This is a genomic window from Leisingera sp. ANG-M1 (genome assembly GCF_000813745.1).
Classification (GTDB): Bacteria; Pseudomonadota; Alphaproteobacteria; order Rhodobacterales; family Rhodobacteraceae; genus Leisingera.
In genome coordinates, this window is sequence record NZ_JWLC01000019.1 from 57,372 (window position 1) to 115,042 (window position 57,671).

The 57,671-nt window shown below is 62.4% G+C and carries 49 protein-coding genes (2 of these 49 cut by a window edge); 20 read left to right on the forward strand and 29 right to left on the reverse strand.

Annotation, left to right across the window (positions count from 1 at the left end; translation table 11 throughout):
- Window positions 1-712: the 3' portion of an AraC family transcriptional regulator gene (locus RA19_RS16295; protein ID WP_039164495.1), read on the forward strand. Its footprint begins 179 nt before the window's first position; 712 of the gene's 891 nt are visible here — the last part of the coding sequence; the start codon falls outside the window, past its left edge; the stop codon is at window positions 710-712.
- Here RA19_RS16295 and RA19_RS16300 read toward each other — a convergent pair.
- On the reverse strand, window positions 709-1,695 hold the full coding sequence (locus tag RA19_RS16300; protein ID WP_039164497.1) for a GlxA family transcriptional regulator: 987 nt from the start codon (window positions 1,693-1,695) through the stop codon (window positions 709-711). The genes RA19_RS16295 and RA19_RS16300 overlap by 4 nt on opposite strands.
- A 128-nt stretch (window positions 1,696-1,823) precedes the next feature.
- Here RA19_RS16300 and RA19_RS16305 point away from each other — a divergent pair, with 128 nt between their 5' ends.
- From RA19_RS16305 to RA19_RS16320, 4 genes are all read left to right on the forward strand, one after another.
- The gene (locus tag RA19_RS16305) at window positions 1,824-3,770 is read left to right on the forward strand and encodes an acetoacetate--CoA ligase (protein ID WP_082020561.1); all 1,947 of its coding nucleotides are present in this window, start codon (window positions 1,824-1,826) and stop codon (window positions 3,768-3,770) included.
- Between the two features lie 18 nt (window positions 3,771-3,788).
- A complete protein-coding gene (locus RA19_RS16310; protein ID WP_039164502.1) occupies window positions 3,789-4,706 on the forward strand; it encodes a 3-keto-5-aminohexanoate cleavage protein in 918 nt (305 codons plus the stop codon).
- Between the two features lie 150 nt (window positions 4,707-4,856).
- Window positions 4,857-6,278, forward strand: coding sequence for a carnitine 3-dehydrogenase (locus RA19_RS16315; RefSeq protein ID WP_039164504.1), 1,422 nt, complete (start codon window positions 4,857-4,859; stop codon window positions 6,276-6,278).
- Window positions 6,279-6,503: 225 nt separating this feature from the next.
- Window positions 6,504-8,195: a BCCT family transporter gene (locus RA19_RS16320; protein WP_039164506.1), complete on the forward strand. Its 1,692-nt coding sequence runs from the start codon at window positions 6,504-6,506 to the stop codon at window positions 8,193-8,195.
- Between the two features lie 77 nt (window positions 8,196-8,272).
- Here the strand turns inward: RA19_RS16320 and RA19_RS16325 are convergent, their stop codons facing one another.
- The 7 genes from RA19_RS16325 to RA19_RS16355 all read right to left on the reverse strand — a co-directional run bounded on the left by RA19_RS16325 (window position 8,273) and on the right by RA19_RS16355 (window position 14,348).
- On the reverse strand, window positions 8,273-8,617 hold the full coding sequence (locus tag RA19_RS16325; RefSeq protein WP_039164509.1) for a RidA family protein: 345 nt from the start codon (window positions 8,615-8,617) through the stop codon (window positions 8,273-8,275).
- Between the two features lie 17 nt (window positions 8,618-8,634).
- Window positions 8,635-9,750, reverse strand: a complete 1,116-nt coding sequence (locus tag RA19_RS16330) for an NAD(P)/FAD-dependent oxidoreductase (protein WP_039164510.1) — start codon at window positions 9,748-9,750, stop codon at window positions 8,635-8,637.
- Window positions 9,747-11,156: an FAD/NAD(P)-dependent oxidoreductase gene (locus RA19_RS16335; protein ID WP_039164513.1), complete on the reverse strand. Its 1,410-nt coding sequence runs from the start codon at window positions 11,154-11,156 to the stop codon at window positions 9,747-9,749. The genes RA19_RS16330 and RA19_RS16335 overlap by 4 nt, the downstream gene beginning before the upstream one ends.
- Complete coding sequence (locus RA19_RS16340) at window positions 11,143-11,454, reverse strand: (2Fe-2S)-binding protein (protein WP_039164515.1); 312 nt, start codon at window positions 11,452-11,454, stop codon at window positions 11,143-11,145. The genes RA19_RS16335 and RA19_RS16340 overlap by 14 nt, the downstream gene beginning before the upstream one ends.
- Before the next feature lie 77 nt (window positions 11,455-11,531).
- Window positions 11,532-12,524: a TRAP transporter substrate-binding protein DctP gene (gene dctP, locus RA19_RS16345; protein WP_039164517.1), complete on the reverse strand. Its 993-nt coding sequence runs from the start codon at window positions 12,522-12,524 to the stop codon at window positions 11,532-11,534.
- A 41-nt stretch (window positions 12,525-12,565) separates the two neighbouring features.
- On the reverse strand, window positions 12,566-13,864 hold the full coding sequence (locus tag RA19_RS16350; protein ID WP_039164518.1) for a TRAP transporter large permease: 1,299 nt from the start codon (window positions 13,862-13,864) through the stop codon (window positions 12,566-12,568).
- Between the two features lies 1 nt (window position 13,865).
- Window positions 13,866-14,348, reverse strand: a complete 483-nt coding sequence (locus tag RA19_RS16355; protein ID WP_039164520.1) for a TRAP transporter small permease — start codon at window positions 14,346-14,348, stop codon at window positions 13,866-13,868.
- 145 nt (window positions 14,349-14,493) lie between these two features.
- On the opposite strand from RA19_RS16355, the gene RA19_RS16360 reads away from it, so the two are divergent.
- Window positions 14,494-15,450 (forward strand): LysR substrate-binding domain-containing protein, encoded by a 957-nt coding sequence (locus RA19_RS16360; protein WP_052261837.1) that lies wholly within the window; start codon window positions 14,494-14,496, stop codon window positions 15,448-15,450.
- Here RA19_RS16360 and RA19_RS16365 read toward each other — a convergent pair.
- From RA19_RS16365 to RA19_RS16395, 7 genes are all read right to left on the reverse strand, one after another.
- The gene (locus RA19_RS16365) at window positions 15,440-16,825 is read right to left on the reverse strand and encodes an aldehyde dehydrogenase family protein (protein WP_039164522.1); all 1,386 of its coding nucleotides are present in this window, start codon (window positions 16,823-16,825) and stop codon (window positions 15,440-15,442) included. The genes RA19_RS16360 and RA19_RS16365 overlap by 11 nt on opposite strands.
- Entirely contained in the window at window positions 16,822-18,486 is a 1,665-nt protein-coding gene (locus tag RA19_RS16370) for an acetolactate synthase large subunit (RefSeq protein WP_039164524.1), read from the reverse strand. The genes RA19_RS16365 and RA19_RS16370 overlap by 4 nt, the downstream gene beginning before the upstream one ends.
- A 41-nt stretch (window positions 18,487-18,527) precedes the next feature.
- A complete protein-coding gene (locus tag RA19_RS16375) occupies window positions 18,528-20,036 on the reverse strand; it encodes an FMN-binding glutamate synthase family protein (protein ID WP_039164526.1) in 1,509 nt (502 codons plus the stop codon).
- Window positions 20,037-20,496: 460 nt separating this feature from the next.
- A complete protein-coding gene (locus RA19_RS16380) occupies window positions 20,497-22,998 on the reverse strand; it encodes a Hint domain-containing protein (protein WP_039164529.1) in 2,502 nt (833 codons plus the stop codon).
- Window positions 22,999-23,539: 541 nt separating this feature from the next.
- Window positions 23,540-24,274: an SDR family NAD(P)-dependent oxidoreductase gene (locus tag RA19_RS16385; protein ID WP_039164531.1), complete on the reverse strand. Its 735-nt coding sequence runs from the start codon at window positions 24,272-24,274 to the stop codon at window positions 23,540-23,542.
- A gap of 9 nt (window positions 24,275-24,283) precedes the next feature.
- On the reverse strand, window positions 24,284-24,814 hold the full coding sequence (locus tag RA19_RS16390) for a 2,4'-dihydroxyacetophenone dioxygenase family protein (protein ID WP_039164534.1): 531 nt from the start codon (window positions 24,812-24,814) through the stop codon (window positions 24,284-24,286).
- Between the two features lie 18 nt (window positions 24,815-24,832).
- Window positions 24,833-25,507 (reverse strand): SDR family NAD(P)-dependent oxidoreductase, encoded by a 675-nt coding sequence (locus RA19_RS16395; protein WP_241479083.1) that lies wholly within the window; start codon window positions 25,505-25,507, stop codon window positions 24,833-24,835.
- Between RA19_RS16395 and RA19_RS16400 the strand changes: the two genes are divergently transcribed.
- Entirely contained in the window at window positions 25,492-26,415 is a 924-nt protein-coding gene (locus tag RA19_RS16400) for an IclR family transcriptional regulator (RefSeq protein ID WP_152615789.1), read from the forward strand. The genes RA19_RS16395 and RA19_RS16400 overlap by 16 nt on opposite strands.
- Window positions 26,416-26,469: 54 nt before the next feature.
- Here RA19_RS16400 and RA19_RS16405 read toward each other — a convergent pair whose 3' ends face one another.
- The 3 genes from RA19_RS16405 to RA19_RS16415 all read right to left on the reverse strand — a co-directional run bounded on the left by RA19_RS16405 (window position 26,470) and on the right by RA19_RS16415 (window position 30,806).
- On the reverse strand, window positions 26,470-29,055 hold the full coding sequence (locus RA19_RS16405; RefSeq protein ID WP_039164541.1) for a TRAP transporter permease: 2,586 nt from the start codon (window positions 29,053-29,055) through the stop codon (window positions 26,470-26,472).
- A gap of 71 nt (window positions 29,056-29,126) precedes the next feature.
- Window positions 29,127-30,107, reverse strand: a complete 981-nt coding sequence (locus RA19_RS16410; protein ID WP_039164547.1) for a TAXI family TRAP transporter solute-binding subunit — start codon at window positions 30,105-30,107, stop codon at window positions 29,127-29,129.
- A gap of 42 nt (window positions 30,108-30,149) precedes the next feature.
- Window positions 30,150-30,806, reverse strand: a complete 657-nt coding sequence (locus tag RA19_RS16415) for a GntR family transcriptional regulator (protein ID WP_039164548.1) — start codon at window positions 30,804-30,806, stop codon at window positions 30,150-30,152.
- Between the two features lie 130 nt (window positions 30,807-30,936).
- Here RA19_RS16415 and RA19_RS16420 point away from each other — a divergent pair, with 130 nt between their 5' ends.
- From RA19_RS16420 to RA19_RS16435, 4 genes are all read left to right on the forward strand, one after another.
- A complete protein-coding gene (locus RA19_RS16420) occupies window positions 30,937-32,112 on the forward strand; it encodes an NAD(P)/FAD-dependent oxidoreductase (RefSeq protein ID WP_039164549.1) in 1,176 nt (391 codons plus the stop codon).
- 12 nt (window positions 32,113-32,124) lie between these two features.
- The gene (locus RA19_RS16425; RefSeq protein WP_039164550.1) at window positions 32,125-33,489 is read left to right on the forward strand and encodes an NAD(P)/FAD-dependent oxidoreductase; all 1,365 of its coding nucleotides are present in this window, start codon (window positions 32,125-32,127) and stop codon (window positions 33,487-33,489) included.
- 11 nt (window positions 33,490-33,500) lie between these two features.
- Window positions 33,501-34,319 carry a pyrroline-5-carboxylate reductase gene (proC, locus tag RA19_RS16430; protein WP_039164551.1) on the forward strand — a complete coding sequence of 273 codons (819 nt, stop codon included), beginning with the start codon at window positions 33,501-33,503 and terminating at the stop codon, window positions 34,317-34,319.
- Between the two features lie 83 nt (window positions 34,320-34,402).
- Window positions 34,403-35,056, forward strand: coding sequence for a GntR family transcriptional regulator (locus RA19_RS16435; RefSeq protein WP_039164553.1), 654 nt, complete (start codon window positions 34,403-34,405; stop codon window positions 35,054-35,056).
- A gap of 283 nt (window positions 35,057-35,339) precedes the next feature.
- Here RA19_RS16435 and RA19_RS16440 read toward each other — a convergent pair whose 3' ends face one another.
- Window positions 35,340-36,380, reverse strand: coding sequence for a sterol desaturase family protein (locus tag RA19_RS16440; RefSeq protein WP_052261840.1), 1,041 nt, complete (start codon window positions 36,378-36,380; stop codon window positions 35,340-35,342).
- A 113-nt stretch (window positions 36,381-36,493) separates the two neighbouring features.
- Between RA19_RS16440 and RA19_RS16445 the strand changes: the two genes are divergently transcribed.
- Window positions 36,494-37,363: a LysR family transcriptional regulator gene (locus tag RA19_RS16445; protein ID WP_039164555.1), complete on the forward strand. Its 870-nt coding sequence runs from the start codon at window positions 36,494-36,496 to the stop codon at window positions 37,361-37,363.
- A gap of 8 nt (window positions 37,364-37,371) precedes the next feature.
- Here RA19_RS16445 and RA19_RS16450 read toward each other — a convergent pair whose 3' ends face one another.
- The 9 genes from RA19_RS16450 to RA19_RS16490 all read right to left on the reverse strand — a co-directional run bounded on the left by RA19_RS16450 (window position 37,372) and on the right by RA19_RS16490 (window position 46,601).
- Window positions 37,372-38,385, reverse strand: coding sequence for an alpha/beta fold hydrolase (locus RA19_RS16450; RefSeq protein ID WP_039164556.1), 1,014 nt, complete (start codon window positions 38,383-38,385; stop codon window positions 37,372-37,374).
- Between the two features lie 67 nt (window positions 38,386-38,452).
- Window positions 38,453-40,105: a BCCT family transporter gene (locus RA19_RS16455; RefSeq protein ID WP_039164557.1), complete on the reverse strand. Its 1,653-nt coding sequence runs from the start codon at window positions 40,103-40,105 to the stop codon at window positions 38,453-38,455.
- A gap of 109 nt (window positions 40,106-40,214) precedes the next feature.
- Window positions 40,215-41,012, reverse strand: coding sequence for an ABC transporter ATP-binding protein (locus RA19_RS16460; protein ID WP_039164558.1), 798 nt, complete (start codon window positions 41,010-41,012; stop codon window positions 40,215-40,217).
- A 30-nt stretch (window positions 41,013-41,042) separates the two neighbouring features.
- Entirely contained in the window at window positions 41,043-42,098 is a 1,056-nt protein-coding gene (locus RA19_RS16465; protein ID WP_052261841.1) for an ABC transporter substrate-binding protein, read from the reverse strand.
- 67 nt (window positions 42,099-42,165) lie between these two features.
- Window positions 42,166-43,011 (reverse strand): ABC transporter permease, encoded by an 846-nt coding sequence (locus RA19_RS16470; RefSeq protein WP_039164560.1) that lies wholly within the window; start codon window positions 43,009-43,011, stop codon window positions 42,166-42,168.
- Between the two features lie 24 nt (window positions 43,012-43,035).
- Window positions 43,036-44,478 carry a glutamine synthetase family protein gene (locus RA19_RS16475; protein WP_039164561.1) on the reverse strand — a complete coding sequence of 481 codons (1,443 nt, stop codon included), beginning with the start codon at window positions 44,476-44,478 and terminating at the stop codon, window positions 43,036-43,038.
- 160 nt (window positions 44,479-44,638) lie between these two features.
- The gene (locus RA19_RS16480; RefSeq protein ID WP_039130679.1) at window positions 44,639-45,037 is read right to left on the reverse strand and encodes a cupin domain-containing protein; all 399 of its coding nucleotides are present in this window, start codon (window positions 45,035-45,037) and stop codon (window positions 44,639-44,641) included.
- Between the two features lie 3 nt (window positions 45,038-45,040).
- Window positions 45,041-45,478, reverse strand: coding sequence for a lactoylglutathione lyase (gene gloA, locus RA19_RS16485; RefSeq protein ID WP_039164564.1), 438 nt, complete (start codon window positions 45,476-45,478; stop codon window positions 45,041-45,043).
- A gap of 19 nt (window positions 45,479-45,497) precedes the next feature.
- On the reverse strand, window positions 45,498-46,601 hold the full coding sequence (locus RA19_RS16490; RefSeq protein ID WP_039164565.1) for an aromatic ring-hydroxylating oxygenase subunit alpha: 1,104 nt from the start codon (window positions 46,599-46,601) through the stop codon (window positions 45,498-45,500).
- Window positions 46,602-47,052: 451 nt separating this feature from the next.
- Here RA19_RS16490 and RA19_RS16495 point away from each other — a divergent pair, with 451 nt between their 5' ends.
- Window positions 47,053-47,559, forward strand: a complete 507-nt coding sequence (locus tag RA19_RS16495) for an Lrp/AsnC family transcriptional regulator (RefSeq protein ID WP_241479084.1) — start codon at window positions 47,053-47,055, stop codon at window positions 47,557-47,559.
- Between the two features lie 95 nt (window positions 47,560-47,654).
- Here RA19_RS16495 and RA19_RS16500 read toward each other — a convergent pair whose 3' ends face one another.
- Complete coding sequence (locus RA19_RS16500) at window positions 47,655-48,566, reverse strand: LysR family transcriptional regulator (RefSeq protein WP_039164569.1); 912 nt, start codon at window positions 48,564-48,566, stop codon at window positions 47,655-47,657.
- Between the two features lie 143 nt (window positions 48,567-48,709).
- On the opposite strand from RA19_RS16500, the gene RA19_RS16505 reads away from it, so the two are divergent.
- The 7 genes from RA19_RS16505 to RA19_RS16535 form a co-directional block, all read left to right on the forward strand.
- On the forward strand, window positions 48,710-49,726 hold the full coding sequence (locus RA19_RS16505) for a TRAP transporter substrate-binding protein (protein WP_039164681.1): 1,017 nt from the start codon (window positions 48,710-48,712) through the stop codon (window positions 49,724-49,726).
- 55 nt (window positions 49,727-49,781) lie between these two features.
- Complete coding sequence (locus RA19_RS16510) at window positions 49,782-50,393, forward strand: TRAP transporter small permease (RefSeq protein ID WP_039164571.1); 612 nt, start codon at window positions 49,782-49,784, stop codon at window positions 50,391-50,393.
- Window positions 50,390-51,670 carry a TRAP transporter large permease gene (locus tag RA19_RS16515; RefSeq protein ID WP_039164573.1) on the forward strand — a complete coding sequence of 427 codons (1,281 nt, stop codon included), beginning with the start codon at window positions 50,390-50,392 and terminating at the stop codon, window positions 51,668-51,670. Before RA19_RS16510 ends, RA19_RS16515 begins: the two co-directional genes overlap by 4 nt.
- Window positions 51,671-51,691: 21 nt before the next feature.
- A complete protein-coding gene (gene speB, locus RA19_RS16520) occupies window positions 51,692-52,657 on the forward strand; it encodes an agmatinase (RefSeq protein ID WP_039164575.1) in 966 nt (321 codons plus the stop codon).
- Window positions 52,658-52,872: 215 nt separating this feature from the next.
- Window positions 52,873-54,954, forward strand: coding sequence for a hydantoinase/oxoprolinase family protein (locus tag RA19_RS16525; RefSeq protein ID WP_039164577.1), 2,082 nt, complete (start codon window positions 52,873-52,875; stop codon window positions 54,952-54,954).
- A 12-nt stretch (window positions 54,955-54,966) separates the two neighbouring features.
- Window positions 54,967-56,688 (forward strand): hydantoinase B/oxoprolinase family protein, encoded by a 1,722-nt coding sequence (locus RA19_RS16530; RefSeq protein ID WP_052261842.1) that lies wholly within the window; start codon window positions 54,967-54,969, stop codon window positions 56,686-56,688.
- Window positions 56,689-56,760: 72 nt separating this feature from the next.
- A protein-coding gene (locus RA19_RS16535) for a mandelate racemase/muconate lactonizing enzyme family protein (protein WP_039164579.1) crosses the window boundary here: on the forward strand, window positions 56,761-57,671 show its 5' portion. Its footprint extends 232 nt past the window's final position; 911 of the gene's 1,143 nt are visible here — the first part of the coding sequence; it begins with the start codon at window positions 56,761-56,763; its stop codon lies beyond the right edge, outside the window.

Here is a 57,671-nt window from a genome sequence, read left to right on the forward strand (position 1 = left end):
AGCGCATCTGGAGGACCGGGTGGTCCGCTACGGGGCTGGCAAATCGCTGATCGTCAGCCATGCCCTGCCTGTGACGGCAGGGGTGATTGATGCCTCGCCTGAAACCCCATATGTTTCGCTGGCCTTGCAGCTGGATCTCGCCACCGTACGCAGCCTCTATGACGAGATCGGTGCGGCCGAGGGGCAGGCACGGGCCTCGCATTCGATGAGCGTGGCCGATGGCGATGCGGATCTGTTCGACGCGGTGGCGCGATTGTTCCGCCTGGCCAAGGACCCGGTGGAAGTGCAGGCGCTGGCGCCGCTGGTGCTGAAGGAAATCCATTTCCGCTTGTTGCGTGCCCAGCACGGCGGCATGCTGCGCCAGCTTCTGCTGCATGAAAGCCCGGCGAGCCGGATTGCCAAGGCAATTTCAATGATCCGGGAGGGCTACAAGGCTGCGCTGCCGGTGTCTGAACTGGCCGCAGCAGCCGGGATGAGCCAATCGACTTTCCACGAGCATTTCAAGGCGCTCACTTCCAGCACCCCGTTGCAATACCAGAAGGAGCTGCGGCTGATGGAAGCGCGCAGGCTGCTGATGAGCGGCGGCAAGTCGGTGGCGTCGGCGGCCTATGATGTAGGCTACGAAAGCCCGACCCAGTTCAGCCGCGAATACACCCGCAAGTTCGGAGTGTCGCCGCGCGATGAAAAACCGGCAACGGCTGCGGCTTCTTAATTACCGCTGGCGTCCCGGCTGGTCTTCATCCAGGGCTTTTCCTGCACGCGCGCCTCGCGCAAGGTGCGGCCGTAGAGACCGGTAAACGAGCGGCCTAGCGAAGAAGCCGAAGAGAACCCGCAGCGAAGCGCGATCTGCTCCAGGCTCAGGTGGGTTTCCTCGGACAGGTACCGGGCATGCTGGAGGCGCAGCATCTTGTAGTATTTGCCGGGCTTCATGCCCAGCTCCCGGTGAAACGCGCGGGCCAGGGTGCTTTCGGACAGGGACAGCCGGTCTGCCAGCTCAGCGGTTGTCATGGGTGTTTCGATGTTTTCTGCCATCAGATTGGCCGCCTCCAGGATCTTGGGGGAGCCTTTTTGCTCCAGCCGGGCGGCACCGCGGTTCAGCTCGGATTGCCGGGAGGGATCGTAGACAAACATGGTTGAGGCACCGAAGGCAGCGGCGGATCCGTACAGATCCTGGATCAGGCTCAGCATCATGTCGAGCGCGGTGCTGGCGCCGCCGCAGGTGAGGTACGGGCCGGAGCGGACAAAACGGGCGGTGGAGACTTCGATCTTGGGGAAGGCTTCGGTGAAGGCCTCCAGTTCCTGCCAGTGGATTGTGGCGGTATGCCCGTCCAGCGCTCCGGCCTGGGCGAGCAGCCAGGCCGCGGTGTCGAGGGCAAGGACCAGTTTCGCCTGCCGGGTTGCGGTTCTGAGTTTCGCCAGAAGGGCGGGGGTTGCCTGTGTGCGCACATTGTAGCCGGCGACCAGCACCAGGTTGCGGCTGCCGCGCTGTTCGTGGAAGGCACTGTCGGGTGCAATCCGCAGCCCGCTGGAGCTGGTGACCGGGGCGCCGTCCAGGGTGCTGACCCGCCAGGCGGCGGTGTCCTGACCTGCGGTCATCCGGACATCGCGCAACGGCTCCATGGCGCTGGCCAGCACCATATTCGAAAAGCCGTCGAACAGAAGAAATTCGAAGATTGGTGGCGGATTTGACGGCATTTGTGTGTTTTTTGACCGAAAAAGTATAAGCGTAGCCGCATTTGGTGGGCTAATCACTGCAGAAGTCAAGACTGTTGACGACCCGCCGACGCCGATCCGAACACTGCTCTCTAGCCACTGATACACTTATGACAACTGCTCGCCTCCTCTGGCAGCCGGATCTTTCGGCGCGCCGCAAACCGCTCTTGTGTGATTTCCACGCGCAGGCCGAGGCCGCTGCCGGCCGCGCCTTTGCGGATCATTCGGAATTGCACGCCTGGTCGGTGGATCATGCCGCAGATTTCTGGCCGCTGGTCTGGGACTTTTGCGGGCTGGAAGGAGAGAAAGGCAGTATTGCCCTGGTGCCGGACGACGATCCGATGCAGGTGCGGTTCTTCCCGGAAGCACGGCTCAACATCGTTGATACCTTTTTGAAGAACGCGGACTGTCGCGAGGCGGTTGTGTTCATTGGCGAAGACGGACGCCGCATGGCCTGGACACGCGCTGAGCTGAAGCGTGAGGTGGAGCAGCTGGCCGTGGCCCTGCGTGATGCTGGGATCGAGGCTGGCGACCATGTTGCGGGCTACGTGCCGAACATGCCGCAGACGGTGGCAGCGATGCTGGCCACGGCTTCGCTGGGGGCGGTTTGGTCTTCTTGCGCGCCTGAGAGCGGGCCGGATGTGGTGGTTGACCGGTTCGGTCAGATTGAGCCCAAACTGATGTTCGCCGCCGATGGCTACTTCTACAACGGTAAAACGTTCGATACCCGCGCCGCCATTGCCGAGGTTGCCTCCCGGGTGCCGTCAATCGGTCAGATCGTGGTCTGGCCTTATGCCAGCGGGGCCGAGGACCTGCCGGAAGGCATGATTGCCTATGACGCCTTTAAACATGAGGATGCACAGGCGCTGGCCTGCCGCCCTATGAGCTTCCGCGATCCTCTTTATGTGATGTTCTCCTCCGGCACCACCGGCAAGCCCAAATGCATTGAGCATTCCGGCGGCGGCACGCTGCTGCGGATGCTGGTGGAGCAGCAGCTGCACTGTGACCTGCGCCCCGGCGACCGGATGTTCTATTACACCACTTGCAACTGGATGATGTGGAACTGGCAGGTGGCAGCGCTGGCCTCCGAAGCCGCGATTGTGCTGTTTGACGGCAACCCGATGTATCCCGGCATCAGCCGCCTGTTCGACCTGGCAGAGGCTGAAAAGGTCACCCATTTTGGTATTTCCGCCAAATACATAGACGCTTCGCAGAAGCGCCGGAACCGGCCCGTGGAGACCCACAATCTGGACGATCTGCGGGTGGTTCTGTCCACTGGCTCGCCGCTGTCGCCCGAGGGCTTTGCCCATGTCTATGCAGACTGGAAAGCGGATGTGCAGCTGGCCTCGATCTGCGGCGGCACCGATATTCTGGGCTGCTTCATTGGCGGCTGCCCGGTGCTGCCGGTGCACCAGGGCGAAATCCAGGCGCCGATGCTGGGGCTGGATGTGGCGACCCTGAACGATGCAGGCGAGCCGGTTGAAGGCGCCGCGGGCGAGCTGGTCTGCCGCAATGCGCATCCGTCGATGCCGACGCGGTTTCTGAACGATCCGGAAAATGCCCGCTACCGGTCCAGCTATTTCGAGACTTACCTCAACATATGGCGGCAGGGGGATTTCACCATCCGCACGGAGCACGGCGGCTATGTCGTTCTGGGCCGCTCGGATGCGACCCTGAACCCGGGCGGCGTGCGGATCGGAACGGCAGAGATCTACCGGCAGCTCGACAAGATTGACGAGGTCTCGGACGCGGTGGTCGTGGGCCAGAATTTCGACAACGATGTGCGGGTGGTTCTCTTTGTGCAAACCGCCGAAGGTTCCGTGCTGGATGACGCCCTAACTAATCGTGTTAAAACGGAAATCCGCAAGAACGCATCGCCACGCCATGTGCCGACAAAAATCATCTCTGTCGCTGATATCCCGCGCACCAAATCCGGTAAAACCGCCGAGCTGGCAGTGCGCGATGTGGTGAACAAACAACCTGTCCGCAACCTCTCCGGCCTCGCGAACCCGCAGGCGCTGGAGCTGTTTGCGGATCACCCTGAATTGCAAGTTTGACCCTAAAGGAGCGAGATCATGCCCCTGACCATGAACCGTGAAGTCTTCATCACCGCTGCCGTGACCGGCTCGGGTGGCACCCAGGATAAATCCCCCCATGTGCCGCGCTCGCCCAAGCAGATTGCCGAGTCTGCGATTGAGGCCGCCAAGGCCGGCGCCGCTGTTGTGCACTGCCATGTGCGCGATCCGGAAACCGGTGCGCCGTCCCGGAAACTTGAGTATTACCGGGAGCTCACAGACCGCATCCGCGATTCCGAGGTGGATGTGGTTCTGAACCTGACCGCGGGTATGGGTGGCGACATCGTGTTTGGCGGCGTAGAAAACCCGTTCCCGGTCAACGAGGCGGCGACTGACATGATCGGTGCCACCGAGCGGATGGCCCATATTGCTGAATGCCTGCCGGAAATCTGCACTCTGGACTGCGGCACCATGAACTTTGCCGAGGCCGATTACGTCATGACCAACTTCCCCGGCATGCTGCGCGCCATGGGCCAGATGATGACCGATCTGGGTGTGAAGCCCGAGATCGAGGCGTTTGACACCGGTCACCTGTGGTTTGCCAAGCAGTTGGTGAAAGAGGGAATTCTGGAGCCGAACGCACTGGTGCAGCTGTGCATGGGGGTGCCGTGGGGCGCGCCGAACGACCTCAACACCTTTATGGCGATGGTCAACAATGTGCCGGCGGACTGGACTTGGTCGGCGTTCAGCCTGGGCCGCGACCAGATGCCCTATGCGGCGCAGTCGGTGCTGGCTGGCGGCAACGTGCGGGTTGGTCTGGAAGACAACCTGTTCCTGGAGAAGGGCGTGCTGGCCACCAACGCGCAGCTGGTGGAGCGCGCGGTTGGCGTGATCGAGGGCATGGGCGCCAAGATCATCGGCCCCGATGCGGTCCGCGAGAAGCTGGGTCTGACCAAGCGCGCGCCGGTGGCGAAATAACCGGCAACCTGGGGGTGCTGTGCGTGCACCCCCTGTACACCGCTTATGCACCGCAGCGCTGCGGTACGGGGCAACTTGGGGGCTCGCCCCCAAACCCCCAGGATATTTTTGGCCAGAAGAAGAGCCGGGCGTTATTGAAAGGGAAATCAGATGAAAACAGCAGCAATCATCGGCGGCGGGGTTATCGGCGGCGGCTGGGCCGCGCGGTTCCTTCTGAACGGCTGGAATGTGCGGGTGTTCGACCCGGACCCGGAAGCGGAACGCAAGATCGGCGAAGTGCTGGCAAACGCCCGCCGCTCGCTGCCGTCGCTTTATGACAAGGCACTGCCCGCTGAGGGAGCGCTGACCTTCCACAATGACATGGCCGAGGCCGTGGCGGAGGCTTCCTGGATTCAGGAAAGCGTGCCGGAGCGGCTGGACCTGAAGCACAAGATCCACGCGCAGATCCAAGAGCACGCGCCGGTAAGCGCGGTGATCGGCTCCTCCACTTCGGGCTTCAAGCCGTCGGAGCTGAACGAGCAGGGCGCCCGCGCCGTGGTGGCGCATCCGTTCAACCCGGTCTACCTGCTGCCGCTGGTCGAGCTGGTGGGCGATGCGGACACTTGCGCACAAGCTTCGGACCTGCTGCGCGAGGTGGGCATGTACCCGCTGACCGTGCGCAAGGAGATTGATGCGCATATCGCCGACCGGCTGCTGGAAGCGGTCTGGCGTGAAGGCCTGTGGCTGATCAAGGACGGCATCTGCACCACCGAGGAGCTGGATGAATCGATCCGTATGGGCTTTGGCCTCCGCTGGGCGCAGATGGGCCTCTTTGAGACCTACCGGATTGCCGGCGGCGAAGCGGGCATGAAGCACTTCATGGCGCAGTTCGGCCCGGCGCTGGAATGGCCCTGGACCAAGCTGATGGATGTGCCGGAGTTCACCGACGAGCTGGTGGACCTGATCGCGGGCCAGTCGGATGCGCAATCGGGCCATCTGTCGATCCGTGAGCTGGAGCGCCTGCGCGACGACAACCTGGTCGGCATGATGCGGGCGCTGAAAAAGTCCGGCAGCGGCGCCGGCGGCACCATAAACGCGCATGAGGCCACGCTGCCCACGCCGGAAGCGGCGGATCTGCCGGTGACCGTCAGCCGCCCGGTGCCGCAGAGCTGGACAGACTACAACGGCCACATGAACGAGGCGCATTACACCGAGGCTTCGGCCCAGGCGACCGACCGTTTCATGGAGATGATCGGCTGCGACGCGGAATACATCGCCGCGGGCGGCAGCTATTTCACCGTCGAGAACCACGTGCGCTTCCTGGATGAGCTGCATGAGGGTGACGCGCTGACTGTCACCACTCAGGTGCTGCAGGGCGAAGGCAAGAAAATGCATCTGTTCCACCGCCTGCATGGCCCCGAGGGCAAGCTGGCGGCAACTGTGGAAACGCTGCTGCTGCATATGGACCTGAATGCCCGCGGCACGTCGCTGCCCTCACAGGACGTGGCGGACAAGCTGGCAAGCTATGCCGCGGCTCATGCAGGAATGCCGATGCCGGAGGGCGCCGGGCGCCACGTCGGCCAGCGCGGCTGAGCTTGGGGCCGGCGGGTTTGCGGCCCGCTGGAATACCCCGCTGCGGGCTGGATCTCCTCCCCGATTCCAGCCCGCATTTTCGCGGCCGGTTCCGCCGGCTGCCCGGGGAGGCATTTCCGGAAACCAAGGCAATAGGGAGGGCTTCATCCCGTCTTGGCAGACCGGGCAGCTTTTCCGGGGCGGAGGACTCCGGGGGCTATTGCATAGGGACAAAGGGAGGACCAAATGTCTGAAAGCAATTCAAACAGCCACCTGGTGGCAAAGTCCGGTTTCTTTACCGGCCTGCACCCGGGAATGGGTATGGCGGCAAAGGCGATGATTGCCGCCTTTGTGATTTTCACTGTGTTGAACGTCGAGTTTGCAGGCGGCCTTTACAAGTCGGTCCGCAGCTGGATCGAAGGCGGCCTGAGCTGGTATTACATCTCGGTTCTGGCCGGGATCATGTTCTTCTGCTTCTTCCTGATGTTCTCGAAGTTCGGCAGCCTGCGGCTGGGTGACGACAATTCACGGCCCGAATTCAGCAACTTCAGCTGGTTTGCGATGCTGTTTTCTGCCGGCATCGGTATCGGCATCCTGTTCTTTGGCGTTGCCGAGCCGATCTTCTACTTCGATAACTCGGCGGTTTGGGGCTATCCGAACAACCCCCATGCGGAGATGGCGGGCCATTCGGACATGGACATGCAGCGCGCGATTGACGCGATGCGGGTGACCTATTTCCACTGGGGTTTCCATGGCTGGGCGCTCTATGTGATTGTTGGCCTGTGCCTGGCGTATTTCGGTTTCCGCAAAAAACTGCCGCTGACTATGCGTTCGGCGCTGTATCCGCTGATCGGCGAGAAGATCTATGGCCCCTGGGGGCACATGGTGGACCTGCTGGCGGTGTTTGGCTCGGTCTTTGGCATCGCGACCTCGCTGGGCCTGGGCACCAGCCAGATGGCTACCGGTCTCAACGTGCTGTTCGGGCTGGAACCGACCGACACGCTGAAAATCGTGCTGATTGTGATTGTGACCATCATCGCAACGCTCTCCACCGTGTCCGGTGTGGGCAAAGGCATCCGGATCATCTCGGAATGGAATATCTGGCTGTCGATGTTCCTGCTGGCGGCCTTTGTGGTCATCGGCCCGCTGAAATGGCTGCTGGGCTTTTATGTGACCACCCTGGGTGACTACATCTGGAACTTCATTCCGATGGGTTTCTGGACCGCGAGCTCGGAAGAGAACATCGCCTGGCAGGGCGGCTGGACCATCTTCTACTGGGGCTGGTGGATCGCATGGGCGCCGATGGTGGGCATGTTCATCGCCCGTATCTCGCGCGGGCGGACCATCCGCGAGTTCATGGTGGGCGTGCTGTTCGTGCCAACCGCGATAGCGTTTTTCTGGCTGTGCATGTTCGGTGGCAACGCGATCTGGCAGGAGCTTAATATGGCAGGCGGCCCGGCGGCCGAAGGTGGTGCAGGCGTGATTGCCACAGTGCGCAACTGGGACCTGCCCGCGGCGCTTTACGGTACCATCGGCAATCTGGGCGCTACTTCCTGGCTGGGCGATCTGAGCTGGACGGCCTGGCCGCTGTCGGCGCTGGCAACCCTGCTCTTGTTCTCGTGGTTTGTGACTTCGGCAGACTCCGGCACCCTGGTGATCACCACCATGCTGTCGATGGGCGACGACAACCCGCCGAAGAAGTTCCGCATCATCTGGGGCGTTGGCATTGGGGCAACTGCAATTGTGCTGCTGAAGGCCGGGGGGTTGAGCGCTCTGCAGACCGCGTCGATTGCGGCCGCTTTCCCGATCTCCTTTGTGATCATCGGGATGACACTGGGGCTGTATAAGTCGCTGAAGACCGACCCGTCTGCAGCGCCGATCGCCGATGCGGCCTCTGCGCCGGACGGCACCCGTATGTCGCAGGATCTGCACGCCTGAAACGGGGCAGATCGCTGAAACGAAGAGCGCCGGGCTGCTGAGGCCCGGCGCTGTTTTATCGTTTTGCCTGAGGGACCTTAGTCGCAGGCGGCAGTAACGATGATTTCGACCTTCAGGATTTCGCGCGCCAGTTTGGCTTCGCCGCAGGCACGCGCCGGTGCGTGGCCTTCGGGAACCCAGGCGTTCCAAACCTCGTTCAGCTCGGCGAAATAGGACATATCGGACAGCCAGATCACGGTCTGCAGCAGGCGGGTTTTGTCGCTGCCGGCTTCTTCCAGCAGGGCGTCGACCTTGGCGAGGATTTCGCGGGTCTGCTCAGCCGCGGTTTCGGCCTCGGAGACCTGGCCGCTGAGATAGACAACGCCGTTGTGCTTGACGATTTTGCTGGCGCGGGCGGTGGTGCCGATACGGGTGATGGTCATTGGGAAGTTTCCTCTGGTCAAAGAACCTTGCGGTCATAGCGGTTGATGCGGAAGGGGGAAAGGTCGAAACGGCTCCGTCCGGTAAGCACCAGATCAGCCATCGCCTGGCCGACGATAGGGCCCATCTGGAAGCCGTGGGCGGAGAAGCCGAAGGCGTGGAAAGCGCGGTCTGCGTTTGCTGCGGGGCCGATCACGGGAAGGTTATCGGGCATATAGGCCTCAAGCCCCGCCCACATCCGGTTGATGCTGGCGCGGCGCATGATCGGGAAGAATTCCGCCGTAGTGCGTGCGGCGCAGGCGAGCTTTGCATAGTCCAGCCTGGTGCGGTTGCTGGCGCGGTCGGCAAAACCCTTTGCGCCGCCGCCGATCAGGACGGTTCCGTTTTCGAATTGCTTGAAGCTAAGCTGGCGGCTGACGGCCCCGACTACGGGGGAAGCAAAATGCGGTATCCGCGCAGTGATCATCAGCATCGGTGCGGCATGGCTGAGAGGCACATTGTCGCCGATCATCAGCGCAATCCGGTCGGCCCAAGCGCCGGCGCAATTGACGACGGTTTCCGCCTCATAGCGGTTCCTGGCCCCTTGAGCGAGCCAGGCGGCACCAATGCGGCGCAGGCCGATCAGCTCTTCGCCTTCGATGATCTGCGCACCGTAGCGTTCGGCGGCGTGGCGGAAAGCGCTGGTGGATTTGTAGGGGATGGCATAGCCGTCCTTCTCCGAGATGGCGCCGCCCGCGCAGTCGCGGCTCACATGCGGCAGGCGATCGAGCAGCTCGGCCCGGCTGAGGATGCGTTCGTGGGTGTAGCCTGCGGCCAGCATCTTCGCCTCGCGGGCGCGCAGGGTGGTCATGTCTGTCTGATCGGCGGCAATGTTGATGACACCCTGGCGGCGGAAGCCGGTGTTGTGCCCCAGCTCTTGGTCCAGGGTCTGCCACATCTCCATCGAGGCTTTGGATAGCGGCACCTCGGCCATGTCTCGGCCCAAGAGACGCACGCCGCCTGCATTGACGCCAGAGGCGTGGCGGCCGGCATAGTCCTTCTCCAGCAGGATCACTGAGGCGCCCCGGCGGGCCAGGTGATAGGCGGTGGCGCACCCCTGGATGCCGCCGCCGATGATCAGGACGTCGGCTTTCATTCCGCGGCCTCCGCTTGTGCAGGGGCGGGCACGGCCTGGAAGCGGCTCAGCTCCTCCAGCGTTAGCAGGCGCTGGGGGCTGCGCAGGCGGTAGTAGCCAACGGCCTCGGGCGGTTCAGCCTGCCACTCGGCCAAGAGCCCGGTCACCATATGGCCGCATTGGCGGCCCTGGCAGGGGCCCATGCCGCAGCGTGTCAGGGATTTCAGTGCATTAGGGTCGCGGGCGCCCTGATTAAAACCGGCGCGCAGGTTCGCGAGGCTTTGCTCCTCGCAGCGGCAGACCAATGTTTCCGGGTTTTGCGGCAGCCGGAAGGCACCGGCGGGGCGGTAGAGGCGGTCAAGGAAGGCGCGGAAGGGGGCCATGGCAGCGAGCCGGGCGGAGCCAGGAGCGGTCTGGCGGTCGCGCTCTCCTTCGCTTAGATGGCCAAGGCGGTGCAGGATGTTGAGCGCAGCCAGATCACCTGCGATGCGGGCGCCCTCTGCTCCGATGATCCCGGCGCCGTCTCCCGCGGCCGAGACATGCGGGACGGATGTTTGGCCCCAGGCATCGGCCTCGACCTGCCAGCAGAGCTGCTGCGGGTTCCAGCGGTGGGCCAGATCCATCGCGCGGGTCATGTTGAGGTTGGGCTGGACGCCATGATGCAGGAAGACGGTTTCTGAGGCGATCTCATAGGGTTGGCCGTTTGCGGTGAACCGCAGACCCTCGGCTTTATCCTCTCCCAGTATCTCCAGGCCTTCGGCAAAGCGGTACTGCGGGATGCCGGCGGCGCGGATCTCGCGCAGGAGGGCGAGGCCTTTTTTCAGCTGCCCGGCCTGGCGCAGGGCACCGGGCAGCAGCGGGACGGCGTTCAGGTAGTTTTGCCGCGGGGTGGTGTCGACCAGGGCGGCGACGGGCACGCCAAGGCGCAGGTATTGCGCCACGATCAGATAGAGCAGCGGGCCGGAGCCTGCGAAGACGGCGCCGTCGGCCACCGTGGCATCGGACTTTAGCATCACTTGGGCGGCGCCGACGGTCATCACGCCGGGCAGGGTCCAGCCGGGGATGGGCATCGGGCGTTCCATCGCGCCGGGGCAGAGCAGCATCTCGCGGCAGTGCAGCTCATGGGTGTCGCCAAGGTGCGAGAACAAGACGCGGCCGTCATCGCCCAGGTGCCAAGCGTCGGCGCCGGTGAAACGGGTGATCTCGGCGCGGTTGAATTCGGCAATCAGGGCCGCGCCGGCAGTGTAGTCCGGCCCCAGCACGCTGGCGTCCGGCAGAGGGCTGGCAGCGGCGGCGCGGTAGATCTGGCCGCCGACGCGGGCGCCGCGGTCCAGCACGGCAACATTGGCGCCGCCTTTGGCGAGCGCGATGGCGGCGGCCATGCCGGCAGGCCCGGCGCCGATGATGGCGCAGTCAAAGGCCTGCATCTGGTGCCCCCCTGTCTTCGGTGATGGTCTGGGTTGCGACTGTCATGCCTTCAGCCACCTGGCGCAGGCAGGCCTGCTGGTTGGGGAAGCCGTCGATGACCACCATGCATTCGAAACAGACGCCCATGGCGCAATAGGCGCTGCGGTCCTGGCCCGACAGAGCGGCGCGGCGGGTCACAGGCTGGCCGCAAAGCACCATGGCGGACCAGACCGATTGTCCGGCGGCGGCGGTCACGGCCTGGCCGTTGATTGTCAGCGTGATCTTGGGCGCGCTGTCTGAACGCAGGGATCGGAACATCGGCGGACCTCCATCGGGGATTGGGAAAAAGGGAAAGGCGGCGGGGAGGGCGCGCCTTTCCCAAGTACGGGACTGGCTTACTCGGCGATCTTGTCGAGGATGGCTTGGCCCCAGTCCTGGCCGACATCTTCCAGCACCTGCGGCCAGACCTGGGCGCGCACGTGTTCGGCGGTGGCGGAGAGCTCGGCGTCGCTCAGCGAGACGATCTTGGCGCCGTTGTCCGCGAGCTTCTGCTCAAAAGCGCCCTGGTCGGCCTCGGCGGTTTGCCAGCGCTTGGCCTCAAACGCCACGGCGGCCTGCTCAAGGGCGGCGCGGTCGCCGTCGTTCAGCTCGGCAAGGGTGCCGGAGTTGATGATCATGTACCAGACCTCGAAGTGGGTGTTCACCGGCACATAAGTGGTGGTCACGTCGCGGAAGGAGGCGTAGTAACCCTCGGCACCCGAACCCACGACACCGTCAACCACGCCGGTCTGCACCGCGGTGAAGGCTTCGGAGAAGGGGATCGGCGAGGAGATGTAGCCAAGCGCGTCGGCGGTCAGCTGGAAGCTCTTGATGCCGGGGACGCGGACCTTGATGCCTTTGGCAGCAGAGGGATTGCCGGGGTCGACGGCATCGGTGTTCAGGGCGACGCCGCCGAAATAGACCGGGTAGGCGGCCAGCATGGTGATGTCTTGCTTGGCGTAAAGCTCCTTCATCGCGTCATAGATCGCGCCGCCGGGGCCGTAGATCTTTTTCGCCTCGGCCCAGTTGGAAGCGACATAGGGAAAGGCCGAGATTTGCATCCGGCGGTCGACGGCGGTGGCAGCGGGCTGCACCGCCATGTCGATGGCGCCGACGGAAATGCGCTCCTGCACCGAGGTGTAGTCGCCGAGCGCCGAGGCGGGGAACAGGTTCAGTTCCAGCGAGCCGCTGGTGGCACCCGAGAGGTCCTCGGCAAAGGCGCGCAGCTCGTTGTCGATGGTGGCGCCCTGCGGGCGGATGTGGCTGAGCTTGAGCGTGTCAGCCATGGCCATGCCAGCGGTGGCGGCCAGGGCTGCGGCCATGCAGGTGGATTTCAGGAACGTCATCATGGGTTTTCTCCTCCGTGAGTGATGATGAATGCGGGGGCGGCTCAGTAGCCGAAGACGCGGGGCAGCCAGAGCGACAGGTCAGGCCAGAAGCTGGTGAGGAACACCACCGGCAGGTAGCCGAGCAGGATCAGGGTCATGGCGGGGCGGATCACCTTGGTGACCGGCACCTGGCCGACGCGGGCGCCAAGGTAGAGGATCGAGGCATAAGGTGGTGTGACGCCGCCCATCGCGGTGTTGACGCCCATGATCGCGGCGAACTGGATCGGGCTGACGCCGATCGCCTGCATCAGCGGCAGCAGGAGCGGCGCAATCAGGATGATGGCAGTAACGTCGTTCACCACCATGCCAACCAGGAATAAGAGGATGTTGATGAGGACGAGCAGCAGCGCCTTGTTCTCGGTGATCGAGAAGATGCCTTCGACGATCGCTTGCGGCACGCTTTCCAGCACAAACATCTGACTGAGGATCATCGAGAACAGGATCATCAGCATGATCGCGCCCACCGAGGTTGCCGCTTCGCGCCCCGCGCCGAGGAAGGTGCGGATGTCGAGGCCCTTGTAGATCAGGAAGCCGACGGGCACGGCGTAGATCACGGCGACGGCTGCGGCCTCGGTCGGGGTCATGATGCCGCCGTAGATGCCGCCGAGGATGATCACCGGCATCAAAAGCGCCGGGGTAGCCTTGAGCCCGCGGGTTGTGGCCTCGGACATGAAGGCCTGGCCTTTGAGCGGTTCGGCAAGCTGCAGCGGGAACTTGCGGGCCATGCGGATGTTCACCACCGAGAAGGAGGACATGATCAGCAGACCCGGGCCGAGGGTGGCGAGGAAACAGGCGAGGATCGAGGTGTCGGTGACCCAGCCGTAGACGATCATGGTGACCGAGGGCGGAATCAGCAGGCCCAGCAGCGAGGCATTGGCGATGAGGGCTGTGGCGTATTCGCGGGGGTATCCCTGTTTCTCCATCTCGGGGATCAGCAGCGGGCCGATGGCGGCCACGCCGGTGAGGCCGGAGCCGGAGATCGCACCAATGAGGGCGCAGGACACAGTGGCGACAACGCCCAAGCCGCCGCGCAGGTGGCCGATGAAGATGTTGACGAAATTCAATAGCGAAGCAGCGATGCCGGAGACACTCATGATCGTGCCGGCCAGCACGAACAGCGGGATTGCCAGCAGTACCGGGTTGCCCAGCTGCTGGAATCCCCAGAGCATGTTGCCCTTCATCACCACGTCGCCAGCGAAATACATCACCATCAGACCGGCGCCAAAGCAGTAGGGGAGCGGCACGCCCAGGGTCAGCAGCAGGACCAGGACCAGAACGGCAAGGAGGGCAATCTCGATCATCTCAGGCTTCCTTTTGCGCCGGGAGGGGGGAGAACAGGGCACGGATATGCAGGGCCAGATGCCAGGCGGTGAAAGCCATCATCAGGACCATGCCGATGAACAGGGCGGCATCGACGTAGAAAGTCGGCAGGTAGAGCGTCGGACTTTCGCGCCAGACCCGCTGAGAATACTTCCAGAAGTCCCAGGCCCAGGAGGTGAGCCAGAGGCCGACGGTCAGGCTGATCACCTCACCGATGATGGCGAGCACCTGGTGCTGGCGTTCGGAGGACAGGAAGATCTCGAGCACGTTGGCGCGAATGTGGGTGTTCTCGCGCGAGGCGTTCACGGCGCCCAGCATGTAGAGCCAGAGTGTCGGGTAGAGCAGGCTTTCCTCCAGTCCCATCACCGGGATTTCCAGCACATAGCGGGTGATCACCTGGAAAAATTGGCCGAGCGCCACCAGGCAGATCAGCACTGTCAGCAGTACACTGAAGGCGCGTGTCATGTTCCCCTCCCTTTTGGGCGGATACAGGCGGTGCATCCGTGGCAGGGAAACTTGCGGGTGCGAGGTATTAAGTCAAAGCGATTAAATTGATTGATGAATAGGGTTGCTTTATGGTTTGTGAAAAATGTGAAGGAAATCAAAGGCCATGAACCTGAGCTTTCGTCAGCTACAGGCCTTCCGGGAGGTGATGCGGACCGGATCGGTGTCCGATGCGGCGCGAATTCTGGGGCGGACTCAGCCTGCGGTCTCTGCCTTAATCGCTAACCTTGAGAGCGAGCTGGGGATCAATTTGTTCCGCCGCCAGCGGGGAAAGATGGCACCGACGCCCGAGGCACAGTATTTTCTGAGCGAGGCGGAGGCGATCCTGGACCGGCTGGCGCTGTCGACCCGCACCATGCGCGAGATCGGGGCGCTGGCGAAAGGGAGGTTGAACATCGCCTGCATGCCGGCAGCGGCGAGCCTGCTGATGCCGCAGCTCTTGGGAGAGTTCCTGCAGGACAAGCCGGAGGTGCGGGCGTCCCTGATGATGCGGGCCTCGCCGGTGATCGAGGAATGGGTTGCCTCGCAGCAGTATGACATCGGGCTGGGCGAGACGCCAAAGCCGTCAGCGGCGATTGAGACGGTGGATTTTCAGATGGACTGCGTCTGTGCGATCCCTGCAGGCGATCCCCTGGCAGAGCTGGAAGCGGTAGAGGCGCGGCATCTGTCGGGCAAGCCGATGGCAGCGCTGCAAGAGGGGCACCCGAACCTGATTGCAACCTTGCGGGCGTTTGAGGCACAGAAGGCGCGGTTTGAGCATCGCTTCGAACTTCGGACCTTTCATCCGGCGCTGACTCTGGTGGAGAAGGGGCTGTGCTACTGCGTGTGCGATCCGATCACTGCCGCCGGGTACGTGAACATGCGGCCGGACCCGCGGCCGGTGGTGTTCCGGCCGTTTCGCCCTGGTGTGGCGCTGGAGGTATCAGTGATGCAGCCTGCGCACCGGCCGCCCTCTGCATTGGCAAATGAGTTTGCCAAGCTCTTGGGGTCGGCCCTTGAGGGGATCAACGGGATGTTTCGTGCCGGGCCGCAGGACGGCCCGGCGCAGCGGGTCAAAGCTTGATCACCGCCATTTTGTCTTGGGTCATGTCATGCATGGTGTAGCCGATACCGCCGGTGTTGTAGCCGGACTGGCGGCGGCCGGCGAAGGGCATCCAGTCAACGCGGAAGGCGGTGTGGTCGTTGACCATGACCGCGGTGGCGTCGAGCTGGCGGACGGCCTGCATGGCGGTGTCCAGGCTTTGGGTGAAGACCGCGGCCTGGAAGGCGAAGGGCAGATTGTTTGCAGTTTCAAAGGCTTCCTCGACGCTGTTGGTGCTGTAGACGCAGATCACCGGGCCAAAGATTTCCAGCTGCGAGACGCGGGCGTCTGCAGGCGGGTCCAATAGAACGGTTGGCGCGTAGGTGGTTTCACCGAGGCGTTTTCCTCCTGTGAGCAGCTTGGCGCCGCCGTTTACGGCCTCGTTCACCCATTCCTCGATCCGGTCGACCTCGCCGGGGCGGATCAGCGGGCCGCAGTCGGTGGTGGGATCTGTGGCGTCACCGACTTTCAGCGCATTCGCGGCCTCTGCCAGTTTCTGCGCGATCTCTTCGGCTTTGGCAGAGGGAGCGAACACGCGCTGAACCGAAACACAGACCTGGCCGGAGTGGTAGAAACCGCCCTTGGCCAAGGCCGGGATCATGGCATCGGTATCCGCGTCTTCACCCACGATCACAGGCGCCGCGCCGCCGTGTTCCAAGGCGCAGCGGGTCCCGGGAGCGAGTTTGGAGCGCAGCATCCAGCCGACGCGGGCGGAGCCGATGAACGAGAAGAAACCAACGCGGGTGTCGGTGATCATCTGCTCGGCGACCTCGTTACTGCAGACCACGGAGCGGCACCAGTCCTGCGGCAATCCGGCCTCGTGCAGCATGGCAACAAAGGCCTGGCACGAGAGCGGTGTGTCCATTGCCGGTTTGACGATCACCGGGCAGCCTGTGGCGACGGCGGGCGCCACCTGGTGCACGATCAGGTTCAGCGGGTGGTTGAAGGCGCTGGCGGCCACCACCACGCCGATCGGCTCGCGCTGGGTAAAGGCGATGCGGCCCGCGCCTGCGGCAGTCAGATCCATCGGGATTTCCTTACCGGTCATCTGGCCGATCTCATGAACGCATAGCTCCACCCCGTCGATGGCGCGTTTGACCTCGACCTTGGCGTCGACCAGCGGCTTGCCGCCCTCGCTGGCGATCAGCAGGGCCAGCTCGTCAAAGCGCGCCTCCATCAGCCGAGCGGTTTTCTTGAGGATTTCGATGCGCTGATAGGCAGGCAGCCAGGCGCTGCGCTGGCGGAAGAGGCCATGCGCAGTGTCCAGCATTGCGTCGATCTGTTCCCAGCTGCTGGTCTCGACGGTGCCGATGCGTTCCAGGCTGTAGGGATTCACGACTTCTACGGTTTTGCTCATATCAGACACGCCTTTGCTGCCAGTTCGTCAATCAGGACGCGCTGATTTTCGCTGTAATCGACGGGGACATCAATCAGATGCACGCCGCCCGCGGCAAAGGCGGCCTCGAAGGTGGGCGCGAGGTCTTCGGTGCGGGTGATCCGGTGGCCGGTGGCACCATAGCTGTTGGCATACTGCACAAAATCAGGATTGTTGAACTCCAGCCCCCAGTCGTCAAAGCCCGCGTGCGATTGCTTCCAGCGGATCATGCCGTAGGAGCTGTCGTTTAGCACCGTGACCACCAGGTTGAGGTTCAGGCGGACAGCAGTTTCCAACTCTTGGCTGTTCATCATAAAGCCGCCGTCACCGCAGATCGCCATCACCCGCCGGTTCGGGTAGAGCTTGGCCGCCATCATCGCCGAGGGCAGGCCCGCACCCATTGTCGCCAGGGCGTTGTCTAGTAGCACGGTGTTGGGCTGATAAGCCTTGTAGTTCCGGGCGTACCAGATTTTGTAGATGCCATTATCCAGTGCGATGATATCGCAGTCTGCCATCACTTTGCGGGTGTCCGCGACCAGACGCTGCGGAATGATCGGGAAGCGGGGGTCTTCCGAGCCTTCGGAGGTGTGTTTCTCAGTCTCTTGCTTGATGCGCTGGAAGTAGCCGCGGTCGAAATCCAAGGGGCCGCCAAGGATTTCACCCAGGCGGGTGATGGATTGGGCGAGGTCGCCGACCACCTCGACCTGCGGGAAGTAAACCTGGTCGACCTGGGCGGCCTTGTAGTTCACATGGATGACCTTGGTGCCGCCCTCCTCCATGAAGAAGGGCGGTTTTTCGACCACGTCGTGGCCAACGTTGATAATCAGGTCGGCGCGGTCGATGGCGCAGTGCAGGTAGTCGCCATCGGACAGCGCAGCGGTGCCCAGAAACAGGTCCGAACGCTCGTCGATCACCCCTTTGCCCATCTGGGTGTTGAAGAAGGGGATTTGCGCCGCCTCGGCAAAGGCGCTGAGGGCGGAGCGGGCATCCTTGCGGTTGGCGCCGGCCCCCAGCAGCAGCAGGGGCATCTTGGCGTTGCGGATCAGCTCGGCCGCTTCGTTCAGCACGGTGTCGCCGGCCACCGCGTAATGGCGGGGGTGGGGCTGTAGAACGGGTTCGTCGGTGTCCTCGGCGGCAATGTCTTCGGGCAGTTCCAGCAGGACCGCGCCGGGGCGTTCCTCTTCGGCGACACGGAAGGCCTCGCGGATCAGGGCGGGGATGGTGTTGCCGTGCACGATCTGCTTGGACATCTTGCAGATCGGGGCGAACAGGCCGACCACGTCGATGATCTGGAACTGGCCTTGTTTCGATTTCTTGATCGGCTTCTGGCCGGTGATCATGATCAGCGGCATGCCGCCCAGATGGGCATAAGCCGCAGGGGTGGCAAAATTGGTGGCGCCGGGGCCAAGCGTGGCCATGCAGACACCGGCCTTGCCGGTGAGGCGGCCATAGGTGGCGGCCATGAAAGCGGCGCCTTGTTCGTGGCGGGTCAGAACCAGCTCAATTTTCGAAGTGCGCAGAGATTCCAGCACGTCGAGGTTTTCCTCGCCGGGGACGGCGAAGATATAGTCGACGCCTTCTGCCTCAAGGGCGGCGACTAGTAGATCGGAGGCTTTGACGGCAGCGGAACGGGTGTCAGGCATGGGGGCTCCTGTTCAATAAATTTGTGAGTTCGGAGAAGAGGTTATTCAGCGGCTTGCTGCTGCTCGGGTTCGGGGTACAGTTCGTCCATGGAGACCGAGCGGCCGTTATCAAGTACGATCCGAGCGTGGTAGCGTTTCAAGAGCCGCGGCTCGGCAGCGCCGCAGCTGTGGGCGATGATGCCGACCTCCTTTTTCATGTTCTTGGCGTAGTAGGCCACGCGTTCGGATTTGCTAGCAGGATCGAGGCCGAACTGCAGCTTGGGGTCATGGGTGGTTATGCCGGTGGGGCAGGTGTTCTTGTTGCACTGCAGGGCCTGGATGCAGCCCAGGGCAAACATGAAGCCGCGGGCGGAGTTCACGAAATCCGCGCCGGCGCAGAAAGCCCAGGCAACTTCGGACGGGTTGATCAGTTTGCCGCTGGCACAGACCTTGATGCGCTCGCGCAGGCCGTGGCGTTTCAGAATGTCGACGGCCAGCGGCAGGCTTTCGCGCAGCGGCATGCCCATGTTGTCGATCAGGCTCATCGGAGCGGCGCCGGTGCCGCCGTCGGCGCTGTCTATGGTGATGAAGTCCGGGGCGCTTTCGGGGCCGCGTTTTTGGATTTCCCGGCACAGAGAGTCGAGGAAGCCATAGGCGCCGATAACCGTCTTGAAGCCCACCGGCTTGCCGGTCACGCCGCGGACATAAGCGATCATGTCCAAGAGGTCGTCGACGCAGTCGACTTCAGGGTGGCGGTTGGGGCTGATAGCGTCCTGACCAGGTTTCAGGCCGCGGATTTCGGCGATTTCCTCGGTCACTTTGGCGCCGGGCAGGATGCCGCCTTTGCCGGGCTTGGCGCCCTGGCTCAGCTTGATTTCGAACATGCGGACACTGTCGTGGCCGGCAACCTTGCGCAGCTTGTCCTCGTCAAAGCCGCCTTCGGGCTTGCGCACGCCAAACTTGCCAGTGCCGATCTGGAACACGATGTCGGCGCCGCTTTCCAAGTGATAGGGCGACAGGCCGCCCTCGCCGGTGTTGATCCAGATGCCCGCCTTTTTGGCGCCTTGCGACAAGGCGCGGACGGCCGGGACCGAAATGGCGCCATAGCTCATGCCGGAGATGTTGAAGAAGGAATCCGTGGTGTAGGGGTGGCGTGTGTAGGGGCCGATAGTGACGGCGGAGGGCTCCTTGGCGTCCTGTTCCAGCGTCGGGAAGGGGCAGTTCACGAAATAGACGGTGCCGGTCGACCGCAGGTCACGGGTGGAGCCGAAGGCGACGGTGGAGTCGACGTTCTTGGCCGCCCGGTAGGCCCAGGAGCGTTCGGCCCGGTTGAAAGGCATCTCCTCGCGGTCGAGCGCAAAGAAGTACTGCCGGAAGAACTCGCCCATATGTTCAAAGAAATAACGGAAGCGGGCGACGACCGGGTAGTTGCGGCGCAGGGTGCTTTCGGTCTGGGTCTTGTCGCGGAAATAGATCACCACCAGCCACAAGACGCCGGCACCAACGGCAAAGATGAACGCATAAGACAGGAATTCGAGCAGTGCGAGCACAATGCTGGATATCTGAGACATGGTTTCCGTCGCTCCTTCAAGGGGTTTATCGGGCAGGTCTTGTTGCCGCCCTGGCAATTGTCACTACAGAATGCGCATGCTGCCTGCGCATTGCATTCACGTGCTGATCACATCCTGCGGAGCAGCAAAGCAGCAGCGGGCAAAGGGCCGCCGGTCTATAGCGTCCGGCTGAGGCGGCGGGCAGGGAGCAGCACTGGGCGCGCGGTGCCGCCTTTGGAGTGTGCGTCAGCAGCCTGGAGGATGTCCAGACCAGGCCGGGTCATGCGGCAGGGATGAAAAGCCCGGCTTGCGCCTGGCAGCGCAGCCGGTACCGCCGCGCAGGGCGGCTTAATCAGAATTGTCATGCGGCACTCTTGTTGAGGTTTCGGCCGAGACTAAGGCAAATTTCTATGACGTTTGCTTATGGAATGTATAACCCGGTCGCCAGGCGATTGTCCTGCCTAGGCTTCTGGTCGCAACACTAGGCCGCAGTCAAAGACTGCAAGTCGCGCCGTTTGAGGGAGTGGCGCGCCAGGCCGCCGTAAACATTGCTGACCTGCCGCCGCCCGCGGCCGCCTTGCAGGCCGGCCGCCGCCGCCAGTTCCGGAAAGAGGCCGAACAGCTCCAGCCTGTCCTGAAACCGCAGCCCGCGCAGCGCTTCGGGACCGGGCCAGAAAGTCTCGGTTGCAATGCCTTCTGCAAAAATCACTTCATGCCGCTCAGTCATGAGGTGCACATAGGTGACCGGTTTTACAGATCGGACCAGTTGCGCGCAGGCGGCGTCAACCTCTGCCAGCAGTTTTGCCGGCAGGAAGCACTCGTCCTGGCGGCTGCCTGGGTCAAAGGCCCGGCGCCCGGCCAGCAGGCGGTGCTGGGGAGAGAGCAGCATCGGCCGCTCGGGGGACAGCAGCCCGCCTGGGTGCAGGCAATAAGGCTTCAAATGGGGATTTTGCTCCAGTTCGGCCGGGCTCAATGAGCGTTTACCGACCCAGAGAACCGGCTGAAAGCCATTGTCAGCAGTTTGCAGCAGATCTCCCGCGCGGATCTGCCCTGCGGGTACCGCGCCGCGTTTGGTGGCGATCAGGACATCTGGCGTAAAGCAGGGCACGCCCGCAGCAAAAAGCTGCGGCCCGCTTGAAATCTGGGACGGGGCGACCCCTTCCAGTACCAGCTTTTCACCTCCCGGGAAGGACAGCAGCGCATTGCCGGACCCGTCGTCGGTGACAGAGACGTCCCAGGCGCGAACGGCCCCAAGCGGTCCGCTGCCTCCGGTCAGCTCGGACACATCGAGCTGATCGTTGTAGAACCCGTCGCTGTCATCGTCACCGATGTTGAAGTCGCTGACGGTGTCGATGCCGCCGGACGCGGTCAGGACCAGCTCGTCATACCCGGTGCCGCTGGTGATCGAGTCATTGCCCGCCCCGAAAGTGACAGTGTCGTCGCCTGCCCCGGCGTCGATCTGCACGCCGGCCGAGTCCGCCGAAGCGTCCACCACGTCGGCTTGGTCTGTCAGTTCCAGCGCTTCGATCTCAGAAAAGGTGATGGTATCGGAACCATCGGAGATCGTGCCGGCTTCATCTCCGGTATAGGTGACCGTCAGCCCGGAGGTGACGGCAGTAAGATCGACCGTGTCCTGGTCGGTTCCGGCCTCGCCGCCTTCCAAAGTATCGTTGCCAAAGCCGTCTGACATTTCAAAGGTGTCAGCGTCGGCCTCGCCGTACATCAGGTCCGCGTCTGCGCCGCCGATCAGCAAGTCGTTGTCATTGCCGCCGTACAAGGTGTCATTGCCGGCGCCGCCGTCCAGCGTGTCATTGCCGTCGGTTGCCACGATGCTGTCGTTGCCGACACCGCCGACCAGGCTGTCGTCCCCGGCCGAGTTCATCAGTGTGTCGTCGCCTTCGCCGCCGATCAGGGTATCGTTGCCCAGCCCGGTAGTCAGGCTGTCGTTGCCCGCACCGCCTTCGATGTAGTCATCCCCGTCGCCGCCTGCGAGTGTGTCGCCGCCTTCGCCGCCGATAATGGTGTCCGCGCCTTCGCCGCCTTCGATGAGGTCGTCGCCGTCGCCGCCGTCAAGACTGTCGTTGCCATCCTCACCGAACAGGGAGTCATCCCCCCCTTGGCCGAAGACAACATCGTCGCCTTCGCCGGCCATAATCGTGTCGGCCCCTTGTTCGATCGGAGTGACAACCGCGTCGTCGATCATGTCGCCGGACAGTGTGAAGCCCGCCAGGCCTTCGCGGGTCTGCAGCGTGAATTCGATCGAAGACCGGTCTTCGAACCCGGCAGAGAACCAAGCGTCCTGATCGGTGTAGCTGTTTTGCTCGGACCCTGTGGCAGTCACCATGCTGCCGTCGACCGCGGTGGCCAGTGATGTATCCGATGCGACGCCAAAGGAGGTGAAACTGTTGCCGTCGATGATTACGGCTTCGGCATCGCCATAGCCGCTGTTGTCGTCAACGTCGTTGAAAGTCGCGGTAGAGTTCAGATAGACCGGCTCACCCGTGTCCGGATCGTAGAATTCAAGCCGGAAGGTGGCCTGGTCTCCCGGGTCGTCGCCGTCCAGCAGGATTTCGGCACCGGCCGTGTAGCCGAATTCAACCGACATGTCCGGGTTGGACTTCTCGACCAGAACCAGCTTGCCCCAGACTTTGGTGCCGTCGTCCAGAGTCGCGATGTCTCTGAAGACGGCATAATCGCCGGCCGAGCCATCCGAACCGTCGTGGGAAATGCTCTGGATGTTGTTGATGTCCAGCACTAGCGGCGAGGCGTCCAGGCCCTGTTCGAAGCCGTCGCCCATGTCACCATAAACGGTGTCATTGCCTGCGCCGGACTCGATGACGTCATTGCCTTCTTCACCGGCAACTGTGTCCTGACCTGCCCCGGCTTCGATGGTGTCGTCGCCGGTGGTGCCGTCCATTTTGTCGTTGCCCGCCGAGCCAGTCATGCTGGCGACAAGATCATCGACCCAATCCGGTGTAGCCATAAATCAATTCGGCCTTCTATCTGGCGCGGGGTAATGCACGCGCGGTAGTGAACTGTCTGCAGGCGCATTGCCGGTGGGGCCGGCTGCGGTAGGAAACCGATACGCGACTGCGGATAAAGAAACGTAAACCCCGCACAAACTTTGCACCCCGGAGACGCGGGCAAGGCTTTGAAGAGACTGTGCCTGTTGGGCATGGCAGCCTCTTTAATTTTTTTGATACTATTTGACAGAATACCGGAAGAAGCACCGGGACGGGGCCTGTCCGGTATCTTACCGCATTGCGGCATTGGCCGAAAATTCTAAGCGGTCAGGCGGGCTTTGACCTGAGAGGGCCCGCTCTTGTGGCGGCAGGAACCGAAAACCGGTCTGAACCGCCTGAGCAACGGAAGGTTCGAAGCAGCCAGGTATCCGTGGCCGCGCCCAAAGGGGCTGAAACCAAGAGGCCGTATTTGTCCGCTCGCGGCATCCAAGGGTTTTGCTTGCGCTGCGGCAGGGCTCCTGGATACCGCGACCTAGGGTGATGCTTTGCTGCGGCCCCGTTTCAATAAGTGGCCCGGCCGCCAGATAGGTCAAAGACCGCACCGGTATTGAACGAACAGGCGTCCGAAGACAGCCACATCGCCAATTCCGCCGCTTCTTGCACCAGCCCCAGACGTTTCATTGGAGACTTGTCGATCATGATCTGCACGAAGTCCGGAGTCATCTGGTCGAGGATGGCCGTTTTCACGGCTGCCGGTGCGATGCAGTTCACCCGGATAGCGGTTTCGGCCAGTTCCTTGGCCAAGGACTTGGTGAAGCCGATCACACCTGCTTTGGCCGCGGAATAGGCGGAGGCGTTGGGCGTGCCTTCCTTGCCCGCCAGCGACGCCATGTTGACGATCCGTCCGTAGCCGTTTTCCTGCATCACCGGGACTACAGCGCGGGCCAGATGGAAGGTGCCGGTAAGGTTGACCTCGATGATCCGCGCCCAGGTGTCCGGGTCGTATTCCGTGACCGGTACAGTCGGCCCGGCAAACCCGGCGTTATGCGACAAGAAGTTGATACCGCCAAAGGCGGCGCGGGTCTTTGCCACGGCGGCGGCGATCTCTACGGGATCGCTGATGTCCACCTGGCAAAAACCCGCGCCTTCGGGTGTTTGGGCGGGTTCGGTTAGATCCCAGATCATCACCTGCGCCCCCGCGGCGGAGTAGTGGCGGGCGATTTCGGCGCCGATCCCCGCTGCGCCGCCCGTCACAACCGCAACGCGGCCCGAAAAGTCATAGTTTACATTGGTCATTCTGGCGTCTCAGCGGATGAAGGTTTTCACGTAGTCAGCCCCCAGGCCAACCTTCTCGAAATGGGCGCGGCACATGTCGATCTTGGTGAAGACGTCCTCGTATCCCAGGTGATTGCCGTCCGGGTCGACGTAGTACATGACGCCGTTCACTTGGAAATAAGTGATCATCTCGTCGACATCATCGGGCACAACCAAAGTGTGGGTTTCTCCCGGCGGCTCAAACACATAGCCGCCTGCGCGGGCTTCCCAATCATGCTCGAGGTAGTGCCAGCGGCCCTTCAGCACGAACCCATGCACCGCGTTCGGGTGGCGGTGGCGCGACAGCACGCCGGATTTGGTCACCTTCAAGAGGTTCATCCAGTAGCCTTGGCTGACGTTCAGGCAGAGCGGGCGGAAGAAGACGTGCTCGGCCTGCTGCACCCACATGCGCGGGTCATCTTCCGCCAATGCATCCGGGATCACGATCTCCGGCAGCGCATCCTGTGGCATCGGGTGCTTGTAAGGAACCCGCGGGTTTTCGTCTTCACTTACCAGTGGCATCTAAGCTTCCTTTTCAGTTCAGGCGGCAGCGTAGCCGCCATCGACATTGAGAATGGTGCCGGTCACAAATCCGGCAGCTTCGGAGGCGAGGAACAGCGCCGGGCCAATCAGGTCCTCCGGCTTGCCCCAGCGGCCCATCGGTGTGCGCGACAGGATCGCGGCGCTGCGGTCTTCATCTTCGCGGAGATCTTTGGTCAGCGGTGTGGAGATCCAGCCCGGCGCCAAGGCGTTCACCCGGATCCCGTCAGCGGCATAGGCAATGGCAAGCGATTTTGTGAGCTGTGCAATGCCGCCTTTCGAGGCCGCATAGCCCGGAACGAGACCGCCGCCGAAGTAGCTCAGCATTGAGGCGATATTGATGATTGCCCCTTTGCTTTCCCTCAGCAAGGGCCTCGCGGAGGCGCAAACCCGCATGGTGCCAATCAGATTGATGTCCACCACTTCCGCAAACACATCCGGCTCCAGCTCAGCGCCGCGCCGTATCACGCCGGCAGCATTCACCAGAACGGTCAGACTGGAAAAACCGGCCAGCAGAGCTCCAATCGCCGCCGCGTCCGTGACATCCAGAGACCGGAAGCCCAAGCCCGGCTCTGGCTCCGGCAAGGGGCCGAGGCCTGCTGCGGTTACACTGTAGCCGGCTGAGGCAAAGCCGCGGGCTATTGCGAGACCTAAACCGCTTGTGCCGCCTGTCACTAGAACTTCAGGATGTGTTTTTTCCATTGCCTGCTCCAGTTAATGACCATATTGTGGACAAGGATTCGATATATGGACATGGTACGGTTGCCGCACCCGCTGTCAATCCGCCCGTTGGTGTGCGGCCGGTGGAGAATGAGATGGCGAAACAGGTTCAAGGGACCCAGAGCTTTGCCCGCAGTATCGGGCTGCTGCAGCACATTGCGGACCGGAGGGAGCCGCCTGGATTGCAGGATTTGCTGGCGGAATGCGGTTTTACACGGCCCACGCTCTACCGGCTGCTTGCAGGGCTGGAGGCCGAGGAACTGATAACCAGAACGGCCGACCGCAAGTACAAGCCCGGCTTGCGGCTGATTTCGCTCGCGCGCCGGGCGCTTGGCCAGTCGGACATCCGTGACCTGGCCCGCCCGCATTTGGAGAAGCTGAGGGATGTGACCGGGGAAACCGTGCATTTGGCAGTGCGCAGCGGCGGCGGGCTGGTTTACATCGACAAAATAGAAAGCCGCGAAACCGTGCGGATGAATTCGACAATCGGCACGCCGGTGCCCTTGCATTCAAGCGGTGTCGGAAAGGCCTATCTGGCCGCCTTGCCGCAGCAGGAATGCGCCGAACTGCTTGAGGGTATCGAATTGATACCGGTTACGCCCTTCACAACAACGGATCCGCGCGCTCTGGCCAGCCAGATTGAACTGTGCCGGAAACGCGGGTTCATCTTTGATGATCAGGAAAATGAAGTGGGTATTGTTTGCTTTGGAGCTGCAATCATGAATGAGAGCGGTCAGCCGGCGGCAGCGGTCAGTGTTTCCGTGCCGCTTTTCCGGCTGCGGGAGGACCGCAATAGCTATGCGGCTCCGCTTTTGGAGTGCGTGAAAGATGTCTCTGCCCGGATCGGTGTCGCTTTCGGTTAGTGGCAATGCCCCAAGCCGCTGGCTTTCTGTGCCGTCCCGCCCGGGCAAGCGGGCCTAGATTGGGGCTGCGTCTGTCTGCTTGCGGCGGCGCGCAAGCTGGACGAAAACGATCATCATCAGAGTGGCATAAGCGGGGATGTGGAACCATTCTTTAGCCATCCGGACGGCTGGTTGCCTGAGCTCCAGTACCTGCCAGTCAAAATCGATACCCCATTTCTGCGCCGGGCTGTTGAACGCCACGTTTTCTACAAAGACGCCATCTGCCCCGAGCCGCATCTCAAGCCCTGCTGCCGCCAGCAGCCGTTCTTCCCCCACGGCGCCGGACTGGCCCAGCGGGATGGCCACTTTGCGGGTCACGATGTCGCCGCTGAAGTTCTCGCCCGTCATCAGCATCTGAATCTGGGCGCCATCCCCGGCCTTTTCGGCGACCTGATGGATCGCTCGCGGATCGGCGGAAACAAACGGCGGCTGGACCCGGTCGAGCCAGAAGGCCGGGCGCAGCAGCGACAGGGCGATGATGACCAGCAGCGCGCTTTCCAGCTTGTGGTTCTTGACCAGGAAAAAGCCCTGTGTTGCTGCCGCGAAAACACACATCGCAATCGTGGCTGAGACGATGATCAGCGCCGCCGACCACCAGCTTTCCACCCCGATCAGCAGCATCTCCGGGTTCATCACAAAGATGAACGGCAGTATGGCGGTGCGCAGGGAGTAGTAAAAGGCCTGCACGCAGGTTTTCATCGGGTCTGAACGCGCCACCGCAGCGCCGGCAAAGCTGTCGACCGCGACCGGCGGCGTGGTGCCGGACATCAGCCCGAAATAGAAGACGAACAGATGCACCGCAAAGAGCGGGATCACCAGCCCGTTTTGCGCGGCCAGTGTCACCAGCGGCTGCGCCATGACGCTGGCCACCACGATGTAGTTTGCCGTGGTCGGAAGCCCCATGCCCAGCACAATGCACATCAGCGCGGTGAACAGCAGCATCAGCATCACGTTGCCGCCCGCGACCGCGTCGATGATCTCGGTCATCAAGAGCCCCAGACCGGTGAGCGAGACCACTCCCACGATAATGCCGGCAGCTCCCATGGCCACCGCGATGCCGACCATGTTGCGAGAGCCTGCGATCATCCCCCCGATCAGGTCGGCGAATCCTTGGCGCAGCTCTCCGCCACTGGCGGTCTTGCGGAAATGGGCCAGCAGCGGCTTCTGAGTCAGCATGATCGCAACCATCACGACAATGGCCCAGCTGACCGCAAGCCCGGGCGACAGGCGCTGGATCATCAGGCACCAGATCAGCACCCCGATCGGCAGGGCAAAGTGCAGCCCTGCCATCAGGGTCGGCTTCAGCTTTGGGATCTCGATCAGCGGCGCGTTGGGGTCGTCGATCTCCAGTTCGGGATAGCGCGCTGCGATCTTCAACAGCCAGACGTAAAGGACAGTCATCAGCACGGCTGCCACTGGCGTCGCGTATTCACCTGCGACCAGGCCAAGGCCGGTGGCAACAGCGTAGACCAGTCCGCTGACCAGCGCCAGCGAGCCAAAGCCGAAGAGGAACCGGCCGAGGCCTTGCAGCAGGGTGCTTTCCTGCACCTTGGCCAGCACGGGCATGTTGGCTTTCACCGCTTCCAGATGGACGATGTAGAAGAGGCCGATGTAGCTGACGATGGCGGGTACAAAGGCATGAACCACCACTTCGAAATAGGTGATGCCGACAAATTCGGTCATCAGGAAAGCCGCGGCCCCCATCACCGGCGGCATGATCTGGCCGTTGATGGAGGAGGAGACCTCGATAGCGCCGGCCTTCTCGCCGGAAAAGCCGATCCGCTTCATCAGCGGGATGGTGAAGGTGCCTGTGGTCACCACGTTGGCGATGGCCGAGCCGGAGATCAGCCCGGTAAGGCCAGAGGAGACCACGGCCGCCTTGGCCGGGCCGCCCCGCAGATGGCCAAGCATGGAAAACGACAGCTTGATGAAGAAGTTGCCCGCGCCGCCCTTGTCCAGGAGCGCACCGAACAGCACGAAGAGAAAGATGAAGCTGTTGGAGACGCCCAGGGGCAGGCCAAAGACGCCCTCGGTTGTCAGCCACATGTGGTCGACATAGCGGTTGAGCGAAAAGCCGCGATGCGAGATCAGCTCGGGCAGCAAGGGCCCGGTAAAGACATAAACGGTGAAAACGGCGGCGACGATCACCAGGGACAGGCCCAGCACCCGCCGGGTCAGCTCCAGCACCAGTGCCATGCCCAGCAATGAGGCGATGGTTTCAGCCGGGGTACGGAGGCCGCCTGCGTTGTCCACTACCTCCCGGTAGAAGACCAGGATATAGAGCGCGCAGCCCGCCGCCGCGACTGCCAGCACCCAATCATAGATAGGGATATGCCGGCGCGGCGCACGCAGGAAGGCCGGGAAGGTCATGAAGCCTAGGAACAGCGCAAAGGCCAAGTGAATCGCGCGCTGCTGGCTGTCGTCGATCAGTCCGATCCCGGTCAAAAAGGGCAGGGGGGAAGCCATATAAAGCTGGTAGAGCGGCCAGGCCAGCGCCACTGAGAGCACAATTTTGCGGGCCAGCCCGGACGGGTCCCGCGCACCGGTGTCATTCTCGGCGATCAGCTCGCCAAGCTGTTCCTGATGGGATGTATCGGTCATGGCTTCCCCCCTCTGCTTGGAGCCGGGATGGATGCCCGGCTCCAAGCAGTCTTGTATTTGTTATTCGAGACTTACTTGATCAGGCCGACTTCGCGGAAATAGCGCTCGGCGCCCGGATGGAAGGGGACAGAGCGGCCATTGGCAACGGCACCCTCGCGGGTCACGGCGACATAAAGGGTCGACTGCGCCTTGAAGTCTTCGAAGTTGTCGAAGACCGATTTCACCAGGTTGTAGATCACTTCTTCATCGGCATCAGCAGAGGCCACCAAGGTGGCCGGCAGTCCCCAGGTCACCCGCTCTTCGTCCTGGCCGCGGTAGGTGCCGGCCGGGATGATGGATTTGCCGTAATAAGGGAACTCCGCGATCATCGCGTCGATGGTGGCATCGTTCCAGTTCAGCACGGTGCTGTCGCAGGTATTGGTGGCCTCGGTGATCGAGGATGCAGTTACGCCGGTGGTATAGAAGAAGGCGTCGATCTTGCCGTCGCAGAGCGCCTGCGCCTGCTCGCGCGAAGTCAGGCGGGTGGCCTGGCCGAAATAGGCTTCGGCATCGGTGCCATAACGCGACAGGGCAAACCCCATGGTGGCTTCCTGGCCGGAACCAGCGTTGCCGACATTCACAATTTTGCCTTTCAGGCCGGCGAAGTCAGAGACGCCCAGTTCGCCCTTGGCCACCAGATGCGCGGTGTCCAGGTGCAGCGAGAACAGGAAGCGCAGGTCCTGGTTGGCGCCGTTTTCCTCAAACTTGGAGGAACCGTTGTAGGAGTGGTAGAGCCAGTCCGCCTGGGCGATGGCTACGTCCATTTCGCCGGCCTGGATTGAGCGCAGGTTGGCCACCGAGCCGCCGGTGGATTCGACGGTGCAGCGCACGTTGTGGCCCTGGGTTTTGCGGCTTTTGTTCAGCACGTTGCAGATGAAACCGCCGGTCGGATAGTAGCCGCCGCCGATGCCGGCGGTGCCGATATTGACGAATTTGCGCTCCGCCGCAGCGGTGCCAGATGCCATGACCGCGGCAGTGCCCGCGGCAAAGGCCAGTTTCAATAGTTTGCTCATGGTCTTCTCCCTGTGGTGTTTGAATGTTCGGGGGTAAAAGTGTCAGCCGCTTCTGCGCAGGAAGGCAGCGACCTCTTTCTTGGTGGTTTCGATATGCTGGCGCAGAAGTTCCGCAGCCTTGGGCGTGTCGCTGCGCTGGCAGGCCTGCAGGATCGCCGCATGTTCCCGGTTGGGCCGCTCTGCGCCGCTGGCTTCGGTGACCAGCAAACGCAAATAGGGGCCCAGCTTTTGCTGCAGATCGGTGATCATCGACAGCAGCACCGGGTTGCCGCAGGGCTCATAAAGCATGTGGTGAAAGCGGCGGTTCATCTCGCTCCACGCGACGATGCTGGCATCGCAGGTGTAGCCGTCCAGCAGCGCCGCCATCTCGCGGAAATCGGCATCGATCATGTTTTCGACCGCCAGTTCCAGCGCCCGGCATTCCAGTGCCACCCGGATGTCCAAAAGCTGCAGGATCTCGGCCTCGGACATGCGCCGGACCGTGGCGCCACGGTTTTTGCGGAAGGTGACCAGCCCTTCGACCTCCAGACGCCGCAGGGCCTCGCGCACCGGGATCTTGCTGACCCCATGGGTGCGGGCGATCTCGTTCTGGCGCAGCGGCTCCTCGGCGGCCAGCGCACCCGACAGGATACTGTCCTTCAGGGTCCGGTAGATCGGATCGGCGGCGCTGGCGCCCTTGTGTTTCGTGGGATCGGTCACTGGATTTCCTAATTTGGATTTGAACCTTGCAAATCGTATACGTTTTTGTCAACTTGTAATACAACACTAATGCGTCTTCCTCTGGCTCAGCCGGAAGCGCAGGCAAGCTCACACGGGAAAGAAACGGGTCATGAAGCGGGACATTGCAATCATCGGCGGCGGGATCATGGGTTCCGCAGCGGCGTACTTCCTCAGCAAATCAGGACAGGCGGGCAACGTCGTGGTGATCGAGCCCGATCCCGGCTATCAGCATGCCACAACACCGCAGGGCGCAGGCGGTGTGCGGCAGCAGTTCAGCGTTGCCGAAAACATCGACCAATCGCGCAACAGCCTGGAATTCTACAAGAATTGGGAGACCTACATGGCCGGCGTGCCGGATCTGCCTGATCTGAATTTCCGCGAGGAGGGCTATCTGTTTGTCGTCACCAAGGAGGGCGAGGCCACCCTGCGCCGCAATCAGGCGCTGCAGGAAAAGCACGGGGTGGACGCGCAGCTGATTTCCTATGACGAGGTCCGACGCCGCTTCCCTTCAATCAACCGCGACGACATCGTTCTGGGCTGTCACACGCCCGATGACGGCTGGATTGATCCCAATGCGGGCCTCTGGGGCTTTCGCCGCGCGGCCGAGCACTTCGGCGCCGAATACATCCGCGCCCGCGTGAGCGGCATCGAATCAGACGCAACCAAAGTCCGCTCCCTGACGCTGGACAGCGGCCAGGTGATCGAGGCGGATTTTGTCATCAACACCGCCGGTCCTTGGGCGGCGCAGATCGCCGGGATGACCGGTGCGCATTTGCCTGTTGTCCCGATGTGCCGGGTCCAGCACTTCTGGAAATGCGCGCATGAGATCGAGCCGTTGCCGCTGGTCAAGGACGAAAGCGGTATGTTCTTCCGGCCCGAAGGTGACGGTTTCGCCGGCGGCCGGCCCAGTTTCGACATTGCGCCCGGCTTTGTTGATGACATCTACTCTGGCTTCTTTGCTAATTATTTCGAGGAAACCATCTGGCCGATGATGGCCGCCCTGGTGCCCAAGTTCGAGGACCTCAAGCTACAGCGCAGCTGGTTCGGCCACTACGCTCAGAACACGCTCGACGGCAATATGATCATCGGCAAATACTCTCCAGGCCACGACAACATCATCACCGCCTGCGGCTTTTCCGGCCATGGCATCATGCATGCCCCCGCCGTCGGCCGGGCGCTGTCCGAGCTGGCCCTGACCGGCCGCTACCAGAGCCTGGACCTGACCCGCCTGGAGTACTCGCGGGTTGAACAGAACGCCCCCCTTGCCGAAATCGGCATCAAGTAAGGACCGCTGTACATGTCTTCGAACAGCCGCATCGCCGTGATCGGCACCGGGATCATCGGGATCTCCACCGCTTATTACCTGGCGCGCAACCATGGCTGCCGCAATATCACCCTGATCGACTGCGGCCAGCCGATGGCTTTCACCTCAGCCCAGTCCGGCGAGAACTACCGCAACTGGTGGCCGCATCCGGCCATGGTCGGCTTCACCAACCGCAGCATCGACCTGCTGGAAGAGGTAGCGCTCGAAAGCGGCAACCGCATCAGCATGAACCGCCGCGGCTATGCGCTGGCGACCCGCAGGACCGAAATCTCCGATCTGGTGGGGCAACTGCACGACGGGCTCGGCGCCGATGCGGAGCGCCTGCTGCGTTATCATCAGGGCGCCGCTTCCGGCAGCTACCACGGTTTTGACAAGCCCGATTGGGAGGGGGTGCCGGACGGCGTCGACATCCTGCAGAACCAGGATCTGATCCGCAGCCATTTCCCCGGCTATGATCCGGAGGTTCAGACCATCATCCACATCCGCCGCGGCGGCGATATCAGCGGCCAGCAGCTCGGCATGCATATGCTCGACTTCCTGCGCGAGGCGGGGGCCAGGCGGGTCATCGGCGAGGTGCAGGCGATTTCGCAGGGCGAAGGTTACCGGATCGAACTCTACGGTGGAGAGGGTACCCGCACCCTTGAGGCGGACCGGATCGTCAATGCCGCCGGGCCTTTTGCAGGCCGCATCGCCCGGATGCTGGGGGTGGAACTGCCGATCCACTGCACTTTCCAGCAGAAGATCGCCTTTGAGGACAAGCTTGGCGCCATTCCGCGGTCGCAGCCATTTTCCATAGACCTGGATGGCCAGCGGATCGACTGGTCCGAGGAAGAGCGCGCCATGCTGGCTGAGGATCCGGAGTTTGCCTGGCTGGCGGGCGGCATGCCCGGCGCCATCCATTGCCGCCCCGACGGCGGCGACAGGGGCAGCTGGATCAAGCTTGGCTGGGCCTACAATGAAGCCCCGGCCGAGCCCGCCTGGGAGCCGCCGCTGGATGATAACTTCCCCGATATCGTGCTGCGCGGCGCGGCGCGGCTGAACCCGGCACTCAAGGCCTATTACGGCCAGCTGCCGCGCGGCATGCATCATTACGGCGGCTGGTACGCGATGACCGAGGAGAACTGGCCGCTGATCGGGCCGATGGGACCGGAGGGCGCCTACATGAATGCGGCACTGTCGGGCTATGGCACCATGGCGGCCTGCGCCAGCGGCGAGCTGTGCGCCGCCTGGATTGCCGAGGGAGAGCTGCCGGATTATGCCCGCAACTTCTCGCTTGCCCGTTACGATGATGCGATACTGATGGCCGATCTGCATGACGCCAACAAAGGCGTGCTCTGAGGGCTAGGGATATGACCACAATCATTCTCGCCGGCGCGGGCCGGATGGGCGGCGCCCTGCTGCGCGGCTGGATGGCCGCGCTGGGGGAGGGGCTGCGGATCTATGCCGTCGACCCGCACGCCTCCGAGACGCTTGACGATATTGCCGCTGCCGCGCCCGGTCAGCCGCAGTTCTGCCATGCGGCCACCGCCGCTGATCTGCCGGAGAACCTCATTGCCGATGCCATCGTGGCGGCCTGCAAGCCGCAGCTGACCCATGCCGCTCTGCAGTCTCTGTCCGGCTGTGCAGGGCCAGATACGCTGGTGGTCTCGGTCGCTGCCGGGGTGCCGCTCAGCACCCTGCAGAGTGTCTTTGCCGCGCCATCCCCGGCGGTGCGTGCCATGCCCAATATCGGCGCGACGCTGGGCTGCTCCGCTACCGCCGCTGCTGCCAGCCCTGATTGCACCGTGCCTCACCGCGCTCTTGTGGAGCGGCTGTTCAGGGCCGTGGGAAGTTTCTCCTGGCTGGCCCGGGAGGAGGATCTGCACACGGTGACCGCCCTTTTCGGCAGCGGCCCAGCCTATGTCTTTGCCATGTGCGAGGCGATGATTGCTGCAGCTCAAGCGCAGGGGCTGGCCCCTGACACTGCCCGCGCGCTGGCCATCGCCACCGTCGCCGGCGCGGGCCGCTTGCTGCAGGAGACACCGGAACCGGCCCGGCTGCGCGAAACCGTCACCAGCCCCAACGGAACCACCGCTGCCGGGCTGCAGGCCCTTGGGGATAGCGGCCTGGCGGATGCCGTGTCTGCTGCCATCTCTGCCGCCGGAGCGCGGTCTCGTGAATTGTCCTAAGGATGTCATGACATTGCCACCCCCGCCTATTTGCTGTTGACTGACCGTCACAGGCGGCAGGCAGCAAGAGGGCAGGGCTGGACATGGGGGACAACCGGACGATCCGGCCAACGGCGGAACCAATTTATGAGGCCCTGAAGGAGCAAATCATTGAGGGTGAACTGGCCCCGGGCGAGCCTCTGCGCCAGGACGAGATCGCCCGCCAACACGGCGTCAGCAAGATCCCGGTCCGCGAAGCCCTGCTGAAGCTCGAGGTCGACGGCTACGTCCTGATGCGCAAGAACCGCGGCGCCATCGTTCGTGAAGTCACTGCTGAAGAGATTCTCCACATCATGGACATTCGCGTCGCGCTGGAGTGCAAAGCGCTGGAGCTGTCGATTCCGAATATGATCGCTTCGGATTTTACGGCAGCGTGGGCGATACTGGATGAATACTCCAGCCAGACAGAGCCAGCCCATTGGAGCGAAATGAACATCCGCTTTCATCAAGCCTTGTATGAGCCCTGCTCCAACCCTCTCCTGCTGCAGATGATCACGGACCTGCAGCAGAGGATTGGCCCCCAGCTGCGCCTTCTTGTCACTCAGGTCAGCGGTCTGGAACGGCCGCAGGAGGAGCACAAGGCCATTCTGCGGGCCTGTGAAACTGGTTGTATCGAAGAGGCCGTTGATCTCCTTCGTCAGCACATCCAAACGACCAAAAAGGAGACGGCGGCCCAGATGAGAAGGGGTGCGGCCTAGCTGAAGACAGCTCTGCTGTTCACATCAGTCTCTGGTAGGCCGGCACTATGCTGTTGAGCAGAGCGCCATGGGGCTGGCTGAGAGAACGGGACCAAGCCGTTCGTGGGCTGTGCGGCGGGTACGCCAGTCAGCGGTTTAAGCCGATTGCCGCCTAAGGGGCGGCAATCATATTCGTTTCATCACAGGACAGCGGCTGTTCGCATCACGGCCAGCACCAAAGCCGGCGCGGTGAAGTCCAAGCTTGCAGACCTGCTCTGGACGGCCGCAATCTATTAGCCCGGCTTCAGGAGCTCTTGCCCGCCGCATGCATTTGACGTTTGCGGTCCCGGGTGCGCCGGGTCGCCGCTTCGGAGCCGTCATGATAGGTGCCGAACCACTTGTCCCAGGGCATTTCAGCGTTGCCGTAGTTGCACTCGTAGTAGCGGTGGTGCAGCTGGTGGAAGAAAGCGCCGAGCAGCAGCGCCTGACGGTCCTTGGCCCAGATCGCCTCGTAGCCCGAATGCGAGGAGGCAGCACCGAGCATCAGCCAGTAGCCGAGGAACAGCATGTGCACCGGGTGGCTGGGCAGCACCAGCACGATCAGGATGGCGCTAAGGTAGCCCGCGGCCTCGACCGGGTGCATCGACATGCCGGACCAAGGGCCGGTGTTGACGTTGCGGTGATGCACCGCGTGGACGTGACGGTAGATGAAGGGCTGATGCAGGAACAGATGCACTACGTAGAAATGGAAGCTTTGCCAGATCGCCAGCACCGGGAACAGGGCGATGAACCAGATCGGGTGGGCTGCAAAACTGAGCGTGCCGATATATTCATTGGCATAGATCCAGCGCAGGACGCATTCCAGAATTGACAGGAAGGTCGCGCCGAAGACCATGGAATAATACATGTTGTCCCAGGTCTGGTAGCCGAATTTATAAAGCGCGTTCCTGCGTTTAGCATAAGGGCGGGGGTCGTATTTCAACAGTTTGCCCTGGCCGTCGATGCCGTAGAACCACAGATGCAACCCGCCGGCCACGATCAAAAGCAGCACCCAGTTGCGCAGGAACACCCAGGCCATCCAATCAAAAGCGAACCCGGCCTGCGCCGTGGTGACGGGCTGCAGCCAGAAAGACACTGCAAAGGCCAGCGCCACATAGATCGAGCGGTCGGAGACCTGCAGCCAGTTCTGCCACAGCCATTTCGCAAGCGTGCCCGGCTTGGGCGGCCAGTGCCAGTAGGGCGCGTGCTTCACCGGCAGATCAGGGTGCCAGTGCCATTCGCGGCTCATCGGACCGGGATCCTGGCGTTCGGTGTGCGGGGAAGCGTTTATGTCGGTTGTGGTCATGGCGCGGCGGCCTCCCTGATACAGCGATCCTTTAGACGAAGAGATAAGAGCGTGGCGCGAGCAAAGTAAAATGAGTAAAACAGGGCGGAATCACAAAGAAATTTTGGTGCTTAATGCGAAAACTGCCCAATCTGGTCTGGTTGCGCTCGTTTGAGAGCGCAGCGCAGCATCTGAGTTTCACCGAGGCGGCGCAGGAGCTCGGGATGACCCAGACTGCCGTCAGCCTGCATGTGCGCTCGCTGGAGGCGGAGCTGGGCTGCAAGCTGTTCACCCGTGCGGCGCGGCGGCTGACATTGACCGAGACGGGCAAGGCCTATGCCTACTCGCTGCGGCAGGCGTTGGGGGATATGGCGATTTCCACCGCAAGCCTGTTTGGTGCCGAGACAGAGCAGGTTCTGACCGTCCGGGTGCCGATGTCGACCGCAGGTCTGTGGCTGGCACACAGGTTGCCGGAATTTGCTGAACGGCATGCAGGCATTTCGGTGCGTATGGTGTCCAACATCTGGGCGGGAACCGAAGCGCCGGAGAATGTCGATGTGGAGCTGCGCTTTGGCTCAGGCGGCTGGGATGGCGGCGAGGTGCGGAGGATTTCGCAAGAGAGGCTGGTTCCGGTGCGTGCGGCGGGCAGCGGAATTCTCAGCCCAGAGGCCTTGCGGCAGGGCCCGGTGGTTCAAATCCTCGGGTTTGAGGATATGTTGCTGCGGTATCTGAACGCCCACGGCTGCGCACCGCTGCAGGAGGCAGCCAGGTTTGCGGTGGATACAACGGTGGCAGCGCTCGACATTGTTGCAGCAGGCGGCGGTTATGCCGTGGTCGTGGAGCGGTTTGCCCGCATGGCGATAGAAACAGGCAAGGCCATTTCCATTGCCGGGGATCCGGTGCCGGTCGATCAGGCACACTATCTGGTCAGCGTGCCCGCCCGGGCGTCCAGCGAGGCCGCGAAGCAGCTGTTCGAGGCCTGGCTTGAAGAGGTGTTTGCCTGAGCCTGCGGCTAGTCCTCCAGCAGTTCGCGGATGCTGGCATCCAGCTGCGCGGTGAAGCCTGGGTCATTGCCCGGGTTGGCGGCGCAATGGCCCCAGGGAGAGTCATAGGGGCGGAAAATTGCGTTGGGCATGTGGCGGGCTTCTATCTCATTGTCTTCCGGCGGGAAGTAGAGATCCTGGGTGCAGGGCATTAGGATGGCGCGGGCCTTGATGGCCTTGAGGGCGGCCTGGAAATCGCCGTTGTAGAGCGGCCCGGCGGAGATGTCGCCCGCTTGCCAGGTGGCAAGTTTGGCCAGCAGGTTGTTTGCATCCCAGCCCTGCACATGGTCCTGCTCCCAATCCTGCAGCAGGTCCTCGATGGTCTCGAACCCAAGCTGCCGGTAGAGATGCTCGCGGTAGAAGGTTTGCGAAAACGCCCAGCCGGCATAGACCCGGCCAAAGGCTTTGAGCCCGGCTTCGGGCGGGCTGGTGTAGTTGCCGCTGTTCCAGTTCTGGTCGGCGCAGAGGGCGGATTTCACGCCTTCGAGGAAAACGAAGTTATGCGGCGAGGTTTTGGCCGAAGCGCAGAACGGCAGGATCGCCTGAACCATGTCCGGGTATTGCGCCGCCCATTGGTAAGATTGGCAGCCCGCCATCGACCAGCCTGCGACCAGGGCGATTTGCTCGATGCCGAGGTGATCGTGGATCAGCCGGTGCTGGGCGGCGATGTTGTCCCACATCTCCACCAGCGGGAAGCGGGGGCCGTCCTGCGGGGCAGGGGTGTTGGAGGGTGAGGAGGAGCGGCCGTTGCCGAACAGATTGGGGCTGACGATGAAATGCTTTGCGGGGTCTATGGCGCGGCCGGGGCCGAAGAAGCCCTCGTTGCGGGAATTGGTGCCGGTGTAGAAGGTGGGCAGTACAATGACATTGTCGCGCGCGGGCGAGAGGGTGCCATAGGTCTGATAGGCGAGCTTGGCGTCTTTCAGGACGTCTCCTGACAGCAGCGGGAAGTCTCCCAGGTCTAAGATTTCGTAATCCGGCATTTTGAGGCTCTTTTGGTTTGTATAACTGAGATTGCCCCCGGCCTGTCTTTAAGCCGGGGGCGAGAGTTTACTCTGCGGGGGTCACGCGTTCTTCGTCGTGGCGGGCGCGCATGCCGTCGCGGATCACTGCTTTGAACAGGGCGATACCCATCAGCGCCATCACCACCGAGAAGGGCAGCGCGCCGATGATCATCGCGGTGTTGATCGCGCCCAGGCCTCCGGCCGCCAGCAGGGTGCCGATCACCAGCGTCAGGGCGGCGCCCCAGACGATGATGTGGATCTTGGGCTTCTGCTGCGCATCGCCGCCGGCTGCGATGGTGTTGATGATCAGCACTGCCGAGTCCGCCGAGGTCACCAGATAGGTGAGCAGCAGCACAACGATGACAACGGTCATCAGCAGCGCCAAGCCGGAGGGCAGCATGTGGTTGATCATTGCAAACAGCTGCGAGGACAGGCCCGCGCCGGTGATCGCATCACCTGCATCGCCGTTCAGGGTCAGGTCGATGGCGGTGCCGCCGACAAAGGTGAACCAGACAAAACACATCAGCGACGGCACGATCATCGCACCCAGTACGTATTCGCGGAAGGTGCGGCCGCGGGAAATGCGGGCCAGGAACAACCCGACAAAGGGGGCAAAGGCGATCCACCAGGCCCAGTAGAAGATGGTCCAGCCGCCCTGCCAGCCAGCCAGCTGGGTGGCGACGCTGTCTGCCACGCCGTCGCCTTTCCAGACGGTGACCGCCATGGCCGGGAAGGCGGTCACATAGTCCCAGAGGCCGATGAAAAGGCTTTTGAGCGCAAAGACCGTCGAGCCGAAGATCAGGAAGAAGGCGAGCAGGAAGAACGACAGCCCCATATTGATGTTGGAGAGCCACTTGATCCCCTTGCCGACGCCAGACAACGCCGAGAGGGTGGAGGCCAGCATCACAATGCCAAGGGCGATAATCATCGCGGTGATGGTGGGGGCCCCCTCGGCGTCCATCATCCATTCGGCACCGGTGATGTTGAAGATGCCGGAGGCAAATTGCGACACGCCATAGCCCAGCGTCACCGAGACGCCGAGGATGGTGGCAATCACCGAGACGATGTCGATAACATGGCCCAAGGGGCCCGAAAGCGCATTGCCGAACAGCGGCGCCAAGCCGGAACGGATAGTCAGCGGCAGCCCGCGGGAATAGCTGAAAAAGCCGAGTGCCAGACCGACAATCGCGTAGCAGCCCCAGGCCGAGAACCCCCAGTGCATGAAGGACCAGCGGTAGGCAGGGCGGACGTTCTCGGCGGTGGAGCCTTCGGCCAGACCCTGGATCACATCCGGGTTGGTGCCGAAATGGTAAAGCGGCTCAGCCGTGGCATAGGTCAGCATGCCGATGCCGATCCCGGCACCGAACATCATGGAAAACCAGGAAAAATTGGAAAACTCGGGCTTTTCGTCTGCCGCACCCAGCTTCAGCCGCCCGGTGGCGGGCCATAGCGCCAAAGCGACACAGACCACGATATAGAACGCCATCACATACATGTACCAGCTGCCGGTGTTGGCATCGATGGCGCCACGGATGCTTTTCAGCACCGCGCCTGCCTGATCCGGCCAGACCGCGGCCCAGAGGATCAGGAGGCCAATGGCGATTTTGGAGCCCAGGGCGACCATCCTGTTGAACCCGCGGTAGAAGCCCTGGTCATGGGTCTCTATGTGCAGGTCCGTCATCGGTGGCTTTATCGGCATTCGTATTTCCTTCCTGTCGGTATTTTTGATGCCTTGCGTTTGCCGCAAGTGCGGATTTGCGGCCCGTTCGGGCCAGCGGAGTTCGTGAAGTCCCTATTTCACGTATCGGTCAGGCGTCTTCTTCCTGTTTGGCTTCGTTGCGCATCAGATGCATGATCTCGCGCTCGCATTCGGGGTAGCCTTCGAGCTCGACCAGATCCTCTTTGCTGCGGATCTCTTTGCCTTTCTTGAAGTCCAGTTCGAGGATGGTCTTGAGGCGTCCCGGGTGGGCCGACAGGAAGACGATGCGGTCGGCGAGGAAGATCGCCTCCTGAATGTCGTGGGTGACCAGCAGGATGGTGGTCTGGGTGGTGCGCATAATGTCCAGCAGCATTTCCTGCATGTGCCAGCGGGTTTCCGCATCGAGTGCGCCGTAGGGCTCGTCCATCAGCAGGATTTCCGGTGCGTTGGCCAGGGTGCGGGCGATGGCGACCCGCTGCTTCATGCCGCCCGACAGGGTCTTGGGGTAGGCGTCGCGGAACTTTGTCAGATGCACCAGGTCGATGTAGTGCAGCGCGCGCTCGCGGCGTTCCGCCTTGGGGATACCGTTCAGCTTCATGCCGTATTCGACGTTCTCCAGCACCGTCAGCCAAGGAAACGATGTGTAGCTTTGAAACACCATGCCGCGTTCGCGGGCCGGGCCGTGGATCGGCCGGCCCTCCAGGCTGAGAGTGCCGCTGGTGGGGGTATGGAGGCCCGCGACGATATTCAAGAGCGTGGACTTGCCGCAGCCCGAGGGCCCCAGCAGCACGCACAGCTCGTTGCGGGCCACCGAGAAGGACACATCGCGCAAGGCTTCGACCCCGCCGCCGCGTGTGGGGAATGTCTTGCAGACATTCTGGACGGATAGAATGGTGCTGGATTGCATGATGCGCCCCTCTTTGCTGGTTTCTGTGGATCAGCCGCGGTAGCCGCTGTCGTAAAGCTCCTTGTGCAGGGTGCATTCGACGCCGGTTTCGGGCGCTTTGACCTCCTGGATCAGGCCGAATTTGACCCACCATTCGCTGACCAGGTTCCAGTGGTCAGACATCTGGCCGTTGGTCTGCTCAAACGGGGGATTGCCTGGGGCGGCACCGCAGAACTGCGCCGCTTCGATGAAGTCGTAGACATAGAGGCCGCCATCCAGAGAGGTGCCGTCCTTGCCCAGAACCAGCTCAACGTCGGCGATGCTCATCCCCATGCCCTTGGCGATGATCTCGTTGCCTTCTGTTGGGTTCTGCTTCCACCAGGCAATGGCGTCATACATCGCTTGCATGGTCTTCAGGGCCACGTCGCGGCGGTCGTTGATCAGCGCGTTGCTCATATAGTGGCCGTCGGCGACTACTGCGTTCTTCAGCCAGAAGGGTTCGTCGGACTGGGTCAGGATGCTGGAGCCTTCCAGGGCTTTCAGCGTGTTGGTGCCGTAGGGTTCCCAGAACTCAGAGGCCGCCACGCCGCCGCCGATCATGGCGGCAAAGGCATCATCGGCGATGATGTTGCGGTAGACGACCGAGTCATAGGCGGCGCCGTTCTGTTCCAGCCACATGGCGACATAGATCTGTGCCAGCCCGCCTTCGAGCACGGCGACCTCTTTCCCGGCCAGGTCGGCGGCGCTTTCGATACCGGGGCCTGCGACGACCTTGTCGGTGCCGTTCGAGAGGTTGCCAAAGGCCACCAGCTTGACCGGCAGGCCGCGCTCGACGCCGACCGGGGTGAATTCGGCAGTGGAAGAGACCACGTCAAGCTGGCCTGCAGCAACCAGGTTGAAGCTTTCATAGGGGTCTTCGATGGTCTGGTACTGGATGTCCAGATCCGGGGCGAGGCCCTTTTCCGCCGCGATGTGCCAGAAGCCGTAGCCCGGCCAGGTGAAGCCCGCGATCTTGACGCTTTCTGCGGCCCATACGGGGGCGGCGGCGCCTGCCAGTGCTAAGGCTGCGATGCAGCCACTGGCGGATTTCAGCAGTTTCTTGGTCATCGTCACGATACCTCCCTTGCGACGTCATTTTTTTGTTTGGTGTGTTTTAAAGTTCTGCTCCGGCTCCTCAGGAATATTCGTCGAGATACTGGAACGCGCGGCGGTGCAGCGCCCGCAGCAGGTAGTCGAAGATCAGCCCCAGAAGACCGATCACCAGGATGCCGGCCATGATCTGATCCACATGCAAGAAGCGTTTGGCGCGCATCATCATGGCGCCGATGCCGGCGTCTGCGGCGGTGATCTCTGCGATCACCAGATAGGTCCAGCTGACCGCCAGCATCTGGCGCATGGCGATCACGATGTTGGGCAGGGCGGCGGGGACAACGACGGTGCGCAGCACCTGCCAGCGGGAGCCGCCCAGGGTCACGGATGTGTTGATCAGATCCTTGGGAACGGCTTTGGTGTGGTCTGCAATCAGGGTGATCAGGAACCAGATCACGCCGATAAACAGCAGTGCCAGTTTTTGGGCGTCGCCCGCCCCGAACCACATCAGCAACAGGGGAATGAAGGACGGGGCGGGCAGGTAACGCCAAGCCGAGACGAAGGGGGAGAAAAACGCTTCGACCGATTTGAACGCGCCCATCAGAATGCCGAGCGGCACCGCAACTGCGCAGGCCAGGGCAAAGCTGAACATCACCCGCCAGACGCTGATCAGCACATCACCGAGAAAACCTTGCTCGGTGAAGAGCGTGTAGAGCGCTGTCAGGACCTTGCCGGGCCCTGGCAGCAGGATTGCGGGCATCACGCCGGACCAGGCGGCGATCTGCCAGATGGCAAAGAACAGGACCCAGACCGCTACCCCGAGGGTGAGGCGCCAGGAAGCGGGGATGTCCGATTTGAACTCGAAGATCCGCAGTTTCGGGCGCGTGTCCTTGGCCCGGGTTGCTGGTAAAGTCCGAAGGGCCTGGGTCATGGGTCTGTCCTTTGCTGGGAGGGATTAGTAGAGGCGCAGGTATTCCTGCACTTCCCAGTCGGTGACCGACTGGTGGTAGCGCTCCCATTCATCGTTCTTGTATTCCAGGAACGACTTGCGCATCACCGGGCCCATCACGTGTTCGGCCATCTCGTCATGGCGCAGTGCCTCGATGGCGTTGAACAGCGTGCGGGGCAGGCGGCGGATGCCCAGTTCCTGCAGTTCGGCTTCGGTCTTCGAGTACAGATCGAAGTCGGTCGGTTTGCCCGGGTCGATCTTGTTCTTGATGCCCTTCAGCGCGCAGCTCAGGTGCATCGCCATCGCAAGGTAGACATTCATGGTCATGTCGCAGGCGCGGTTTTCGATGCAGTGGCGGCTTTGCGGCAGCCGGAACTGGGCGGAACGGTTGTTGAAGCCGTAAGTGATGTTGGTCGGCGCCCAGGTGACGGTGCCGCCTTCGAAACCGCCCACCCGCGGCACCAGGCCGTTGTAGGAGTTCACGGTCGGGCAGGTGATCGCGGTGATCGCCTCGGCGTGCTGCATCAGGCCGCCCACGGCCCAGCGGCTTTCGTCGGACCAATCGCTGCCATCGGCGGTTTCAAAGATGTTCTCACCCGGGCGGCTGTCATGCTGCATCGACATGTTGATATGCGCACCGGAGCGCCAGTCGCCCACCGTCGGCTTCGGCATGAAGGTCACGAACATGCCGTGTTTCTTGGCCACTTCCTTGAGGGTGATGCGCAGGAAGGCCAGCCGGTCGGACATTTCCAGCATGTTGGTATAGTGGAAATCCAGCTCGAACTGGGAATAGGCGCCCTCGGCAACCACGTCGTGCAGGTTCCAGCCCAAGCCTTCGATGATGTCGATCATGTCCTTCAGGAAGGGCATCGAGTCGATGGAGTATTCCACGTCATAGCCAAAGGCCTGGCGGCGCGGGGAGATGGCCTTGCCCAGATCGTCGTCGAAGGCTTTCACCGGCAGGCCGTTTTCGTCGTATTTCATGACGATGAATTCAGGCTCGACGCCGGCAAAACCGCTGTAGCCTTCCAGTTTGGCCTCATGCATGGCGCGCTTCAGGGCCTGGCGCGAGCAGACGTTATACGGCGCGTCTTCCCAGTAAAGGTCCGAGAAGATGATCGCCATCGAGTTGTCCCAGGGGCAGACATAGACGGCGTCCAGATCCGGTACCACCACCTGGTCGCTGTCGGCGGGGCTGAGTTCCGGCACAAAGGAGATCGAGTGCACGGCGAACTGCGGGCCCTTGCCGAGGCAGAGCGGTTCGAAGTCGCTCATCGGCACCGGCTTGGTCTTAGGGATGCCGTGCAGGTCGATCCAGGCGGCCATCACGTATTTGACGCCGGCCGCTTCCAGCTGCTCGCGCACCTCGGGGATGCGGGGGCGGTTGCGCTCCACGGCGTCGTGGAAGCTTTCGTAATAGATCTTCTCTTCGGGATTTGCTTTCAGCATCAGTCGTCCTCCCTTGAATGGCAATATGCTGCTGGCCGCTGACCGGGGACCGGTCAGCGCTGTTTTCGTTTTCCTTGTTTGCAGTTACCTGGCGAAAAAGGCGGGCAACCCGTCACCCGGGGCGCGGACTAGGGTGCCCAGTCGCCAGGAGCGGCGTTTCTTAGCCCGGGACAAAGTCCGACGGGTCGATGCCCGGGACCTCGGTGATCCCGGCCAGCTGTTTCCAGTTGTGCGGATAGGCGGCGTAGAAGATCACGCATTTGCCGTCCGCCTCATAAGAGATGTGGTTGTCCTTGGGCACAAACAGCACGTCGCCGCGGTTGCAGATGTATTCCTTGCCGTCGCAGACCAGCCGGAAGGTGCCCTCCAGGCAGTAGATGATCTCGTCGCAGGTCAGGTCCCACGGCACCTTGATGTTATTCAGAACATTGATGCCGCCGCACATGGACTTGCTGAATTCGCTGGTGACCATCGGCTTGATGTAGGTGTCGCTGTCGCCCATGGAGTCATAGCGCTCCTGGACCAGGTCGAATTTGAAAAGCTGCGGTTGATCGCCCATGGGTTACTTCCCCTCGCTGGCCAGGTGTTTCAGAATGCTTTCGTTCAGTTCGACCTTGTAGCCGTCCGGATCTTCGCAGAAGGCGATGATCCGGGTGCCGTTCTTCATCGGTCCCGGCGGGCGGGTGATGTTGACGCCGGCCGCTGCCAGCTGCTCACAGGCGGCATAGACGTCCGGGGTTTCGATGCAGATGTGGCCCCAGCCGTTGCCCTTGTCGTAAGGCTCTTTCTGATCCCAGTTCGCAGTCAGCTCTAGCGTAGGGGATTCCGCCTCCGGGCCGTAGCCGATGAAGGTGTTGGTGAATTTGCCTTCGGGGTAGTCGGTGCGGCGCAGCACCTCCATGCCCAGAATTCCGCAGTAGAATTCCAGCGATTTCTCCATGTCCATCACCCGCATCATCGTGTGGGCCAGGCGGAAACCCTTGGAAATGGGTTCACTCATGTGTCGTCTTCCTCTTGGTTCAGGCGTTTGCCGGAGCAGTGGCGATGTCGCGTTCGATCATGTCCTGGAAGGCGCGGACACTGTCTTCCCAGGCCGGCGACAGCAGCCCGCCGTCATTGGCAACCGGGGACTTGCGGCCCTCGTACATGCGTTCGACCATCTCGTGGTCTTCCTTGTGGACGTCCCACCACAGGTCCTTCAGGCCCTGGATTTCCTCTGCGCTCAATTCCTGCCCCTCGGTGGTATAAAGCGCGCGGTACTGGCGCATCTTGCCGGGACCGACGGGCACGTTCAGGTAGACTCCCAGCTGATCCGGGAAATAGCGGCCCAGGATGAAGTTGGGATAGAGCGTCAGATAGCGCGAGCTGACCGCAAGGCTGCCTGCGGTACCGACCTCTTCCTTCAGGTCTACCGCGCTGCCGAGGCAGTTGCCGTCGGTGATGGTGTAATGATCCTCCAGCGGCTGGTCGGTGGTCGAGGAATGCACGAACTGGACATGGTAGGGCTCAATGAAGTTCTCCATGATCAGTTTCCAGTTGGTGTCGATCTCGCCGAAATCGAGCAGGCCGATCGGCTCCAGCTTATCGTAGTTGATGCCCTCCAGGCGGCTGATCAGCGGCGCGGCGTAATCTTCAAACTCGGGCGCGTTGCCGTCCAGATTGACGAAGATCCAGTCTTGCCAGACATGGGTGCGGACCGGCTTTAGGCGGTGTTCCTTCAGGTCGAAACCGTCGAACTCCTGCTTGCCGGTGCCGGCGAAATGCGGCGCGGCACGCAGCCGGCCTTCCAGATCATAGGCCCAGGCGTGATAGGGGCAGCGGATCAGCTTGCCGACATTCTTGGGCTTGTCGACCAGGGTCATGCAGCGGTGCAGGCAGACGTTGTGAAACACCTGGATGCCGCCGTCCTGGCCGCGCACCGTCAGCAGCGGCAGGCCGGCGCAGCTAACCGGGTGGGCGTCTCCCGGATCGGCCACTTGATGGGCGAACCCGATGAACACCCAGTTCTTGGACAGCACGGTCTGGCATTCCTTCTGCCAGAACTCCTCGCTGCGGTATGCCTCGGCGGTCAGCCCGTGTTCCGGCCCTTCGGCAAGTTTTGTCTTTTCCTCGGCAATTGTCATTATTCCTCCCTTCGACACTGCCACATGCGGGGGCCTTTCCAAGGCTTCCGCATGGATTGTGTCCCTGCTCCGGGCTGGCCTGTGTGCAGATCCTTGGCCGGTTTCGCAGGGCCCGGGTTGATGTTTGCGAAAATCGCACGGTCTGGCAATAGTTTTTTGCGATATTCGTGATGAATCGTAAAAATTGGCTGTGAATCAAGGAGCGCGGGGCAAGTTTCACCAGGTTGAAATTCGAATTTCGCACGTTTGGCGGGTGTGTTTTTCCGGGAATCGCAATTTTTGAAGCGATTCCCTACCGGTTTCTGCCCGGTTGATCCGGCTGACAAATGGGCGGCTGGAAAGATTTCCGGGCGGCAAATTGCGGATTCCTGCGCCTTGGCGTAATCTCGGTTGCGGAAATAGCAGACGAGCAGCAGGGCAGATGGCAGGAAAACAGCAGAATTCCTCCCGCGTGAAGCGGACCAATCAAAGCATCCGGTCGCCGGGAGACGACCTCAACCAGCAGATCATCCGGCTGCTGCAGCAGGACGGGCGGATGGCGTTTTCGGAGATCGCCCAGAAGCTGGATGTGTCCGAAGGCACCATCCGCAACCGGGTGAGCGGCCTGCGCGAGAACAACATGCTGCGGATTGTGGCGATGTCGGATCCGGTGGCGACGGAATACACCACGGACGCGATGATCGGCGTCAATGTTGCTTCGGGTGTCACCCCGCGGCAGGTGGCGGACCGGCTGCAGAAGGATCCGCGGGTGGTCTTCATCCTGTGGGTGGCGGGGCGTTATGACCTGATTGTCGAACTGGTGAGCGACGACGGCGATGCGCTGAAGCGGTTCCTGGAGCATGAGATCCACGGCAGCAGCGATATCGCCGAAGCCGATGTCATGCTGGGGCTGCAGAACTTCAAGAACCAGTTCCTGTTGAAGCGCGACATGCCGGAGGACAGCCCGGCAGACGGCTGAGATTTTGGGGCAGGGGGCTCCCACCTGTGGCTGCATCTTTTCCAAGATGCCTCACAGTTGGGCGTAGCGCCGGGCTGACGCCCGACGCGGTTGCGTCAAGGTTCCACGCCGGCGGCTGGGCTGGATTGGCAGCAATCCTTCACGTCCTGAACAAACAGCTCAACTGCCCGGCGGTGCACCTGGATGCGGCGGGTGGCGAGGCAGAAGGGGGAATGCCAGCGTAACAGCGGATGGCGGAGTTCGCGCAGTTTGCCGCTGGCAACCCAGGCCTGCGCATAATGCGCCGGCAGCGGGCCGAGGTACTGGCCGGTTTCAATCAGCATGGCCATGGCCTCCATATTGGCGACCACTGCCTTAGGTTCAGGGCTGCCGAGGTCGGGGGAAACCAGCATGTCATAGGAACGCTGGCAGAGCGGGTAGGTCGCCACCTGCTGCGGGCTGACCTCTGCAGCCGGCAGGGCGAACAACGGGTGGGTCCGGCCGCAGTAGAGATAGTGTTCTTCGGTGCAGAGCTCCTCATAGGCCAGATCGGCTATCTGGTTGCGGAACGGGGCGATGGCCGCGTGCAGCTCGCCGGTGATCAGCTGCTGGGTCAGATCGGCAGGCGAGGCCACGACAATTTCCAGCCGGACCTCGTTTGGGCGGGCGAGGAAACGCTGAAGCGCCTGGGAAAGATTGAGCCCGGGCAGGCTGTTGACCGCATCCACCATTCCGATGCGCAGGTCGCCGGTCACTGCGTCGCGCAATTCCAGCAGTTCAGCGTCGAAATCACGGGCGCTGCGCAATATGTCGCGGGCTTTCTGATAAGCGATCTCGCCGCGTTCGGTCAGGCGGAAGCCGCCGCGGCCGCGTTCGCAGACCCGGTAGCCCAGCGAGGTCTCCAGATCGCGGATGCGGATGCTGATGGCGGACTGGGTGATCCCAAGTGCATATTGCGCATCGGAAAAGCCGCCGCATTCCACTACGGTGACAAAGGTTTCCAGCAGTGTGTTGCGCAGCAGTTTCATGGCGCGCCTCCTTTTGGCGGTCAGCGGCTATTACATAAATCTTCCTCATGTGAAGATAATCAATGTAATATTTTTTCATGCATCAGCCTGTGCTGATCTGTTCTCCGACCTTTGTCAACCATGCCAACTGGGAGGAGACCCGCATGGCCTTTACCTTGAAAACCCTGAAAGCCACCGCTGCCGCGGCGCTGCTGAGCCTGGCGCCGGCGGCTGTGTTTGCCGAAGACTGGAAATTCGCCATCGAGGAGATTCCGGGCTCGATCATGGATGCCTATGCGCAGGAGTTCAAAAAGCGCATTGAGGCGGCGACCGACGGCGATGTGACCGTGACCGTCTATCCGATGGGCACACTGGGCACCCCGACCGAGACCGTCGAGCAGGCTGCCGATGGCATCATCCAGCTGACCAACGTCTCGATCGGCAACCTCGGCACCATTGTACCGGAAAGCCAGGTGTTCCTGCTGCCTTACCTGCTGCCCTCTGATCCAGCAGCGATCTCGAAGATCCTCAGCAGCTCGGACACCATCTATGGTGACCTGAATGCGGACTTCCAGAAGCGCGGCCTGGAAGTGATGACTATGTATTCTGAAGGCCCGCAGGTCTGGACCACCAACCGCGAGATCCGGACCCCGGAGGATTTTGAGAACTTCAAGATGCGGGTGATGGTGTCGCCGATCCTGCTGGAAACATATAAAAACATGGGCGCGAGCCCGACTCCGCTGCCGTTTGGCGAAGTGTTCGGTGCGCTGCAGCTGGGTGCAGTCGACGGCCAGGTGAACCCGATCCCGACCATTGAGGAAATGAAGTTCTATGAAGTCACCAGCCACCTGATCTGGGCTGGCGAGCAGGAACTGGTCACCACCGTTGTCGCAGGCTCCGACTGGTTTGCCACCCTGACCCCGGAGCGCCAGCAACTGGTGCGTGACACCATGGCGGATATGACCGGCTTCATTGACGGCGTGGTCACCGACTTCAACCAGGCCCGCCTGGACGTGATCAAGGCAGCCAAGCCGGACATCGGCCTGGTGGTTCTGACCGAAGAAGAGCGTGACGTCTTCCGTGCCCGTTCGGGCGACACTGCCGCGGCTTATGTTGAGACCGCAGGCGCCCGCGGCCAGGAGCTGCTGGACGCGCTGCAGGCAGAGCTGGCGGGCAACTGATCCCGCTTTCAGGCCTCGCGCGCATTTGTGCGGGGCCGCACCAAGGGAGGATATCATGCAAGACGGCAATTCCGCTCCCTTCGGCTTTCTGGGAAAGATTGACGGTGCCATCGGGCGTATCGAGGTCTGGATCCTGGGCTGGGGGATCATCCTGATGGCTGCCAACACAATCGCCAATGTCTTTGGCCGCTATGTGTTCAACCAGTCGATCTATTTCTCTGAAGAACTGAACGAGTTCCTGATTGTCATCGTCACCTTCATGGGGCTTGGCTATGCCACCCGCAAGGGCATCCACATCCGCATGTCCGCGATCTATGACGCGCTTCCGGTGAAAATGCGCAAGGGGCTGATGGTGGTTATTGCCGCGACCACCGCGGTGATGATGGCGCTGCTGGCCTGGTACGCGCTGGAATATGTGCAGAAGGTCGCCAGCCGCGGCCGCATCACCCCGGCGCTGCAGGTGCCGCTGTACCTGACTTACGTCTGGGTGGTGATCGGGCTGGCGCTAACCTCGTTCCAGTATCTGCTGACCGCGCTGCGCAACCTGAATTTCGCCGAGGAGGAGATCTATGTCTCCTACCTGGAGGTGGACAGCTACGAAGATCCGGAAACCGCCGCCGCCATTCAACGCCATGAAGAAACTGCTGGCGGGGAGGAAAAGCAATGACCGAACTGATGCTTGCTGTCATGATCCTGCTCTTGCTGGCAGGGTTCCCGATGAAGATGCCGCTGATCTCGGCCGCGGTGCTGGGCTTCCTGGTCTACTTCCCGACCATGAACATGCAGATCCTGATCCAGCAGATGATCGGCGGGGTGAAGCCCTCTGCGCTGATTGCGGTGCCGATGTTCATCCTGGCCGCTGACATCATCACCCGCGGCCATTCCGCCAACCGGCTGATCGACGTCGTGATGAGCTTCATGGGCCATATCAAGGGCGGGCTGGCGATCTCGGTGACCTCGGCCTGCGCGCTTTTCGGCGCGGTCTGCGGCTCGACCCAGGCCACCGTGGTGGCGATCGGCGGCGCGATGCGGCCCAGGATGCTGAAATCGGGCTACAAGGACAGCTTTGCCATCGGTCTGATCGTGAATGCGGCTGACCTTGCCTATCTGATCCCGCCGTCGATCGGCATGATCATCTATGGCGTGGTGTCGGGCACCTCGATCTCGCAGTTGTTCATCGCCGGCATCGTGCCGGGGCTGCTGATCGTGGCGCTGTTTTCGGCCTATTGCATGTATTACGCCTATCGCCACGACATCCCTGTGCTGCCGCGCGAAGGGTGGGGCCAGCGCTTCACCGCCATGCGCCGGGCACTGTGGCCGATGGGCTTTCCGGCGATCATCGTCGGCGGCATCTATGGCGGGGTGTTCTCGCCGACCGAAGCTGCCGCGATCTGTGTGCTTTATGCTGCTGTACTTGAGGTGCTGATCTTCCGCTCGGTCCGCTTGCGCGATCTTTGGGACATTGCTCTGTCAACCGGTGCTATCACCTCAGTGGTGTTCATCCTGATCGCGGCAGGCGCGGCCTTCAGCTGGACGCTGAGCTTTGCCCAGGTGCCGCAGCAGATCATTGCCTCGCTGGGGCTGAACGATGCCGGGCCGCTGATGGTTCTCCTGGCCGTGAACGTGGCCTTCTTCGTGGGCTGCATGTTCGTGGACTCGATTGTGGTGATCCTGATCCTGGTGCCGATCTTCGCACCGATGATCAAAGCGGCTGGCCTCGATCCGGTGCTGGTCGGCGTGCTGATCACCCTGCAGGTGGCCATCGGTGCCGCAACCCCGCCTTTCGGTTGCAACCTGTTCACCGCCATCGCAGTCTTCCGCAGACCGTTTGTCGAAGTGGTACGCGGTGTGCCACCCTTCCTCATCATCCTTCTGATCGTGACCGGGCTGCTGGTCGCCTTCCCGCAAATCGCTCTGTTCCTGCCGGAACTGGCTTACCGCTAAAACAAGAAACTGGAGAGAAACATGTCTGGACACGGTTACGAATCCGGCCGCCTGAACCTGCCCTTTGTTGGCATCGCCACCTTCGGCAAGAAGCCCTACGTCGAGGACTGGGACAACATCAACGCCGACGTCGCCATCCTGGGCGCGCCGTTTGACTTTGGCTGCCAATTCCGCTCCGGCGCGCGTTTCGGCCCGCGGGCGGTGCGTGAGGCCTCGACACTGTTCAGCTTCGGCCACGCCGGCGCCTATGACCACGAGGATGATGCCACCTATCTGGGCGAGGAGGTGCGGATTGTTGACTTGGGCGACGCCGATATCATCCACACCAAGACCGAGGAAAGCCACGCCAACATCGAATACGGCGTCAAGAAGATCCTGGGTGCGGGCGCCATTCCGGTGACCATCGGCGGCGACCACTCGGTCAACATCCCCTGCATCAACGCTTACAAGGAAGACTGCGCCAAGAACGGTCCGATCCATGTGATCCAGATCGACGCGCATCTGGACTTTGTTGACGAGCGCAAGGGTGTCACCGATGGCCACGGCAACCCGATGCGCCGCGCGATTGAGAAAGACTATGTCTCCGGCATGACCCAGCTGGGCATCCGCAACGTCTCTTCCACAGCCAAAGAAGGCTACATCGACGCCCGCGAGCGCGGCTCGGACATCCTGTCGGTGCGGCAGGTGCGCAAGCTGGGCACGGACGCGGTGCTGGACCGCATCCCCGAAGGCGCGCGTTATTACGTGACCATCGACATCGACGCCTTCTGCCCCTCGATTGCGCCCGGCACCGGCACCCCGAGCCACGGCGGTTTCCAGTATTACGATGTGCTGGAAATCCTGCAGGGGCTGTCTAAGCGCGGTGACGTGGTTGGCATCGACCTGGTGGAAGTGGCACCGGCCTATGACCCGGCCGAAAGCACCCAGATCCTGGCGGCGCAGCTGCTGCTGAACTTCATCGGCTTCATCTTCCACAACAAGAAATAAGTCTCCTCCCGCTTACCCTTGCATTCGCAAGGAAGCGGAAAACCTGGCACGCCCCTCTCCCATTGGCGTGCCAGGTGTTTTTGTTTGGTTTGGCGTTTTGGCCAAAACCTCGCGGAATGATGGCGAAAAAATCGCTCCTTTGATCCCAGCTCTCTCCCAAGAATTGATGGAACGGCAATCTGATTTGCCCATGCAATCTTTGAGAGGAGCAACAGGTGAGCGAACGCAAACCGGGCCGCCTGGCGGTGGATATTGGCGGCACATTTACCGATGTGGCATTGGATTTGGAGGGGCGTCTGGTCACAGCCAAGACGCTGACCACTCCGGCGCAGCCGATCGAAGGCGTGCTGAACGGTATCCGCTCGGTCGTCGAGAGCGCGGGTATTTCTCCAAGCCAAATCGGCACCATCATTCACGGCACCACCCTGGCCTCAAACGCGCTGATTGAGCGCAAGGGGGCCAGGACCGGTTTCATCACCACCAAGGGCTTCCGCGACATCCTCGAGATTGCTTATGAGCGGCGGTATGACCAGTATGACCTGATGATCGACAAGCCCGAGATGCTGGTGGGCCGCGATCATTGCTGGACGGTGGCGGAAAGGATGGATGCCACCGGCGCGGTGATCAGCCCGCTGGATGAGGCGAGCCTGCAGCCGGTGATCAAGGAGATCCGCGTGCAAGGTATTGAAAGCGTTGCGGTTTGCCTGCTGCACTCCTACTTGAACCCAGCCCACGAGCGGCGGGTGCGGGATCTGCTGCAGGCGGCCTGCCCAGAGGTCTCGGTGACGCTGTCCTCGGATGTTTGTCCGGAAATCCGCGAATATGACCGCGCCTGCACCGCCATCGGCAATGCCTACATCAAACCGCTGATGAGCGCTTATCTGACCGGGCTGTCGGGGGCGATTGAGGATGAGGGGCTGGAGGCCTCGCTGTTCATCATGACCTCGGGCGGTGGCATGACCACGTTGGAGACCGCGATCCAAGCGCCGATCCGGCTGGTGGAGTCGGGACCCTCGGGCGGGGCGATCCTGGCCTGCCAAGTGGCCGAGCAATGCGGCGTGGAAAAGGTAGTGGCCTTTGACATGGGTGGCACTACTGCCAAGTTGTGCCTGATCGAGAATTACAAGCCGCACCGCTCGCGCCAGTTCGAAATCGCCCGTGCGGCGCGGTTCATCAAGGGGTCTGGCCTGCCGGTACGCATTCCGGTGATCGAGATGATCGAGATCGGCGCCGGCGGCGGTTCGATTGCCCGCATTGATGCGCTGGGACGCATTGCCGTGGGACCGGACAGTGCAAGTTCTGACCCCGGGCCGGTATGCTATGGCAAGGGCGGCACGCTGCCGACGGTAACCGACAGCGACCTGGTTCTTGGCTATCTGGACCCGGACAACTTTGCCGAGGGCCGGTTCCGGCTGGACCGCAGCGGCGCGGTGAACGCGGTGGCAGAGCAGATTGGCGCGCCGCTGGGCTTTGAAGCAACCGTCGCGGCCTATGGGATTTCGCAGCTGGTGGATGAAAGCATGGCCAATGCCGCCCGCGTCCATGCCGCTGAATGGGGCCAGGAGGTAGCGGGCGGCACCCTGATCGCCACCGGCGGCAACGGCCCGCTGCATGCCAGCCGCATTGCCAACAAGACCGGCATCGACCGGGTGATCATCCCGCGCTCGCCGGGGGTGGGCTCGGCCATTGGCTTCCTCAGCGCGCCGGTGTCTTATGAAATTATCCGCTCGCTCTACTGCCGCCCGAGCGCATTTGACGTGGACGCGGTCTCACAGTTGATCGCGGATATGGAGGCGGAAGCCCGCGGTATTGTGCGCGCGGGTGCACGGGACGGTGAACTGGACGAAAGACGCGTGGCCTTCATGCGCTATGACGGGCAGGGACACGAGCTGGAGGTGGCGGTGCCGACAGGTCCGGTTACCGCGGAAACCGGCGAGGTCCTGCGGCGCAACTTTGAAGACATGTATCTGGAGATGTTCGGCCGGCTGGTGCCCGGCGTCGATATCGAGATCATCAACTGGGCGTTTGTGGCGGCCACCAAATCCACGCCTCCTGCCGCAGCCAGCCTGCCGACCGAAACCCGCGATGCACCGCCCAGCGGCGAGGCCAAGGTCTACTCGCGCCGGGATGAGGCGATGATCACCATCGCCACCTTCACCCGCGCGGATCTGGCCGTGGGCGACCGGGTGCAAGGCCCGGCCCTGATTGCCGAGGCACAGACCACAACGCTGGTGGACCACGGTTTCGAGGCGGTGATCGACACCGCAGAAAATATTGTCATCACCCGGATCGGCTGAGGAGGAACAGACATGACCGAGACCCAGAACTCCGCTGCCGCCGAGATCGAGCTGCAGGTGATGTGGAACCGCCTGCAATCGGTGGTGGACGAGCAGGCGCAGGCGCTGATGCACACCGCCTTCAGCCCCATCGTGCGTGAAAGCGGCGATATTTCCGCCGGCGTCTTCGACGTGCAGGGCCGGATGCTGGCCCAGGCGGTGACCGGCACGCCAGGGCACATCAACACAATGGCGGAATCGGTGAAATACTTCACCGAGTATTTTCCGCCCGAGACCATGGCCGAAGGCGATACCTATCTGACCAACGATCCCTGGCTGGGGTCGGGGCACCTCAATGATTTTGTGCTGGTGCAGCCGTCGTTTCTGGACGGCAAGCTGGTCGGCATGGTCTCCTGCACCTCGCATCTGGTCGACCTTGGCGGGCTTGGCATGGGGCCGGATGGATCGGATGTTTATGACGAGGGCCTGTTGATCCCGCCGATCAAGCTGGTCGATGCCGGTGCTATGAACGAGACCCTGCTGGCGCTGATCAAGTCGAACTCGCGCGCGCCGTTCCAGAACGAGGGCGACGTCTATGCGCTGATTGCCTGCTGCGACGTGGCCTCGGCCCGGCTGGCGGCGATGATGAAGGAGCTGGAGATCACCTCGCTGGACCGGGTGGGCGCGTATATCTTTGACACCTCGCGGCGCATCACCGAAGCCGCCATCGCCGAGGTGCCGGACGGCACCTACACCTACACCATGCGGGTGGATGGCTATGATTTCGAGATCGACATGGTGGCCACCATGACCGTCGAGGGCAGCAAGCTGAAGGTTGATTTCGGCGGCTCCTCGCCCTGTTCGCGCTATGGCATCAACGTGCCCTTGAACTATGCCACCGCCTATTCGGTATTCGGCTTGCGCTGCATCTTTGCACCTGAAGTGCCGAACAACGCGGGCTCCTTGGGCTGTTTCGAGATCACCGCGCCGGAGGAGGGCTGCATTCTGAATGCACCGCGCCCGGCGCCGGTGGCGCAGCGGCATATTCTGGGGCAGATCATGCCGGATCTGATGTACGGCTGCCTGCATCAGGCGATTCCGGACCGGATCCCGGCCGAAGGTTCCTCCTGCATGTACGACCTGCCGCTGCGCGGCGGGTTCGAGATGAACAAGGGCCAGGGGGCAACAAAGTATGCGGTCGAGGTAACCCACAACGGTGGCACCGGCGCCCGGCCCGGCAAGGACGGGCTGTCGGTGGCGGCCTTCCCAAGCGGCGTTTACGGTGCGCAGGTGGAGATCACCGAGAGCGTGGCGCCCTTGCTGTTCCGCCGCCGTGAGCTGCGCGCAGACTCGGGCGGGGCGGGCAAGTACCGCGGCGGTCTTGGCCAAAACATCGAACTGGAAAGCCGCGAGAACCAGCCGATCACCCTGTTTGCCACCGTCGACCGTGTGAAGTTCCCGGCGCTTGGCCGCGACGGGGGCCTGTCCGGCGCGCCTGGGGTGCTGCGCCTGATGCACGCAGAGCAGATGCTGAACGGCAAGGGCAAGCAGGAAATCCCCGCGGGTGAAGTCTTTGACTTCCGCACCCCCGGCGGTGGCGGTCTGGGGGATCCCAAGGAGCGACCGGCGGAGCTAGTGGCCGAAGACGTGCGTCTGGGGCTGGTGAGCCGCGAAGCCGCACAGCGGGACTATGGCGTTGCCCTGACCCCGGGCGGAGAGGTGGATGCGCAAGCCACGCAAAGCTTGCGGGGCTGAGGCGCGCAAACCTATGCTGGCCGGGGCGGCGGCGCATGCCGCCCCGGCTCTTCCCATCAGCAGCGGTGCAGAATGAAAATCACCTCGATCTCCCCCTATATCCTGCCCGGCATGCCCAGCCCCGACGGCTGGGCGGAGATCAAGCCATTCTTGTTTGTGCGGCTTGAAACCGATGCCGGCATCACCGGCTGGGGCGAGGTCTATGCGCTCGACAACCGTATCGGGGCGCTGGCGGTGCAGGTCATGGAGTTCGCCCATCTGCTGACTGGACGCGACGCTGCAGATATCCGGGGCTTGCGCCGGTTTGCATTGCGGGAGTTCTCCGAGAACCGCGCCGACCTCTCCCTGCTTTGTGCCTTCAGCGGCATTGAAATTGCCCTGTGGGACGCGCTTGGCCAGCATCTGAACGCGCCGGTCTGCACGCTGCTGGGCGGGTCGCCGGCGCATCCTTTGCCGCTTTATGCCAATTTCTGGAGTGCATACGCTCCGGCGGGGGCGGACGTGGTTCGACGCGCGCAGGCCCTGACGGGTAAAGGCTACAAGGCGGTCAAGATCTACCCGATGCAGCAGGGCAGCGTTGCGGCGGGTGCGGAACTGGTCCGCGAAGTGCGTGCCGCGCTGGGGCCGGACGTCAAGATCATGGTGGACCTCAGCGGCCAGCCGGACCCGCAAGCCGCTCTGGATCTGGCAGAACTCATCCGGGACTATAACATTGCTTGGTTCGAAGAGCCGGTGGACTCCAGCGATCTGCGGCTGCTGGCGGAGCTAACCGGCAAGATCCCCCTGCCGGTGGTCAGCGGCGAGCGGCTGGCCGGCAAAACGGCCTTTGCCGATCTGCTGCAGCATCGGGCGGCCAATATTCTGAACCCGGATATCGCTGCTTGCGGCGGCATCCTGGAGTTCACCGAGATTGCGGCGATGGCTGCCGCTCTTTCGGTGGAGGTCACCCCGCATAATTACAACAGCTCCGGCATTGCGATGGC

Bases quoted from the DNA above. Each gene is read 5' to 3' on its own strand.
- RA19_RS16375 (WP_039164526.1), bottom strand. From the start codon at position 20,036: ATGTCTCAGATATCCAGCATTGTGCTCGCACTGCTCGAATTCCTGTCT.
- RA19_RS16435 (WP_039164553.1), top strand. From the start codon at position 34,403: ATGGGGGACAACCGGACGATCCGGCCAACGGCGGAACCAATTTATGAG.
- speB (WP_039164575.1), top strand. From the start codon at position 51,692: ATGTCTGGACACGGTTACGAATCCGGCCGCCTGAACCTGCCCTTTGTT.
- RA19_RS16510 (WP_039164571.1), top strand. From the start codon at position 49,782: ATGCAAGACGGCAATTCCGCTCCCTTCGGCTTTCTGGGAAAGATTGAC.
- RA19_RS16340 (WP_039164515.1), bottom strand. From the start codon at position 11,454: ATGTTCCGATCCCTGCGTTCAGACAGCGCGCCCAAGATCACGCTGACA.
- RA19_RS16410 (WP_039164547.1), bottom strand. From the start codon at position 30,107: ATGAGCAAACTATTGAAACTGGCCTTTGCCGCGGGCACTGCCGCGGTC.
- dctP (WP_039164517.1), bottom strand. From the start codon at position 12,524: ATGATGACGTTCCTGAAATCCACCTGCATGGCCGCAGCCCTGGCCGCC.
- RA19_RS16320 (WP_039164506.1), top strand. From the start codon at position 6,504: ATGTCTGAAAGCAATTCAAACAGCCACCTGGTGGCAAAGTCCGGTTTC.
- RA19_RS16480 (WP_039130679.1), bottom strand. From the start codon at position 45,037: ATGGGCGATCAACCGCAGCTTTTCAAATTCGACCTGGTCCAGGAGCGC.
- RA19_RS16370 (WP_039164524.1), bottom strand. From the start codon at position 18,486: ATGCCTGACACCCGTTCCGCTGCCGTCAAAGCCTCCGATCTACTAGTC.
- RA19_RS16330 (WP_039164510.1), bottom strand. From the start codon at position 9,750: ATGAAAGCCGACGTCCTGATCATCGGCGGCGGCATCCAGGGGTGCGCC.
- RA19_RS16325 (WP_039164509.1), bottom strand. From the start codon at position 8,617: ATGACCATCACCCGTATCGGCACCACCGCCCGCGCCAGCAAAATCGTC.
- RA19_RS16380 (WP_039164529.1), bottom strand. From the start codon at position 22,998: ATGGCTACACCGGATTGGGTCGATGATCTTGTCGCCAGCATGACTGGC.
- RA19_RS16450 (WP_039164556.1), bottom strand. From the start codon at position 38,385: ATGCCGGATTACGAAATCTTAGACCTGGGAGACTTCCCGCTGCTGTCA.
- RA19_RS16460 (WP_039164558.1), bottom strand. From the start codon at position 41,012: ATGCAATCCAGCACCATTCTATCCGTCCAGAATGTCTGCAAGACATTC.
- RA19_RS16500 (WP_039164569.1), bottom strand. From the start codon at position 48,566: ATGAAACTGCTGCGCAACACACTGCTGGAAACCTTTGTCACCGTAGTG.
- RA19_RS16445 (WP_039164555.1), top strand. From the start codon at position 36,494: ATGCGAAAACTGCCCAATCTGGTCTGGTTGCGCTCGTTTGAGAGCGCA.
- RA19_RS16425 (WP_039164550.1), top strand. From the start codon at position 32,125: ATGTCTTCGAACAGCCGCATCGCCGTGATCGGCACCGGGATCATCGGG.
- proC (WP_039164551.1), top strand. From the start codon at position 33,501: ATGACCACAATCATTCTCGCCGGCGCGGGCCGGATGGGCGGCGCCCTG.
- RA19_RS16420 (WP_039164549.1), top strand. From the start codon at position 30,937: ATGAAGCGGGACATTGCAATCATCGGCGGCGGGATCATGGGTTCCGCA.
- RA19_RS16530 (WP_052261842.1), top strand. From the start codon at position 54,967: ATGACCGAGACCCAGAACTCCGCTGCCGCCGAGATCGAGCTGCAGGTG.
- RA19_RS16360 (WP_052261837.1), top strand. From the start codon at position 14,494: ATGAACCTGAGCTTTCGTCAGCTACAGGCCTTCCGGGAGGTGATGCGG.
- RA19_RS16305 (WP_082020561.1), top strand. From the start codon at position 1,824: ATGACAACTGCTCGCCTCCTCTGGCAGCCGGATCTTTCGGCGCGCCGC.
- RA19_RS16490 (WP_039164565.1), bottom strand. From the start codon at position 46,601: ATGACAATTGCCGAGGAAAAGACAAAACTTGCCGAAGGGCCGGAACAC.
- RA19_RS16300 (WP_039164497.1), bottom strand. From the start codon at position 1,695: ATGCCGTCAAATCCGCCACCAATCTTCGAATTTCTTCTGTTCGACGGC.
- RA19_RS16390 (WP_039164534.1), bottom strand. From the start codon at position 24,814: ATGCCACTGGTAAGTGAAGACGAAAACCCGCGGGTTCCTTACAAGCAC.
- RA19_RS16515 (WP_039164573.1), top strand. From the start codon at position 50,390: ATGACCGAACTGATGCTTGCTGTCATGATCCTGCTCTTGCTGGCAGGG.
- RA19_RS16350 (WP_039164518.1), bottom strand. From the start codon at position 13,864: ATGATCGAGATTGCCCTCCTTGCCGTTCTGGTCCTGGTCCTGCTGCTG.
- RA19_RS16365 (WP_039164522.1), bottom strand. From the start codon at position 16,825: ATGAGCAAAACCGTAGAAGTCGTGAATCCCTACAGCCTGGAACGCATC.
- RA19_RS16335 (WP_039164513.1), bottom strand. From the start codon at position 11,156: ATGCAGGCCTTTGACTGCGCCATCATCGGCGCCGGGCCTGCCGGCATG.
- RA19_RS16310 (WP_039164502.1), top strand. From the start codon at position 3,789: ATGCCCCTGACCATGAACCGTGAAGTCTTCATCACCGCTGCCGTGACC.
- RA19_RS16475 (WP_039164561.1), bottom strand. From the start codon at position 44,478: ATGCTGAAAGCAAATCCCGAAGAGAAGATCTATTACGAAAGCTTCCAC.
- RA19_RS16440 (WP_052261840.1), bottom strand. From the start codon at position 36,380: ATGACCACAACCGACATAAACGCTTCCCCGCACACCGAACGCCAGGAT.
- RA19_RS16455 (WP_039164557.1), bottom strand. From the start codon at position 40,105: ATGCCGATAAAGCCACCGATGACGGACCTGCACATAGAGACCCATGAC.
- RA19_RS16470 (WP_039164560.1), bottom strand. From the start codon at position 43,011: ATGACCCAGGCCCTTCGGACTTTACCAGCAACCCGGGCCAAGGACACG.
- RA19_RS16405 (WP_039164541.1), bottom strand. From the start codon at position 29,055: ATGACCGATACATCCCATCAGGAACAGCTTGGCGAGCTGATCGCCGAG.
- RA19_RS16355 (WP_039164520.1), bottom strand. From the start codon at position 14,348: ATGACACGCGCCTTCAGTGTACTGCTGACAGTGCTGATCTGCCTGGTG.
- gloA (WP_039164564.1), bottom strand. From the start codon at position 45,478: ATGAGTGAACCCATTTCCAAGGGTTTCCGCCTGGCCCACACGATGATG.
- RA19_RS16505 (WP_039164681.1), top strand. From the start codon at position 48,710: ATGGCCTTTACCTTGAAAACCCTGAAAGCCACCGCTGCCGCGGCGCTG.
- RA19_RS16465 (WP_052261841.1), bottom strand. From the start codon at position 42,098: ATGACCAAGAAACTGCTGAAATCCGCCAGTGGCTGCATCGCAGCCTTA.
- RA19_RS16385 (WP_039164531.1), bottom strand. From the start codon at position 24,274: ATGACCAATGTAAACTATGACTTTTCGGGCCGCGTTGCGGTTGTGACG.
- RA19_RS16315 (WP_039164504.1), top strand. From the start codon at position 4,857: ATGAAAACAGCAGCAATCATCGGCGGCGGGGTTATCGGCGGCGGCTGG.